56 protein-coding genes, 1 tRNA gene and 1 riboswitch (2 of these 58 only partly in view) are annotated in these 55,411 nt (G+C 68.7%); of the genes, 42 read left to right on the top strand and 15 right to left on the bottom strand.

Features of this window, described 5'->3' with window-relative positions; translation table 11 throughout:
- The 21 genes from plsX to rpoN all read left to right on the top strand — a co-directional run.
- Window positions 1-191 carry the end of a phosphate acyltransferase PlsX gene (plsX, locus tag BYZ73_RS10020; protein ID WP_112315838.1) on the top strand. 913 nt of this gene lie to the left of the window's left edge, so the window shows 191 of its 1,104 coding nt (coding positions 914-1,104); its start codon lies off the left edge, out of view; the stop codon is at window positions 189-191.
- A 2-nt stretch (window positions 192-193) separates the two neighbouring features.
- Entirely contained in the window at window positions 194-1,165 is a 972-nt protein-coding gene (locus BYZ73_RS10015) for a beta-ketoacyl-ACP synthase III (protein WP_112315837.1), read from the top strand.
- Between the two features lie 125 nt (window positions 1,166-1,290).
- Window positions 1,291-1,593 carry an integration host factor subunit alpha gene (ihfA, locus tag BYZ73_RS10010; RefSeq protein WP_075787578.1) on the top strand — a complete coding sequence of 101 codons (303 nt, stop codon included), beginning with the start codon at window positions 1,291-1,293 and terminating at the stop codon, window positions 1,591-1,593.
- Window positions 1,594-1,599: 6 nt separating this feature from the next.
- Window positions 1,600-2,607 carry a MerR family transcriptional regulator gene (locus BYZ73_RS23790; protein WP_245943111.1) on the top strand — a complete coding sequence of 336 codons (1,008 nt, stop codon included), beginning with the start codon at window positions 1,600-1,602 and terminating at the stop codon, window positions 2,605-2,607.
- Window positions 2,608-2,672: 65 nt separating this feature from the next.
- A tRNA-Pro gene (locus tag BYZ73_RS10000) sits at window positions 2,673-2,748 on the top strand.
- Window positions 2,749-2,828: 80 nt separating this feature from the next.
- Entirely contained in the window at window positions 2,829-3,911 is a 1,083-nt protein-coding gene (locus BYZ73_RS09995; RefSeq protein WP_108027680.1) for a 2'-deoxycytidine 5'-triphosphate deaminase, read from the top strand.
- 174 nt (window positions 3,912-4,085) lie between these two features.
- Window positions 4,086-5,561, top strand: coding sequence for a nitrogenase iron-molybdenum cofactor biosynthesis protein NifE (nifE, locus tag BYZ73_RS09990; protein ID WP_112315836.1), 1,476 nt, complete (start codon window positions 4,086-4,088; stop codon window positions 5,559-5,561).
- A gap of 1 nt (window position 5,562) precedes the next feature.
- Window positions 5,563-6,957, top strand: coding sequence for a nitrogenase iron-molybdenum cofactor biosynthesis protein NifN (gene nifN, locus BYZ73_RS09985; protein ID WP_112315835.1), 1,395 nt, complete (start codon window positions 5,563-5,565; stop codon window positions 6,955-6,957).
- A gap of 13 nt (window positions 6,958-6,970) precedes the next feature.
- Complete coding sequence (gene nifX / locus BYZ73_RS09980; RefSeq protein WP_181498016.1) at window positions 6,971-7,414, top strand: nitrogen fixation protein NifX; 444 nt, start codon at window positions 6,971-6,973, stop codon at window positions 7,412-7,414.
- Window positions 7,411-7,884 carry a NifX-associated nitrogen fixation protein gene (locus tag BYZ73_RS09975; RefSeq protein WP_108027684.1) on the top strand — a complete coding sequence of 158 codons (474 nt, stop codon included), beginning with the start codon at window positions 7,411-7,413 and terminating at the stop codon, window positions 7,882-7,884. The genes nifX and BYZ73_RS09975 overlap by 4 nt, the downstream gene beginning before the upstream one ends.
- A gap of 90 nt (window positions 7,885-7,974) precedes the next feature.
- Window positions 7,975-8,184, top strand: a complete 210-nt coding sequence (locus BYZ73_RS09970; RefSeq protein ID WP_108027685.1) for a CCE_0567 family metalloprotein — start codon at window positions 7,975-7,977, stop codon at window positions 8,182-8,184.
- Between the two features lie 3 nt (window positions 8,185-8,187).
- On the top strand, window positions 8,188-8,481 hold the full coding sequence (gene fdxB, locus BYZ73_RS09965; protein WP_108027686.1) for a ferredoxin III, nif-specific: 294 nt from the start codon (window positions 8,188-8,190) through the stop codon (window positions 8,479-8,481).
- A gap of 591 nt (window positions 8,482-9,072) precedes the next feature.
- Window positions 9,073-9,396, top strand: coding sequence for a HesB/IscA family protein (locus BYZ73_RS09960; protein ID WP_108027687.1), 324 nt, complete (start codon window positions 9,073-9,075; stop codon window positions 9,394-9,396).
- A complete protein-coding gene (locus BYZ73_RS09955) occupies window positions 9,396-10,115 on the top strand; it encodes a NifU family protein (RefSeq protein WP_245943110.1) in 720 nt (239 codons plus the stop codon). Before BYZ73_RS09960 ends, BYZ73_RS09955 begins: the two co-directional genes overlap by 1 nt.
- Window positions 10,116-10,126: 11 nt before the next feature.
- Entirely contained in the window at window positions 10,127-11,332 is a 1,206-nt protein-coding gene (gene nifV, locus BYZ73_RS09950; RefSeq protein ID WP_112315832.1) for a homocitrate synthase, read from the top strand.
- On the top strand, window positions 11,329-11,664 hold the full coding sequence (locus BYZ73_RS09945; RefSeq protein WP_108027690.1) for a nitrogenase-stabilizing/protective protein NifW: 336 nt from the start codon (window positions 11,329-11,331) through the stop codon (window positions 11,662-11,664). Before nifV ends, BYZ73_RS09945 begins: the two co-directional genes overlap by 4 nt.
- A complete protein-coding gene (locus BYZ73_RS09940) occupies window positions 11,661-12,593 on the top strand; it encodes an electron transfer flavoprotein subunit beta/FixA family protein (RefSeq protein WP_108027691.1) in 933 nt (310 codons plus the stop codon). The genes BYZ73_RS09945 and BYZ73_RS09940 overlap by 4 nt, the downstream gene beginning before the upstream one ends.
- Before the next feature lie 12 nt (window positions 12,594-12,605).
- Window positions 12,606-13,697 (top strand): electron transfer flavoprotein subunit alpha/FixB family protein, encoded by a 1,092-nt coding sequence (locus tag BYZ73_RS09935; protein WP_112315831.1) that lies wholly within the window; start codon window positions 12,606-12,608, stop codon window positions 13,695-13,697.
- A 12-nt stretch (window positions 13,698-13,709) separates the two neighbouring features.
- Window positions 13,710-15,020 (top strand): FAD-dependent oxidoreductase, encoded by a 1,311-nt coding sequence (locus BYZ73_RS09930; RefSeq protein WP_112315830.1) that lies wholly within the window; start codon window positions 13,710-13,712, stop codon window positions 15,018-15,020.
- Window positions 15,017-15,328, top strand: coding sequence for a ferredoxin family protein (locus BYZ73_RS09925; protein ID WP_108027693.1), 312 nt, complete (start codon window positions 15,017-15,019; stop codon window positions 15,326-15,328). The genes BYZ73_RS09930 and BYZ73_RS09925 overlap by 4 nt, the downstream gene beginning before the upstream one ends.
- Before the next feature lie 126 nt (window positions 15,329-15,454).
- A complete protein-coding gene (gene rpoN, locus BYZ73_RS09920) occupies window positions 15,455-16,762 on the top strand; it encodes an RNA polymerase factor sigma-54 (protein WP_112315829.1) in 1,308 nt (435 codons plus the stop codon).
- Window positions 16,763-16,765: 3 nt separating this feature from the next.
- Here rpoN and BYZ73_RS09915 read toward each other — a convergent pair whose 3' ends face one another.
- The 3 genes from BYZ73_RS09915 to BYZ73_RS09905 form a co-directional block, all read right to left on the bottom strand.
- Complete coding sequence (locus tag BYZ73_RS09915; protein WP_112315828.1) at window positions 16,766-17,536, bottom strand: HpcH/HpaI aldolase family protein; 771 nt, start codon at window positions 17,534-17,536, stop codon at window positions 16,766-16,768.
- An 89-nt stretch (window positions 17,537-17,625) separates the two neighbouring features.
- Entirely contained in the window at window positions 17,626-18,927 is a 1,302-nt protein-coding gene (locus BYZ73_RS09910; protein WP_108027696.1) for an HlyD family type I secretion periplasmic adaptor subunit, read from the bottom strand.
- Entirely contained in the window at window positions 18,924-20,681 is a 1,758-nt protein-coding gene (locus BYZ73_RS09905; RefSeq protein ID WP_112315827.1) for a type I secretion system permease/ATPase, read from the bottom strand. The genes BYZ73_RS09910 and BYZ73_RS09905 overlap by 4 nt, the downstream gene beginning before the upstream one ends.
- Before the next feature lie 302 nt (window positions 20,682-20,983).
- Here BYZ73_RS09905 and BYZ73_RS09900 point away from each other — a divergent pair, with 302 nt between their 5' ends.
- From BYZ73_RS09900 to BYZ73_RS09875, 6 genes are all read left to right on the top strand, one after another.
- A complete protein-coding gene (locus BYZ73_RS09900) occupies window positions 20,984-21,865 on the top strand; it encodes a LysR family transcriptional regulator (protein ID WP_112315826.1) in 882 nt (293 codons plus the stop codon).
- A gap of 87 nt (window positions 21,866-21,952) precedes the next feature.
- Window positions 21,953-22,417 (top strand): formate dehydrogenase subunit gamma, encoded by a 465-nt coding sequence (locus tag BYZ73_RS09895; protein ID WP_075786442.1) that lies wholly within the window; start codon window positions 21,953-21,955, stop codon window positions 22,415-22,417.
- Window positions 22,414-23,928 carry an NADH-ubiquinone oxidoreductase-F iron-sulfur binding region domain-containing protein gene (locus BYZ73_RS09890; RefSeq protein ID WP_112315825.1) on the top strand — a complete coding sequence of 505 codons (1,515 nt, stop codon included), beginning with the start codon at window positions 22,414-22,416 and terminating at the stop codon, window positions 23,926-23,928. The genes BYZ73_RS09895 and BYZ73_RS09890 overlap by 4 nt, the downstream gene beginning before the upstream one ends.
- Before the next feature lie 259 nt (window positions 23,929-24,187).
- Window positions 24,188-27,058 carry a formate dehydrogenase subunit alpha gene (gene fdhF / locus BYZ73_RS09885; protein ID WP_112315824.1) on the top strand — a complete coding sequence of 957 codons (2,871 nt, stop codon included), beginning with the start codon at window positions 24,188-24,190 and terminating at the stop codon, window positions 27,056-27,058.
- Window positions 27,059-27,064: 6 nt separating this feature from the next.
- Complete coding sequence (fdhD, locus tag BYZ73_RS09880) at window positions 27,065-27,883, top strand: formate dehydrogenase accessory sulfurtransferase FdhD (RefSeq protein ID WP_112315823.1); 819 nt, start codon at window positions 27,065-27,067, stop codon at window positions 27,881-27,883.
- On the top strand, window positions 27,873-28,094 hold the full coding sequence (locus BYZ73_RS09875; protein ID WP_108027703.1) for a formate dehydrogenase subunit delta: 222 nt from the start codon (window positions 27,873-27,875) through the stop codon (window positions 28,092-28,094). Before fdhD ends, BYZ73_RS09875 begins: the two co-directional genes overlap by 11 nt.
- Before the next feature lie 25 nt (window positions 28,095-28,119).
- Here BYZ73_RS09875 and BYZ73_RS09870 read toward each other — a convergent pair whose 3' ends face one another.
- The 9 genes from BYZ73_RS09870 to BYZ73_RS09830 form a co-directional block, all read right to left on the bottom strand.
- A complete protein-coding gene (locus BYZ73_RS09870) occupies window positions 28,120-28,944 on the bottom strand; it encodes an energy transducer TonB family protein (protein ID WP_112315822.1) in 825 nt (274 codons plus the stop codon).
- Window positions 28,941-29,327: an ExbD/TolR family protein gene (locus BYZ73_RS09865; RefSeq protein ID WP_112315821.1), complete on the bottom strand. Its 387-nt coding sequence runs from the start codon at window positions 29,325-29,327 to the stop codon at window positions 28,941-28,943. The genes BYZ73_RS09870 and BYZ73_RS09865 overlap by 4 nt, the downstream gene beginning before the upstream one ends.
- Before the next feature lie 4 nt (window positions 29,328-29,331).
- Complete coding sequence (locus tag BYZ73_RS09860; protein ID WP_112315820.1) at window positions 29,332-29,715, bottom strand: ExbD/TolR family protein; 384 nt, start codon at window positions 29,713-29,715, stop codon at window positions 29,332-29,334.
- Window positions 29,715-30,338 (bottom strand): MotA/TolQ/ExbB proton channel family protein, encoded by a 624-nt coding sequence (locus BYZ73_RS09855; protein WP_108027707.1) that lies wholly within the window; start codon window positions 30,336-30,338, stop codon window positions 29,715-29,717. Before BYZ73_RS09855 ends, BYZ73_RS09860 begins: the two co-directional genes overlap by 1 nt.
- 34 nt (window positions 30,339-30,372) lie before the next feature.
- Window positions 30,373-31,131 carry an ABC transporter ATP-binding protein gene (locus BYZ73_RS09850; RefSeq protein ID WP_112315819.1) on the bottom strand — a complete coding sequence of 253 codons (759 nt, stop codon included), beginning with the start codon at window positions 31,129-31,131 and terminating at the stop codon, window positions 30,373-30,375.
- Window positions 31,128-32,120, bottom strand: a complete 993-nt coding sequence (locus BYZ73_RS09845) for a FecCD family ABC transporter permease (RefSeq protein ID WP_112315818.1) — start codon at window positions 32,118-32,120, stop codon at window positions 31,128-31,130. The genes BYZ73_RS09850 and BYZ73_RS09845 overlap by 4 nt, the downstream gene beginning before the upstream one ends.
- A gap of 169 nt (window positions 32,121-32,289) precedes the next feature.
- Window positions 32,290-32,489: riboswitch (cobalamin riboswitch) on the bottom strand.
- Window positions 32,490-32,528: 39 nt separating this feature from the next.
- On the bottom strand, window positions 32,529-32,918 hold the full coding sequence (cueR, locus tag BYZ73_RS09840; RefSeq protein WP_112315817.1) for a Cu(I)-responsive transcriptional regulator: 390 nt from the start codon (window positions 32,916-32,918) through the stop codon (window positions 32,529-32,531).
- Window positions 32,915-35,356 (bottom strand): heavy metal translocating P-type ATPase, encoded by a 2,442-nt coding sequence (locus BYZ73_RS09835; RefSeq protein ID WP_112315816.1) that lies wholly within the window; start codon window positions 35,354-35,356, stop codon window positions 32,915-32,917. The genes cueR and BYZ73_RS09835 overlap by 4 nt, the downstream gene beginning before the upstream one ends.
- Window positions 35,357-35,511: 155 nt before the next feature.
- Window positions 35,512-36,438: a LysR family transcriptional regulator gene (locus BYZ73_RS09830; protein ID WP_112315815.1), complete on the bottom strand. Its 927-nt coding sequence runs from the start codon at window positions 36,436-36,438 to the stop codon at window positions 35,512-35,514.
- 110 nt (window positions 36,439-36,548) lie between these two features.
- Between BYZ73_RS09830 and BYZ73_RS09825 the strand changes: the two genes are divergently transcribed.
- The 11 genes from BYZ73_RS09825 to BYZ73_RS09775 all read left to right on the top strand — a co-directional run bounded on the left by BYZ73_RS09825 (window position 36,549) and on the right by BYZ73_RS09775 (window position 48,103).
- The gene (locus tag BYZ73_RS09825; RefSeq protein WP_108027713.1) at window positions 36,549-37,556 is read left to right on the top strand and encodes a class 1 fructose-bisphosphatase; all 1,008 of its coding nucleotides are present in this window, start codon (window positions 36,549-36,551) and stop codon (window positions 37,554-37,556) included.
- A 17-nt stretch (window positions 37,557-37,573) separates the two neighbouring features.
- Window positions 37,574-38,446 carry a phosphoribulokinase gene (locus tag BYZ73_RS09820; RefSeq protein WP_108027714.1) on the top strand — a complete coding sequence of 291 codons (873 nt, stop codon included), beginning with the start codon at window positions 37,574-37,576 and terminating at the stop codon, window positions 38,444-38,446.
- 12 nt (window positions 38,447-38,458) lie between these two features.
- Window positions 38,459-40,450, top strand: a complete 1,992-nt coding sequence (gene tkt / locus BYZ73_RS09815; protein WP_112315814.1) for a transketolase — start codon at window positions 38,459-38,461, stop codon at window positions 40,448-40,450.
- Window positions 40,451-40,467: 17 nt separating this feature from the next.
- Window positions 40,468-41,469, top strand: a complete 1,002-nt coding sequence (gap, locus tag BYZ73_RS09810) for a type I glyceraldehyde-3-phosphate dehydrogenase (RefSeq protein WP_075786459.1) — start codon at window positions 40,468-40,470, stop codon at window positions 41,467-41,469.
- Window positions 41,469-42,677, top strand: coding sequence for a phosphoglycerate kinase (locus tag BYZ73_RS09805; RefSeq protein ID WP_112315813.1), 1,209 nt, complete (start codon window positions 41,469-41,471; stop codon window positions 42,675-42,677). Before gap ends, BYZ73_RS09805 begins: the two co-directional genes overlap by 1 nt.
- Window positions 42,678-42,689: 12 nt before the next feature.
- Window positions 42,690-43,754, top strand: coding sequence for a class II fructose-bisphosphate aldolase (fba, locus tag BYZ73_RS09800; protein WP_108027717.1), 1,065 nt, complete (start codon window positions 42,690-42,692; stop codon window positions 43,752-43,754).
- A gap of 110 nt (window positions 43,755-43,864) precedes the next feature.
- The gene (locus BYZ73_RS09795) at window positions 43,865-45,250 is read left to right on the top strand and encodes a ribulose-bisphosphate carboxylase (RefSeq protein WP_112315812.1); all 1,386 of its coding nucleotides are present in this window, start codon (window positions 43,865-43,867) and stop codon (window positions 45,248-45,250) included.
- A gap of 73 nt (window positions 45,251-45,323) precedes the next feature.
- The gene (gene rpe, locus BYZ73_RS09790; RefSeq protein ID WP_112315811.1) at window positions 45,324-46,019 is read left to right on the top strand and encodes a ribulose-phosphate 3-epimerase; all 696 of its coding nucleotides are present in this window, start codon (window positions 45,324-45,326) and stop codon (window positions 46,017-46,019) included.
- 169 nt (window positions 46,020-46,188) lie between these two features.
- Window positions 46,189-46,746: a thioredoxin family protein gene (locus tag BYZ73_RS09785; protein ID WP_108027720.1), complete on the top strand. Its 558-nt coding sequence runs from the start codon at window positions 46,189-46,191 to the stop codon at window positions 46,744-46,746.
- Complete coding sequence (gph, locus tag BYZ73_RS09780) at window positions 46,743-47,405, top strand: phosphoglycolate phosphatase (protein ID WP_108027721.1); 663 nt, start codon at window positions 46,743-46,745, stop codon at window positions 47,403-47,405. Before BYZ73_RS09785 ends, gph begins: the two co-directional genes overlap by 4 nt.
- Complete coding sequence (locus BYZ73_RS09775; protein WP_112315810.1) at window positions 47,402-48,103, top strand: HAD-IA family hydrolase; 702 nt, start codon at window positions 47,402-47,404, stop codon at window positions 48,101-48,103. Before gph ends, BYZ73_RS09775 begins: the two co-directional genes overlap by 4 nt.
- On the opposite strand, the gene BYZ73_RS09770 is transcribed toward BYZ73_RS09775, so the two are convergent.
- The 3 genes from BYZ73_RS09770 to argE all read right to left on the bottom strand — a co-directional run bounded on the left by BYZ73_RS09770 (window position 48,100) and on the right by argE (window position 50,863).
- Entirely contained in the window at window positions 48,100-48,369 is a 270-nt protein-coding gene (locus tag BYZ73_RS09770; protein ID WP_112315809.1) for a hypothetical protein, read from the bottom strand. The genes BYZ73_RS09775 and BYZ73_RS09770 overlap by 4 nt on opposite strands.
- Before the next feature lie 154 nt (window positions 48,370-48,523).
- Window positions 48,524-49,690 (bottom strand): M20 aminoacylase family protein, encoded by a 1,167-nt coding sequence (locus tag BYZ73_RS09765; protein WP_112315808.1) that lies wholly within the window; start codon window positions 49,688-49,690, stop codon window positions 48,524-48,526.
- A gap of 6 nt (window positions 49,691-49,696) precedes the next feature.
- The gene (gene argE / locus BYZ73_RS09760) at window positions 49,697-50,863 is read right to left on the bottom strand and encodes an acetylornithine deacetylase (RefSeq protein WP_112315807.1); all 1,167 of its coding nucleotides are present in this window, start codon (window positions 50,861-50,863) and stop codon (window positions 49,697-49,699) included.
- 232 nt (window positions 50,864-51,095) lie between these two features.
- Between argE and BYZ73_RS09755 the strand changes: the two genes are divergently transcribed.
- From BYZ73_RS09755 to BYZ73_RS09740, 4 genes are all read left to right on the top strand, one after another.
- Window positions 51,096-52,100, top strand: coding sequence for an ABC transporter ATP-binding protein (locus tag BYZ73_RS09755; RefSeq protein ID WP_112315806.1), 1,005 nt, complete (start codon window positions 51,096-51,098; stop codon window positions 52,098-52,100).
- Between the two features lie 22 nt (window positions 52,101-52,122).
- Window positions 52,123-53,169 (top strand): ABC transporter ATP-binding protein, encoded by a 1,047-nt coding sequence (locus tag BYZ73_RS09750; RefSeq protein ID WP_112315805.1) that lies wholly within the window; start codon window positions 52,123-52,125, stop codon window positions 53,167-53,169.
- A 1-nt stretch (window position 53,170) separates the two neighbouring features.
- On the top strand, window positions 53,171-54,868 hold the full coding sequence (locus tag BYZ73_RS09745; RefSeq protein ID WP_112315804.1) for a peptide ABC transporter substrate-binding protein: 1,698 nt from the start codon (window positions 53,171-53,173) through the stop codon (window positions 54,866-54,868).
- A gap of 67 nt (window positions 54,869-54,935) precedes the next feature.
- Window positions 54,936-55,411, top strand: the start of a protein-coding gene (locus BYZ73_RS09740) for an ABC transporter permease (RefSeq protein WP_112315803.1). Its footprint extends 535 nt past the window's final position; only the first 476 of its 1,011 coding nucleotides appear in the window; it begins with the start codon at window positions 54,936-54,938; the stop codon falls past the right edge of the window.

The raw sequence follows: 55,411 nt of genomic DNA, 5'->3' as shown, positions 1-55,411 counted from the left end.
TCCTCGGGCTGAACGGAACGGTGGTGAAATCGCACGGCTCGTCGGATGCGACGGGCGTGTCGGCTGCGGTCAAGCTCGCCTTCGAGCTGGCGCAGTCGGGCTTCACCGAACGTCTGGCCGCGCGGGTTGCGGCCAGCAATGCGACAGGACCGGACGCGCTCCGGGAACTTGCCGGCGGGCGTAAGGGGTAGGAATGGGTACGAGGGCGATCGTCCGGGGTGTCGGGCATTATCTTCCGGCGCGCGTTGTGGAAAACGCCGAATTCGAGGCGACGCTCGACACATCGGACGAATGGATCCGCTCGCGCTCGGGGATCGAACGGCGGCATTTCGCGGCCGAGGGCGAGACCACCTCGCAGATGGCCATCGCCGCCGCCCGCGCCGCGCTGGACGATGCCGGGCTCGGGCCCGACGACATCGACGCCATCGTGCTGGCGACCTCGACCGCCGATCTGACCTTCCCGTCCGCCGCGACCATGGTGCAGGCCGGGCTGGGCATGAGCCGGGGCTTTGCCTATGACGTGCAGGCGGTCTGCGCGGGCTTTGTCTTTGCCATGGCCAATGCCAATGCGATGATTTCTTCGGGCCTGGCCCGCCGCGTGATGGTGATCGGCGCCGAGACCTTCAGCCGGATCATGGACTGGACCGACCGCGGCACCTGCGTTCTGTTCGGCGACGGCGCGGGCGCGCTGATCCTCGAGGCGGCCGCGGGCACCGGTGCGGCCGCCGATCGCGGCATTCTCGCGGTCGATCTGAATTCCGACGGGCGCCACCGCGAGATCCTCTATGTCGATGGCGGGGTCTCGACCGGCACCACCGGGCATCTGGTGATGCATGGCAAGGAAGTCTTCCGCCATGCCGTCGAGAAACTGGCCGATACCGCCCATTCCGCGCTGGACAAGGCCGGGCTGGCCGGGACCGATGTCGACTGGCTGGTGCCGCATCAGGCCAATCTGCGGATCATCAAGGCCACCGCTCAGCGGCTGCACCTGCCGATGGAGAAGGTGATCGTCACCGTCCAGGACCACGGCAACACCTCGGCCGCGTCGATTCCGCTGGCGCTGTCGGTCGGGCGGCACGAAGGCCGGATCAAGGATGGCGATCTGGTCGTGACCGAGGCAATCGGCGGCGGCCTTGCCTGGGGATCGGTCGTCCTGCGCTGGTAGGCGCGCTTCGCGTGCCACCTTCGCCCGTCCCGTCAAGTTCCCCGTATTGACACGGAAAATCAAATCTACCTAAGGTTTTGGCAACCAAGGGTTTCAATATTTGCTGTCAGAGAATGGGGGAGATCATGGCAGGCAACACGCTGACGCGCATGGACCTGACCGAGGCGGTATTCCGCGAGGTCGGTCTGTCGCGCAACGAATCCGCATCCCTGGTCGAAAGTGTGCTGCAGCACATGTCCGACGCGCTGGTCCGGGGCGAGACGGTCAAGATCTCGTCCTTCGGGACCTTCTCGATCCGCTCGAAGGCGGCGCGGGTCGGGCGCAATCCCAAGACCGGGGAAGAGGTGCCGATCCATCCGCGGCGGGTGCTGACCTTCCGGCCCTCGCATCTGATGAAAGACCGCGTGGCGGCCGGCAACAAGGGCTGACCGGCATTGGCCACGGACAAGTCTCCCGAGGCCTTCCGGACCATCAGCGAGGTATCGACCTGGCTGGATACCCCGGCCCATGTCCTGCGGTTCTGGGAAAGCCGGTTCACGCAGGTCAAGCCGGTCAAGCGGGCGGGCGGGCGACGCTATTACCGGCCCGCCGACATGCTGCTGCTGGGCGGCATCAAGAAGCTCCTGCATGAAGACGGGATGACGATCCGCGGCGTGCAGAAGATCCTGCGCGAAGACGGGGTCAAGCATGTCGCGGCGCTGTCGCAGCCGCTCGACGACGAGGAAACCGTCGATATCGCAGGCGCCTTCTCGGACACCGACGAGCCGGACACCGAAGCGCCGATGGCGCTCGATGCCCAGGCCGAGGTGGCCGAAGTGCTGCCAATGCGGCGGCGTCCGCCGCCCGAACCCGACGAGGCGATCCTGCCCGGGCTCGAACTGCGGCGCCCTGCGCCAACACCAGCCCCAGCACCGGCTCCAGCCCCTGCACCGGCCGCCGCCCCGGCAGGGCGCCCTGCCCCTCCGCCCGACATCGCCGATGCCCCCTGGCCCCGGCAGGACCCGGACAGCGCCGCGGAGGACCTGGCCGAATCGGACGCCTGGGCCTCTCCGCCGCCGATGGCGGAGCCTCTGCCGCAGCCGACCCGGGACCCCGAGCCCGCGGTCGAACCGGACCACGCCCCCGAGCCGGAGGCCCCGATCGACCTCGCGCCTGCCGAGTCTGACTGGCCCGCCGACGCCGCCGACACGCCGGAACCGGCGCCCGAACCGGAACCGGAACCGGAACCGGACCCCGAACCGCAACCGCTTGGGACCGATCTGCCCGTCGCGGACCCCGAAGACGACGATCCCGCCTATGCGGCGTCAGGCCTGCCTGCCCGCAGCCAGCTGCTGCAACCGGGGCTGCGGCGCCATCTTGCCGCCGATCCCGAGGCCGCTCGCGGTGCCGTTGACCGGCTGAACGACGTCGCCCGGAGGATCGAGGCCGTCTCGCAGGACTGACGGCGCTTTCGGGCGGGATTTCTGTCTTGCCCCCGCCGTCAGACATGCTAAGAAGCGCCCCACGTCGGGCTATAGCGCAGGTGGTAGCGCGTCCGTCTGGGGGGCGGAAGGTCGCAGGTTCAAGTCCTGCTAGCCCGACCAATTCCCCCATCCGCCCGCGCCCTTCGGGGTCGCGGGCGGTTGTGTTTTCGGGGCCCCGCGCCGGGCCGAGGGAGGGACCCATGACCGCACCCGGCGTGCTGCCCGCACAGGAAATCCGCCATCTGATCGAGACCGGCGCCATCGGCCTTTCGGCCCCGCCCGATGCGGGCCAGGTCCAGCCCGCCTCGCTCGATCTGCGGCTCGGCGACCGTGCCTACCGGGTGCGCGCCTCGTTTCTGGCGGGCGAAGGCCGCAAGGTGGCCGACCGGATCGCCGATTTCGGGATGCATGAAATCGACCTCAGCCAGGGCGCGGTCCTCGAAAAGGGCTGCGTCTATGTCGTGCCGCTGATGGAGCGCCTCGCCCTGCCCCCGGGTATCCAGGCGGTCGCCAATGCCAAAAGCTCAACCGGGCGGCTCGATCTGCTGACGCGCACGATCACCGATGGCGGGGTCGAGTTCGACCGGATTCGCGCAGGCTATCGCGGCCCGCTTTACGCCGAGATCTGCCCGCGTTCTTTCTCGGTGCTGGTCCGGCCCGGCCAGCGCCTGAACCAGATCCGCTTTCGCGCCGGGCAGGCCGTGCTGTCCGACGACGAACTGCGTGCGCTTGATGCCGAGGCGCGTCTGGTGACCGGCGGCCCCGCCGTGATCGACGAGGGCCTTGGCTTTTCGGTCGATCTGCGGCCCGCCGGGGACGGCCTTGTCGGCTATCGCGCCAAGCCCCATTCCGGCGTCGTCGATCTCGACGGCATCGGCGCCCATGATCCCGCCGAGTTCTGGGAGGAGATCCGTTCGACCTCGGGCCGGATCATCCTCGATCCGGGCGCCTTCTATATCCTCGTCAGCCGCGAGGCGGTGCATATCCCGCCCGACTACGCCGCCGAGATGGCGCCCTATCTGGCCATGGTGGGTGAATTCCGGGTGCATTACGCGGGTTTCTTCGATCCGGGCTTCGGCCATGACGCGGCGGGCGGCGCGGGCTCGCGCGGCGTCCTCGAAGTGCGCTGCCACGAAGCGCCCTTCGTGCTGGAACATGGCCAGATCGTCGGCCGCCTCGTCTATGAACGGATGTCGGCCCGGCCAGACGCGCTGTACGGCCAGGGCATCGCGTCGAACTATCAGGGCCAGGGGCTGAAGCTGTCCAAGCATTTCCGGATGTAGGGGTCGTGTCGGAGACCCGACAAAACCCGACGCTTCCCCTCCGACACGCCTCTTCTTCTTGGCCCAAATACCCGATGCGCGCCCTCGGGCGCCCTTGAAACGCTGGTCTTTCGCGCCCCCGGTCCAATCCTGGCACGCTTCCTGCTTCATCCCCCATGAAGCAGGGAGACCCGGATGTCCGACGCGCTCAAGCAAACCGTGCAGGAAGCCTTCAACGAGCCCGGCTGCGCCACCAACCGCGCCAAGTCGGCCGAGGCCCGCAAGAAGGGCTGCGCCAAGCCGCTGACCCCGGGGGCCGCGGCGGGCGGCTGCGCCTTCGACGGCGCCATGATCACCCTGCAACCCATCGTCGATGTCGCCCATCTGGTTCATGCGCCGCTGGCCTGCGGCGGCAATTCCTGGGACAATCGCGGCTCGGCCTCGTCGGGCTCGATGCTGTACAAGACCGGCTTCACCACCGATCTCAGCGAACTCGACATCGTCATGGGCAAGGGCGAGAAGAAGCTCTATGCCGCGATCCGCGAGATCGTCGAAAAGCACGCCCCGCCCGCCGTCTTCGTCTATGCGACCTGCGTGACCTCGATGATCGGCGACGATATCGCGGCGGTCTGCAAGGCCGCGACCGAGGCCTTCGGCACCCCCGCGATCCCGGTCGACGTGCCGGGCTATGCCGGGTCCAAGAACCTCGGCTGCAAGCTCGCGGGCGAGATGATGTTTCGCCATGTGATCGGCACCATCGAGCCCGAACACACCACCGAGTGCGACATCAACATTATCGGTGATTACAACCTCAACGGCGAGCTCTGGCAGATCAAGCCGCTGCTCGACCGGCTTGGCATCCGCATCCTCGGGTCTCTGGCGGCCGATGCGCGTTACCGGCAGGTCGCGGTGATGCACCGGGCGCGCGTGACGATGCTGGTCTGTTCGCATGCGCTGATCGGGCTCGCGCGCAAGATGGAGGAAACCTGGGGCATCCCGTTCTTCGAGGGGTCCTTCTACGGAATCTCGGACACGTCCGAAGCTCTGCGCACGATGTGCCGGATGCTGGTCGAACGCGGCGCACCTGCCGATCTGATCGACCGCTGCGAGGCGCTGATCGCCGAGGAAGAGGCCAAGGCCCGGGCCGCTCTGGCACCGTACCGGCCGCGCGTCGAAGGCCGGCGGGTGCTGCTTTACACCGGCGGGCATAAAAGCTGGTCGGTGGTCTCGGCGCTGCAGGAACTGGGGATCGAGGTCGTCGGCACCTCGGTGCGCAAGGCCACCGAGGCCGACAAGGCCCGCGTCGTCCAGATCATGGGCGACGAAGCCCACATGTACGAGAACATGGCGCCGAAAGAGATGTACGCGACGCTCAAGGCCGCCAAGGCCGACATCCTGATGTCGGGCGCGCGCAGCCAGTTCGTGGCGCTGAAGGCGCGCACGCCCTGGATCGACGTGAACCAGGAAAAGCACGAACCCTATGCCGGCTACATGGGCATGGTGGATCTGGTCCGCGCCATCGACCGGTCGGTCAACAATCCCGTCTGGGAAGATGTCCGCCGCCCCGCCCCCTGGGACGACCCGCGGCCCGCGACCGGGCTTCGCCTCGCCGCCCAAGCCGACCCGGCCCCGGGTCCCGTCAATGACCCAAAAGAGTTCGAGGACTGCTGAGATGGCCCGCCTCACCCGCCCCCGCCGCGCCTTGTCGACCAACCCGCTGAAATCGAGCGCACCGCTGGGCGCCGCGATGGCCTATCTGGGCATCGAGGGCGCGGTGCCGCTGTTTCATGGCGCGCAGGGCTGCACCGCCTTTGCCATGGTCCATATGGTGCGCCACTTCAAGGAAGCGATTCCGCTGCAGACCACGGCGATGAACGAGGTCTCGACCATCCTCGGCGGCCCCGACCAGATCGAGGAGGCCATCGCCAATATCCGCAAGCGTGCCCATCCCCGCTTTATCGGCATCGCCTCGACCGCGCTGACCGAAACCCGCGGCGAGGACGTGCCGGGCGAGCTGCGCGAGATCCTGGCCCGGCGCAAGGATTTCGGCGATCTGAAGGTCGTCTATGCCTCGACCCCCGATTTCGAGGGCGCGATCGAGGATGGCTGGGCCGCCGCCGTCACCGCCATCGTCGAGGCGCTGGTGCCGGAACGCGACCCCGCGCGCTCCGAGACGGTCGCGCGTCAGGTCAACGTGTTGCCCTCGGCCAACGTCACCCCGGCCGAAATCGAGGAAATCGACCGCCTAATCCGCGCCTTCGACCTGACCCCGATCTTCCTGCCCGATCTCTCGACCGCGCTTGACGGCCATCTGGCCGAGGACTGGTCGGGGCGCTCGCTGGGCGGGACCCGGCTTGACGCGATCCCGGCCATGGCGAAATCGGTCGCGACCTTCGCCATCGGCGAAAGCATGCAAGGCGCGGCGCGGCTTCTGGGCCAGCGCGGCCATATGGAGGTGCAGGTCTTCCCGTCGCTGACGGGGCTGCGCGCCGTCGACAGCTTCGTCCATGCGCTGATGGCGCTGGCGGGGACCGCCGATGCGCCAGACGCGATCAAGCGCGACCGCGCCCGGCTGCAGGATGCGATGCTGGATGCGCATTTCCAGACCGGGGGCCTGCGCTATGCCATCGCCGCCGATCCCGACCTTGCCTATGCGCTGAGCTCGGCGCTGGCGGGCATGGGCGCCGAGGCGGTGGCCGTCGTCACCACCTCGGGCGCCAATCCCATCGTCGAGCTGATCCCGGCCGAAGAGGCCGTTCTGGGCGATCTCGGCGATCTCGAGGCCGGGGCGCGCAAGGGCGAGGCGAGCCTTCTGATCAGTCACGCCCATGGCCGCCACGCGGCCCAGGCGCTGGGCCTGCCGCTGGTGCGCGCGGGCTTTCCCATCAACGACCGGCTCGGCGCGCAGGATGTCTGCCGGGTCGGCTATCGCGGCACCCGCGCCTTCCTCTTCGAGGTGGCCAATGCGGTGCTGGCCCATCCGCATGCTGCGCGCCCCGAGGATTTCGGCGCCGCCCCCATCGACCCGGAGTTCGACCATGACCGCCCGCAGACTGCGCCTCATTGAGCCGGAGACAGACATGACCGACAGCGAAATCCCGCTGAAAATCGCCATTGCGACCAACGACATGGAGCGTCTCGACGCGCATTTCGGATCGGCCGCGAAATTCGCCGTCTACGAGGTGACGACCACGTCGTCGCGCCTGGTCGAGGTGCTGGAATTCGACACCGTGACCGACCAGAAGGGCGGCCATGACAATCTTGACGACCGGATCACCCCCAAGGTCGAGGCCCTGACCGGCTGCGCGCTGCTGTTCGTGCTGGCGATCGGCGGGCCTTCGGCCGCCAAGGTGGTGCGCGCGGGCATCCACCCGATCAAGCGCAAGGACCCCGAACCCATCGCCGAGGTCATCGCCCAGACCCAGACCATGCTGAAAGGCTCGCCCCCGCCCTTCCTGCGCAAGGTGCTGGGCCGGCCGCAGACCGATTTCGCTTCCGATTATGCCGAGGATTACAGCGAATGAGCAGCGAGGCCGACACCCTGCCCCGCGGCGGCGCGCTGCCGACCAGCGAATACCTGACCCAGCTGATCGCGGTGATCCGCGCCGAGGACACCCATGGCAGCTGGGACGGCAAGCCCGATGCCGAGATCCTGGCCGATTTCATCGTGACCAAGGAAGAACGCCGCGAGATCCCGATCATCTGCGACCCCGATCCCGACGTGCTCTGGCGGGTCGAGCGGTTCTACGACGCGGTCGCCCTTCTTCTGGAACGCCGGACCGGCGCCCAGGCCGCGCAGATGTCGCGGATCACCCATGAGGGCTTCGGGCGGATCGTGCTGATCTCGGGGCGGCTCGTCGTGCTGTCGAAACATGTGCGCGACATCCACCGCTTCGGCTTCGAGACCTTCGCCAGGCTGGCCGAAACCGGCGAGCAGCTGACGGCGGACGCGGCCGACATGGTGGCGCGCTTCCCCGAGGCCGCCCGGGCCTGAAGGCCGCGGCCGCAGGGTCCAGCCCACCGTGGTGCCCGGCCCCGGCCGGGCCCGTGTTCCGTTTTCGTCCCATCATCCCGAGGACAGCCGATGAGCCTTGAAGAGCTTGAAGCGAAAGTCAGGAAACTGTCGATGCGCGCCACCAACGCCAAGATGAACCTGCACGATCTGGCCGAGGAGCTTCCCGTCGACTGGCAGCGCATCCCCGAGGTCGCCGCCGAAACCCATCAGGTCTTCAAGGACCTGGAAGATGCACGCAACGCATTGAAAGCGGCCCGGAACGCCGCAGAGGAGGCCTGAGCCATGCCGATCACAGCCACGACCCGCGGCGGCACCGAATACATCCCCGAATTCCTGATGGCGATCGATCAGGGCAAATGCATCGGCTGCGGCCGCTGCTTCAAGGTCTGCGCCCGCAGCGTGCTGACCCTGAAGGGCGTCACCGACGAGGACGAGATCGTCGATCTCGACGACGAGGAATACGAAGACGAGATCGAGCGCAAGATCATGGTCATCGCCGATGGCGACGATTGCATCGGCTGCGGCGCCTGCGCCCGCGTCTGCCCCTCGGGCTGTCAGACCCACGCCCCGGCCTGAGCGGCCCGACCCCACATCGCCGACCGGCCCGATGAGCCGGCTCCCGCACCGGAGCCGGCTCGCCTCGTGTCGGGGGCCGGTGTGACCGGTCAGCCGGTCCGGTATCGATGGTTCGCACGGGACGATCCCGCAAGAGCCCGGCAGTCCCCATCGGCCTCAAACCTCGTGAACCAGCCCCCTCACGGCCGCCCGAAAAGGCAGGCCACGTCTTGCGCTCGGTATCAAACCATCTGGACCGCGCCGGGGGCGCTGCCCCCGGACCCCCGGGGTATTTCGGCCAAGAAGAAGACGCAAAATGTTCCTTTCTTCTTGGCGCAAATACCCTCCGCGCAGCGGCCGCGGCCCGCAGGGGCGCGGCCCGGCCCAAGGCCGGACAAGCGGGGCGAAAGCCCCGCGCAGGCCGGGCGCGGGAGAGTTCCCGGTTCTGACAATCTGCCGCAGTCCTCGTGTCGCATATCCGCCAAAGACCCCACCGACAAAGCCGACACTGTAAAGAACGGGGCAGGAAATCTCCTTGAAAGCAACGCTCTGAATTCTTGGCACGCTCATTGCTTAATTCCTGTCAGGGACCGAGACCGACAGGAGACAGCCATGATCCAGATCACCGAAGCCGCCAGAGACGCCATGGCCAGCGCGATCGAGGGCGCGGGCCAGCCCATCGCGGGGCTGCGCCTGATGGTGCAGTCGGGCGGCTGCGCAGGGCTGCAATATGCCATGGCGCTCGAGCTGACCCGCGAAGAGACCGATGCCGTGGTCGAGGCCGAAGGCGGGGTCACCGTTCTGATCGATCCCGACAGCCAGGGCTACCTGCTCGGCACCACCATCGACTTCGTCTCGGGGCTCGAGGGCTCGGGCTTCGTCTTCGACAATCCCAATGCCAAAAGCGGCTGCGGCTGCGGCAAATCCTTCTGCTGATGGACCCGGAGAGAGAGATGCTGGACTATTCCGAAATCCTCACCGACCATTTCCTGAACCCGCGCAACCGCGGCACGCTTGAGGGCGCCAATGCACTGGGCGAAGCCGGGGCGGTGCGCAGCGGCAATGCCTTCCGCCTGACCGTGAAAATCGAGGCCGGCCGGATCGCTGCCGCGATGTTCCAGTCGACCGGCGGCGGGCCCGAAGTCGCCGCGGGCTCGGCGCTGACCGAGCTGGTGATCGGCAAGGCGCTTGCCGAGGCCCGCAAGATCGATGCCGATGCCATCGAGGCCGCGCTGGGCGGGCTGCCCGCCGAGGACCGCTCGGCCGCCGAGGTCGCGGCCGAGGGCCTTGTCGCCGCGCTGAAGGATTACGCCCAGCCCCCGGCCTTCCGCGCCGCCCAGGGCATCCGCGTCGCCCAGCCGCTGGGCGTTGCCCCGATCAAGCCCGCCCTGCCCTCGAAGACCGGCGCCCCCAGGCTTTCGGCCGAGGAGGAACGCGCCCGGGTCGAGGCGGTGCTGGACGAGATGCGGCCCCGGTTTCGCGCCGATGGCGGCGATGTCGCCTTCCACGACATTCTGGGCCCCCGCGTCCGGGTGCATCTGAAGGGCAGCTGTTCGGGCTGCCAGCTGGCCGGGCTGACCCTCGGCGGCCTGCAGAAACGACTTGCCGAGGAACTCGGCCGGCCGGTCTTCGTCGTTCCCGCCCCCAGCCGCTAAGGACTGCCCCCATGACTGCCCCCTATGTCCCCGACCAGTTCACCCCCGCCCTGCCCCCGGCGCAGATCTGCGACACCACGCTGCGGGACGGCGAACAGGCGGCGGGCGTTGCCTTCTCGGCCGCCGAAAAAGTCGAGATCGCGGTGGCGCTCGACCGGGCGGGCGTGGCCGAGATCGAGCTGGGCGTGCCCGCCATGGGCATGGCCGAGGTCGCGGCGATCCGCGAGGCGGGCGCGCGTCTGACCCGCGCCCGGGGCGTCGCCTGGTGCCGGTTGCGCGACAGCGACCTGGAACTGGCGGCAATGACCGCGCTGTCGCGCATCCACCTGACGGTGCCCGCCTCGGACCGCCAGCTGGCGGGCAAGCTGGGGCGCGACCGCGACTGGGCGCTGAAAGAGGTCTCGCGGCTGGTCCGGCTGGCCGCGCGGGCGGGTTTTGCGGTCTCGGTCGGCGCCGAGGATGCCTCGCGCGCCGATATCGGCTTTCTCGCCCAGCTCGCGCAGGTCGCGGCCGAGGCGGGCGCGATCCGGATGCGGCTGGCCGACACGCTGGGGCTGATGGACCCGTTCGCGGCCCATACGCTGGTCTCGATCCTGGCGCCGGGGCCGTTGCCGCTGGAATTCCACGCCCATGACGATCTGGGGCTTGCCACGGCCAACACGCTGGCGGCGCATCGCGGCGGCGCGGCCTATCTGTCGGTGACCGTCAACGGTCTGGGCGAACGCGCGGGCAATGCCGCGCTGGAACAGGTCGTGGCAGCCCTTGCCGTTCAGGGCCGGCCGACCGGGGTCGCGCTCGATAGGCTCTGCGGGCTGTCGCAGATCGTCGCCCGGGCCTCGAACCGGCCGCTGTCGCCGACCCGGCCCATCGTCGGCGCTAATGTCTTCAGCCATGAAAGCGGCATCCATGTCGACGGGCTTCTGAAGGACCCCGGCACCTACGAGGCCCAGGCGCTGAGCCCGGCCCGCTTCGGCCGCGCCCGCGAAATCGTGCTGGGCAAGCATTCGGGGCTCGCTGCGCTGATCCAGGCGCTGGAGGCCGCCGGGCTGCCCTCGGACGAGACCACCGCGCGCGCCGTGCTGCCGCTTCTGCGCGACTGGGCCGACCGCGAAAAGCGCGCGGCCACCCCGGCCGATCTCATTCTTCTCACCGCCCGGGCCGAGGCGCTTGCCCGCCATCCCGGACCGACCGAAACCCAAGAACGGAGCCTGACATGACACGCCCCGCGTCCCGGCCGAGCATGCTCGACCAGCTCTACGCCCTGTCCTCGGCCGAAGACCTCTTCGCCTTTCTCGACCTGCCTTTCGATCAGGCGGTGCTCAACCGGGCGCGTCTGCATGTGATGAAACGGATGGGCCAGTATCTGGCCGAATCCGATCTCGGCCAGCTTGACGACGACGCCGTGCGCGCCGCCGCCCGCGCGGCCCTGCAAAAGGCCCATGCCGATTTCGAGAATTCCACCCCGCGCGCCCAGAAGGCGCTGAAGATCTACACGCAACCGCGCGGCAATGTCGTGCCGATGGAGGGGCTTCGGCTGTCTGTCCAATGAGCGAGAAACTCAACGAACCCGACTTCCCCGCCGCCGAGGCCATCGACGCGCCCGAAGAGCCCGTCGAGACCCGCAAGGGGCTCAACATCGTCGTCTGCATCAAGCAGGTGCCGGACTCGGCCCAGATCCGGGTTCACCCGGTCACCAACACGATCATGCGTCAGGGCGTGCCGACGATCATCAACCCCTATGATCTTTTCGCGCTCGAAGAGGCGATGCGGCTTCGGGACGATTACGGCGGGACGGTCACCGTCCTGACCATGGGTCCGCCCATGGCCGAGGACGCGCTGCGCCGCGCGCTGGGTCTTGGCGCCGACAAGGCGGTGCTGATCACCGACCGCCGCTTTGCCGGGTCGGACACGCTGGCGACCTCGTTCGCGCTGACCTCGGCGCTGACCAAACTGGCCGAAGAGGCGCCCATCGACATCGTCTTCACCGGCAAGCAGACCATCGACGGCGACACCGCGCAGGTCGGCCCCGGCATCGCCCGGCGGATGGGGCTGAACCAGCTGACCTATGTCTCGGCCATCGACTCGCTGGAAACCGAGGCCGCCACCATCACCGTGCGCCGCCGGTCCGAGGGCGGGGTTCAGGTGCTGCAATCGAAGCTGCCCTGCCTCATCACCATGCTCGAGGACACCAACCACCTGCGCCGCGGCACCCTGCAGGACATGCTGCGCGCCGCCCGCGCGCCGCTGACGGTCTGGTCGGCCGACGATGCCGGCATCGAGGACCCGATGAAATGCGGACTGCGCGGCTCGCCCACGGTCGTCAAGCGCGTCTTCGCGCCCCAGCCCCGCGCCGAGAAGGCCGAGATGGTCGCCGTCGAGGGCAAGACGCCCGCCCAGATCGGCGACGCGATCCTCGACGTCCTCTTCGCGAAGAGCCCGAAACTCGAGGCGGACGTGTCCGCCAAGATCACTGCGTAAGGAGATCGCGTGATGGCACAAGCTCCGCAAAACCCCGCCAGCAGCCGCGCTGCGATGCAGATGCAGCTGGCCGAGAAATTCAAGAGCTACAAGCATGTCTGGGTCTTCGTCGAGATCGAGCGCGGCAAGGTCCACCCGGTGTCGTGGGAGTTGATGGGCGAAGGCCGCAAGCTGGCCGATGACCTGGGCGTCGATCTGTGCGGCGTCGTTCTGGGGCCGCGCGACGAGGGCACCAAGCAGGCGATCAAGGAGGCCTATCACTACGGCGCCGATGTCTGCTACATCTGCGAGGACCCGCTGCTCGCCGATTACCGCAACGAGCCCTATACCCGGGCGATGACCGATCTGGTCAACAAGTACCAGCCCGAGATCCTGCTCTTGGGCGCGACGCCTCTGGGTCGCGATCTGGCGGGGTCGGTCGCGACCACGCTGCAAACCGGTCTGACGGCCGACTCGACCGAACTGAGGATCGCCGACGACAAGTCGCTGGCCGCGACCCGGCCGACCTTCGGCGGCACGCTTCTGTGCACCATCCATACGCTGAACCACCGCCCGCAGATGGCGACGGTGCGGCCCCGCGTGATGGCGATGCCCGAACCCGACACCTCGCGCTCGGGCCGGATGGTCTGGCATTCGCTGCGGATGAAGGAAGACGACATCGTCACCAAGGTGCTGGAATTCGTCTCGGACGCGCAGGTCGAGAAGGCCAACCTTGCCTATGCCGATATCGTGGTCGCGGGCGGCATGGGGCTGCAACAGCCGCAGAACCTCGCACTGGTGCAGCGGCTGGCCGCGGTGCTGGGCGCCGAATGGGGCGTGTCGCGTCCGCTGGTGCAGAAGGGCTGGGCGCCGGCCGAACGCCAGATCGGCCAGACTGGCAACACGATCCGGCCGAAGCTTTACATCGCCGCCGGGATCTCGGGCGCGATCCAGCACCGGGTGGGTGTCGAGGGGGCGGACCTGATCATCGCGATCAATACCGACCCCGAGGCCAAGATCTTCGAATTCGCCCATCTGGGCGTGGTGGCCGACGCGCTGACCGTGTTGCCGGCCCTGACCGACGCCTTCGCCCGCCGCCTTTCGGCGCGTGCGATGGCCAGCTGAGAGGACTGACCGATGCCTGCTGAACATTTCGATGCCATCGTCGTCGGGGCCGGTCCGTCCGGCAACGCGGCGGCCTACACGATGGGCAAGGCGGGACTGAACGTGCTGCAGATCGACCGGGGCGAATATCCCGGCTCGAAGAACGTGCAGGGCGCGATCCTCTATGCCGATGCCCTGGAACGCATCATCCCCGATTTCCGCGAGACCGCGCCGCTGGAACGCCATGTGGTGGAACAGCGGTTCTGGATGCTGTCGGAGAAATCCCACACCGGCACCCATCACCGGTCGGACACCTTCAACGAGGAAAAACCCAACCGCTACACGATCCTGCGCGCGCAGTTCGACAAGTGGTTTTCCAAGCAGGTGCGCGAGGCCGGGGTCACGCTGATCACCGAGACCACGGTGACCGAGCTGGTCAAGAACGAGGCCGGCAAGGTCATCGGCGTGCTGACCGACCGCGAGGGCGGCCCGGTCTATGCCGATGTGGTGGTGCTGGCCGAGGGCGTGAACGGGCTCGTGGGCCAGCGGTCCGGCCTGCGGAGCGAGATCAAGCCGCAGCATGTGGCGCTTGCGGTCAAGGAAACCCATTTCCTGCCCGAGGAAACCGTGCGCGAGCGCTTCAACCTCGCCGACGAGGACGAGGGCGTGGTGATCGAGGTGCTGGGGTCGGTGTCTTCCGGCATGGTCGGGACCGGGTTCCTTTACACCAACAAGGAATCGATCTCGATCGGCGTCGGCTGTCTGGTCGCCGACTTCGCCCGCGAGAAGATCCCGCCCTACGAGCTGCTCGACCGGTTCAAGAACCACCCCTCGGTCAAGCCGCTGCTGAAGGGCGCCGAGATGAAGGAATATGTCGCCCACCTGATCCCCGAGGGCGGCTATGACGCGATCCCGCAGCTCACGGGCGACGGCTGGCTGATCGTGGGCGATGCCGGGCAGTTCGTGAACGCGGTCCACCGCGAGGGCTCGAACCTGGCGATGACCTCGGGGCGGCTGGCGGGCGAAAGCCTGATCGCGCTGAAGGCGCAGGGGCTGCCCGCAACGAACGAGAACCTCAAGCTGTATCGCGACGCGCTGGAAGACAGCGTCGTGATCAAGGACCTCAAGAAATACCGCAAGATACCGGGGCTGCTCGAGAAGAACCGGCAGCTCTTCACCACCTATCCCGCCTTGCTCAACCGCTCGATGAACGCTTTCCTGCGGGTCGACGGTCGCGACAAGCGGTCCAAGGAGACCGAGATCCTGAAGGGTCTCAAGAAAGCCCGTGGCAACTGGCTCAATGTTGCCTTTGATATGCTTAAAGTGGCGAGGGCCTGGCGATGACGGACAAGACCAACGGCAGCAAATCCCCCCGCATGGAAGAGCGGCTTTATCAGAACCGCTACCAGGTGGACGAGGGCCGGCCGCATGTGAAGATCAACCATCAGGCGGGCGGCGACAGCGAAGAGCTGAAGGCGTTGACCAAGATCTGCCCGGCGGGCTGCTACTCGATCAACGAGGACGGCCAGGTCGAGGTGGCGGCGGATGGCTGCATGGAATGCGGCACCTGCCGGATCGTGTGCCAGGCCACGGGCGAACTGGAATGGTCCTATCCGCGCGGCGGCTACGGGATCCTCTTCAAGTTCGGCTGAGTGCCGCGAGATGAGGCAGCCCGGCCGTTCCTCTGCGGCCGGGCGCCCGCGTGCAGGGCCTTCGGTCCCGGGCCGGGGCGATGCCATCATTGCCCGCCGCGCCCGTTTCCGTGCTAGGATGCTGCCATGGAGATGACAGTTTCCCAGCGCCAGACCCAGGGTCTGGCCATGACCGCGAAGATGCAGGCGGCGCTCAAGATCCTGCAGATGACCGCGGTCGACCTGTCGGCCTATCTGGCCGAGGAGGCGCTGGAAAATCCCTGCCTCGAGGTGTCGGTGCCGCAGGCCTTGCGCGCGGTGCCGACGGGCGTCGCGGGCCGCGGCGCGGGGTCCGATTTCGATGCCATCGCGGCGCTCGCCTCGGACAAGCCCAGCCTCTACGACCACGTCTTCCGCCAGATCGCGCTGGCCTTTCCCAATCCGCGCCTCGCCCGCGTGGCCGAGGCCTTCGCCGAGGCGCTGGAGCCCACCGGCTGGCTGGGCGCCGCCCCCGAGACCGTGGCCGCCGCGACCCGGGTGCCGCTGAGCGTGGCCGAGGCGGTGCTGGCGCGGCTGCAGCAATTCGAACCGGCGGGGCTTTTCGCCCGGGGACTGGCCGAATGCCTCAGGCTGCAGGCCGAGGATCGGGGCATGCTGACCTGGGAACTGTCGGTGATCCTCGACAATCTCGACATGGTCGCCGAGGGCCGGATCGACGCGCTGGCCGACCTGTGCGACGGCACCCCCCAGGACGTGCGCAACGCGCTGCGGTCCATTCGCGGGCTCGACCCCAAGCCGGGGCTGGCCTTCGCCGCGGCCGAACCGCCGATCCTGCCGCCCGATCTTCGGGTGATCCGCAAGGACGGCACCTGGGCGGTCGAGCTGAACCGCTCGAGCCTGCCCGCAATCAAGATCACCGAGCCTCCGGACACCGGGCGCGATGCCGCCGCCCGGACCTTCATGGCCCGCGCCCGGTCGCGCGCGCAGTGGCTGGCCCGGGCGGTCGAGCGGCGGCATTCGACGCTGCTGGCGGCGGCGGTCTGTCTGGTGCGGCGGCAGACCGACTATCTGGACAGCGGGCCGCGCCATCTGCGCCCGCTCAGCACCGAGGACGTCGCCGAGGAACTGGGGTTGCATGCCTCGACCATCAGCCGCGCGGTCCAGCACCGGATGATCGAGACGCCCCGGGGCACGGTGCCGCTGCGGGCCTTCTTCAGCCGCGCCTTCACGCCCGGATCGGGCGAGGACGGGCCGTCGCAGGACGCGCTGATCGCGCTGGTGGGCGACATCGTGGCGAAGGAAAACCCCGCCCGGCCGTTGTCCGACGCCGCCATCGTGGCCCAGGCCAAGGCGGCGGGCTTTACGCTGGCCCGCCGCACCGTCGCGAAATACCGCGACGTGCTGGGCATTCCATCCTCCTACGACCGGCGGCACACGGCGCGGCTGTCGGCCTGAGCGTCACGCGCTGCCGAAGGCCTCGACCAGCCCCCTCGCCCCGTTTCGCAGCGACAGCATGTCGACGCCGACCGCAGTGAACCCGGTGCCAAGCGCGATGCACCGCCGGGCGAAATCGGGATCGAGCGTCAGGATGCCCGAGGGCACGCCCACGGCCTTCAGCCGGGCGATGGCGCCTTCGATGGCCGCAACCACGGCGGGATGTTCGGGCTGGCCCGGATAGCCCATGCTGGCCGAAAGATCCGCCGGGCCGATGAAGATGCCGTCGACGCCCTCGACGGTCGCGATCTCTTCCAGCCGGTCAAGCGCCGCGGCGGTCTCGACCTGCAGGATCAGGCACAGCTCGTCCTCGGCGCGGCGGCTGTAGTCCTCGACCAGCCCGTAGCGGCTGGCCCGCGTCATGCCCGCGACACCCCGCAGCCCGCGCGGCGGATAGCGCATCGCGCGGACCGCCGCCTCGGCCTCGTCGCGCGACTGCACATAAGGCAGCATCAGCGTCTGCGCGCCCTGATCGAGATGGCGCTTGATCAGCACCCAGTCGTTGATCGCCGGTCGGACCACGGCCGAAGCCGCCGGATAGCCCGCCACCGCCTGCAGCGCGGGCAGCGCGTCCGTCACCTCCATAGCGCCGTGTTCGGTGTCGATCACGATCCAGTCGAAGCCGCAGGCGGCAAGACATTCGGTGACCGTCGGATGCGGGATCGCGTTCCACACCCCAAGCTGATGGCGCCCCTCCCTCAGCCCCGCCTTGAACCTGTTGACCGGATTTTCCATGCGTCTCCTCCCGCTTGCCCGTGACCGGGCGCAGGCTGCGACGCGGCCGGGCCGGGGTCAAGCCCGGACCGGCGGCCGGTCCCGGCGGATCAGGTCTCGCGGAAGGCGCGCTCGAAATAGACCGCGAGCGGGTGCAGCAGATAGGACAGAGGCGAGCGGTCGCGGGTGCGGATGAAGGATTCGACCGGCATGCCGGGCACCAGCTCGACATTCGGAAGCGCCGCCATCTCGTCGATATCGGGCTGGATCACCACCTCGTAATAGGTGGCGCGCGTCGCCTCGTCGGTCAGCGCATCGGCCGAGACCCGCAGCACGGTGCCCGAGACATTGGGAGTCGTGCGACTGTCGAAGGTGGTGAATTTCAGCGAGACCGGCTGGCCCGGGAACACCTCGTCGATATCGGTGGTCTCGACCTTGGCCGAGACCAGCAGCGCCTGACCGCCCGGCACGACATACATCATCGGTTCGGCCGCCTGCACCACCGAGCCCAGGGCAAACACCTTCGACCCGAAGACGACCCCGTCGACCGGGCTGCGCACATCGAGCCGCGACAGCCGTTCGGTCAGGCTCAGCCGCCGTTCCTGCAGCTCGATTTCCGAGTATTGCAGGTCGCGGAGCGTGGTGATCGCGTCCTCGCGGCGGCTTTCCTGAAGCCGAAGCCCCTGCACCGCCAGTTCGGAGATCTTGGCGCGCAGCTCGGCCTCCTGCGAGGTCAGCCGGCCGATATCGCCCTCAAGCCCGGCCTCTTCGCGCTGCAGGGCCAGAACCTGGCTCGCGGGCACGAGGTTCTGCTTGTAAAGCGTCATCTTGTCGGCCAGTTCCTTCTCGATCAGGGCAAGCTGCTTGACCAGCGCCCCCTGCTGAGACCCGGTGCCGTCGATCTGGTTCTCGATCTGCACGGTCTGTTCGTGCAGCTGGTCCAGTTCCTGCGCCTGCGCGGCCTTGCGCGCGGCGAACAGCCGGGTCTGGCCGTCGATATGTTCGGCCACCCAGACCGGCTCGATGTTGCTGAAACTGTCGAGCCCGCTGAAATCGGGGCTGTCGACGCCGTCGCGTTCGGCCACCAGACGGGCCTTGCGGGCCTGAATTTCAAGAAGCTGGCGTTCGACGATCATCAGTTCGGACCGCAGGAAGGTGCCGTCGAGCCGCACGAGAACCTGACCCGCCGCGACCGTGTCGCCATCCTTGGCCAGGATCTCGCCCACCACGCCGCCATCGGCATGCTGCACGACCTGGCGTTCGGATTCGACCTTGACCGTGCCCGGCGCCACCACCGCGCCCGCGATGTTGGTGGCCACGCTCCAGACGCCGATGCCGCCGACCAGGCAGACCACGGCGATCATGCCCACCACCAGCGGCAGCCGGGCGCTGATCTGCGATTTCGCACTCATCCCTGCGCCTCCTTCTGCGGCACCACGTTCACGCGCGCCGCGCCCATGGCGCGCTGCACCTCGGGCGCGTTGCGGATCACGCTTTTCAACACCTCGTCGCGCGGACCCAGCGCCTTTTGCTGGCCCGCATCGATCACCATCAGCCGGTCGCAGACCGCGATGGCGGTCGGCCGGTGGGTCATGATCAGGACCGACTTGCCGGCCCGCTTCATGTCGACAACGACCGCGTTCAGCGCCTCGGACCCGTCGGCATCGAGCGCCGAGTTGGGCTCGTCCAGCACCAGCAGCACCGGGTCGTGATACAGCGCCCGCGCCAGCGCCAGCCGCTGGCGCTGACCGCCCGACAGAAGCCCGCTGCCCTCGATCAGCATGGTGTCGTAGCCCTGCGGCAGCTTGAGGATGATGTCATGCACCCGCGCCAGCGTGGCCGCCTGCACGACCCGCGCCGGATCGGGGTTCAGTTCCATATGGGCGATGTTCTCGGCCACCGTGCCGTCGAAGAAGCGCACCTCCTGCGGCAGGCAGCCCATCACCCGGCCCAGCCGTTCGTGTCCGTACTGATCAAGCGTCGCGCCCGCCAGCCGGACCTCGCCGGTGGTGGGCGGCAACAGGCCCTGGATGATCCGCGCCAGCGTGGTCTTGCCGACGCCGCTTTTGCCGATCACGCCCAGCGCCTCGCCGGGATTGAGCTCGAAGCTGATGCCCTGCAGCACCGGCGGCGCGCCGGGCGCCGAGGCGCGCAGGCCGATATTCGTCACCGTCAGCTGCGCGACCGGATCGGGCAACTGGGTCGGCTGGATCCGCTCGGGCACCGATTGCAGGAACTCGCCCAGCGTCTTCCAGCCGCTGCGGGCGCGCTGGATCAGCGCCCACTGGCCAAGCACCTGCTCGATGGGCGCGAGGGCCCGGCCCATCAGGATCGACGAGGCGATCATCGCGCCCGGCGTCACCGCGTGCTGCAGCACCAGATAGGCGCCCAGCGCCAGAAGCCCCGATTGCAGGAAGAACCGGAAGGCGCGCGAGAAACTGGCAAGCGTGCCGCTGCGGTCATTGGCATCCATGCCCTCGGCGCTGGCATCCTCCTGCATCCGCGCCCAGCGGTCGGCCATGACCGAGGCCATGCCCTGCGACCAGATCAGCCCGCCACCCTCTTCGGCCTGCCGTGCCAGCCGCGCCGCGCGCGAGGATTTGGCCTGCGACCGTTCCAGCGCCCCATTCGTGACCCAGCGGTTGACCAGCGTGGCGAGGATCAGCACCGCGCCGCCGCCGATGGCCGCCAGCCCCAGCAAGGGGTGGAACAGGAAGATCGCGGCCAGGAAGAATGGCGTCCAGGGCATGTCGAACAGCGCCAGAAGCACCGGCGCCGCAAACAGGTTCCGGATCGCGTCGAGATCGCCGATGGCGGTCGCGCCCGGCCCCTGCCCGCCGCGCAGCGCCGCGCGTTCTACCATGGCCGAGAACACCCGCCGCGCCAGCGCCGCCTGCAGCCGCGCGCCGATCCGGGCCATCACCCGGCCGCGGGCATAGTCGAGCAGCCAGTAGAAGAGATAAAGCGCCCCCACCAGGATGAAGAGCGCGACCAGCGTCTCTTCGGAGCGCGAGCCCAGCACCCGGTCGTAGACCTGCAGCATGAACAGCGGCCCGGTCAGCATCAGCAGGTTGGTGAAGACGCTGAAGACCAGCACCGCGAAAAGAAGCCCGCGGCTTTGCGCCCGGCCCAGTGTCAGTTCCTTCTGCGGGGTCCTGAGGCTCATCGCGCGGCCCCCGCATCGCGGCCCGCTGCGGGCACAGGATCGGGTCCCCGACCCGGCGCAGTGAAGAACTGGCGGAACAGGCAGGCGGCAGGCTGGCGGGGCCTCATCTGGCGTCCTTTCGGTTCGGCCCCGTTGGCGCGCGGGGCCACGTGCCGCAGTCAAAACGGCTTCTTCGTCACTTTTCAAGCGCACGCATCAACGGCGACGCACGACGCCCGCATAGATCGTATTCATGTTACAGCTTGGTTAAGGCCCTTTGCCGCGCGCGCCGCACGGTGCAGTCTGGCGCCGGGAGGGGACCGATGATCGACAAGCTCGAGATGTTCATTGCGCTCGCGCGCGAGCGTCATTTCGGCCGTGCGGCCGAGGCCTGCGGGGTGACCCAGCCCACGCTTTCGGCCGCAATCAAGCAGTTGGAGGAACAGCTTGGGGTTCTTCTGGTCTGGCGCGGCTCGCGCTTCGGGGGGCTGACACCCGAGGGCGCACGGGTGCTGGAACGCGCCCGGGTGATCGTCGCCGACACGCGCGCCTTGCGCGAAGAGATGCGCACCGCCAAGCGCGGGCTCTCGGGCGATCTGCGGCTGGCGGCGGTACCGACCGCGCTGGCCGCGATCACCGCGCTGACCGGGCCTTTGACGTTGCGTCACCCGAATTTGCGAATCACCGTCTTCTCGCGAAACTCGGCGGCCATCGTCCAGATGCTGGACGATCTGCAGGTCGATGCGGGAATCACCTATCTCGAAAACGAGCCGCTCGGCCGGGTCGCCACCGTCCCGCTTTATGCCGAGCATTACAATCTGGTGATGCGCGCCGACCATCCGCTGGCCGGGCGCGAGGCAGTGCCCTGGGCCGAGGCCGCGTCCGAGCCTTTGTGCCTGCTAACCCCCGACATGCAGAACCGCCGGATCGTCGACCGCCACATGGCCGAAGCCGGCGCCGTGGCCCGGGCGCGGCTTGAATCGAATTCCCTGCTGGCGCTCATCGCCCATGTGCAGGCCTCGGGCTGGGTCACGATCCTGCCCTTACGCAGCGCCCAGCCGTTTCTGGGCACCGGATCGCTGGTCGCGGTGCCGCTGACCGAGCCCGTGGCCGAGCATGTCGTCGGGCTGATCGCGCCCCATCGCGAACCGATGACGCCGGTGCTCGATGCCCTGATGGAGGCCGCGCGCAAGGCGGCTTTTTAATAGAATATCTCTATCGCCCGACGAATCGCGGGCATTGATCCCCTTGGGGCCGAGTCGGCACACTATGGCATGCAAAGGGAGGACTGCATGACCACCGACATCATCGCGCGATGCCGCGGCATCGCCGCGGCCCACGCGCATCTGGACGGCCCGCTGCTGCCCGTGCTGCATGCCGTGCAGGAAAGCTTCGGCCATGTGCCCGTCGCGGCCTATCCGGCGCTGGCCGAGGAACTGGGCCTGAGTGCGGCCGAGATCCATGGCGTGGTCAGCTTCTACCCCGATTTCCGAACCGAGCCCGGCGGCCGCCGGGTGCTGCGCGTCTGCCGGGCCGAGGCCTGTCAGGCGATGGGCGCGGCCGCGCTGGGCGAGGATCTGAAGGCGCGGCTTGGGGTCGAGTGGCACGGCACGACCGAAGATGGCGCGGTGACGCTGGAACCGGCCTATTGCCTGGGCCTCTGCGCCTGCGCGCCCGCGGCGCTGGTCGATGACCGTCCGCTGGGCCGGGTCACCGCCGACCGGCTGGAACGCCTCGCGCGGGAGGGATCGGCATGAGCCTCACGCTGTATCTGCCGCTCGATGCGGCCGCGCTGGCGCTGGGCGCCGACGAGGTCGCCGCTGCCCTGCAGGCCGAGGCCCGGGCGCGCGGGCTCGATCTGGTGCTGAGGCGCACCGGCACGCGCGGCATGGTCTGGCTGGAGCCGCTGCTGGAAATCGAGGAAGACGGCGTGCGCATGGGCTTCGGCCCGCTCGAGCCCGCCGATGTGCCGGCCCTGTTCGACAGCGCCTTCGAGGATCACCCCAAATCCGTCGGCCCGGTCGAACAGATCCCCTTCTTCGCCCGCCAGACGCGCCTCGCCTTCGCCCGCTGCGGCATTGTCGAACCTCTGGATCTTGACGCCTATCGCGCCCAAGGCGGGATGAAGGGGCTGGAACGGGCGATGACTATGACGCCCGAAGAGATCGTGGCCGAGATCACCGCCTCGGGCCTGCGCGGCCGAGGCGGCGCGGGCTTTCCGACCGGCATCAAGTGGAAGACGGTGCTGGAGGCCGAGGGCGCGCGCAAGGCCGTGGTCTGCAATGCCGACGAGGGCGACAGCGGCACCTTTGCCGACCGGATGCTGATCGAGGGCGATCCGTTCTGCCTGATCGAGGGCATGGCGATCTGCGCCCGCGCGGTCGGTGCCGACCGGGGCTATGTCTACATGCGCTCGGAATATCCGCAGGCCATCGCGATGCTCGATGCCTCGCTGCGCGTCGCGCGCGAGGTGGGCATTCTGGGCGATCACTTCGACATCGAGGACCGGGTCGGCGCCGGGTCCTATGTCTGCGGCGAGGAAACCGCGCTTCTGAACTCGATGGAAGGCAAGCGCGGCATCGTGCGCCCCAAGCCGCCCCTGCCCGCCCATAAGGGCTTCATGGGGCGGCCGACCGTCGTCAACAACCTGATCACGCTGGCCTCTGTCCCGGCGATCCTGTCGGAAGGGGCGGATCACTACCGCTCCTTCGGGCTGGGCCGGTCTCTTGGCACCGTACCGCTGCAGATCGCGGGCAATGTCAGATATGGCGGGCTTTTCGAGGCGGCCTTCGGCATGACCATCGGCGAACTCGTCGAGGGTGTGTGCGGCGGCACCGCTTCGGGCCGTCCGGTGAAGGCGGTGCAGATCGGCGGGCCGCTCGGCGCCTATTTCCCCCGGTCGCTTTTCGACACGCCGCTGGGCTATGAGGAATGCGACGCGGCGGGCGGGCTGATCGGTCATGCCGGGCTCGTGGTCTTCGACGATACGGTCGAGATGGGCGCGATGGCCCGCTTTGCCATGGAATTCTGCGCGGTCGAGAGCTGCGGCACCTGTACCCCCTGCCGGATCGGCGCGGTCCGGGGCATGGAGACCATCGACCGCATCCTCGCGGGCGATCCGGCCGCGCCTGCGATCCTGGCCGATCTGTGCGAAACCATGCGCTCGGGCTCGCTTTGTGCGCTGGGGGGCTTCACCCCCTATCCGGTCGAAAGCGCGCTGCGCCACTTCCCCGAGGATTTCGGCGGGGCGCGGGAGGCGGCGGAATGACCCGGCTTTTTGCATCGCAAGGGGCGCAACGCTCCGCCGCCCTGTCCCGAAGCGCCCAACCCTCTGGCCCGGGCGGCAAGCCCGGGCCGCGCCCGACCCTCCCCAAGGGAGGGCGCATTGCCACCTTTCAAGACGCGGAAGGCTTGGCAGCGGATTGCACCATGAATCGCGCCGCTCTTCTCTCAGGCGACGCCCTCCCAGGATCGGGCGCGTCCCTTTTCGCATCGCATGACCAATCCGCCAGCCCGGAGGCCAGCAGATGAAAGACTTCATCCTTCCCGATGCCGATTTCGGCACCCCCGCCCGCCGGTCCGACAAGACCGTCACCCTCACCATCGACGGCATGGACGTGACCGTGCCCGAGGGCACCTCGGTCATGCGCGCCGCCGCCATGGCCGGGATCGAGATCCCCAAGCTTTGCGCCACCGACAGCCTGGAACCCATCGGGTCCTGCCGGCTTTGCATGGTCGAGATCGAGGGTCGCCGCGGCACGCCTGCCTCCTGCACCACGCCCGCCGCGGACGGCATGGAGGTCCATACCCAGACGCCCAAGCTTGCGAAACTCCGGCGCGGGGTGATGGAGCTTTACATCTCGGACCACCCGCTTGACTGCCTGACCTGTGCGGCCAATGGCGATTGCCAGTTGCAGGACATGGCGGGTGCCGTGGGGCTGCGCGAGGTGCGCTATACCTCCGGCGCCAACCATTTCCAGACCCGGCAGAATGGCGAGGCGAACCCGCGCTTCGAGGCCAAGGATACCTCGAACCCCTATTTCACCTATGATCCGTCGAAATGCATCGCCTGCTTCCGCTGCGTGCGGGCCTGCGAAGAGGTGCAGGGCACCTTCGCGCTGACCGTCGAGGGGCGCGGCTTCGAGGCGCGGATCGCCTCGGGCACCAGTGATTTCCTGAATTCCGACTGCGTCAGCTGCGGCGCCTGCGTGCAGGCCTGCCCGACCGCGACGCTGCAGGAAAACGCGGTGATCGAGCACGGCACGCCCGACCGCGCCATCGTCACCACCTGCGCCTATTGCGGGGTCGGCTGTTCCTTCCGGGCCGAAATGAAGGGCGACCAGCTTGTCCGCATGGTGCCCTGGAAGGACGGCAAGGCCAATCGCGGCCACAGCTGCGTCAAGGGCCGCTTTGCCTTCGGCTATGCTGCCCATCCCGATCGCATCCGGAACCCGATGATCCGCGAGACCATCGACCAGCCCTGGCGCGAGGTCTCGTGGGACGAGGCGCTGGCCTTCACCGCGCAAAGGCTGCGCGCGATCCAGGCCGAAAGCGGCCCCGGCGCCATCGGCGGCATCACCTCGTCGCGCTGCACCAACGAGGAGACCTTCCTCGTGCAGAAGCTGATCCGGCAGGTCTTCGGCAACAACAATGTCGATACCTGCGCGCGGGTCTGCCATTCGCCCACGGGCTATGGGCTGAAGACCACCTTCGGCACCTCGGCGGGCACGCAGGATTTCGACAGCGTCGAGGCGGCCGATGTGGTGCTGGTGATCGGCGCCAACCCGACCGACGGGCATCCGGTCTTTGCCTCGCGGCTGAAGAAGCGGCTGCGGCAGGGTGCGAAGCTGATCGTCGCCGACCCGCGCCGGATCGACCTGGTCAAGGGCCCCCATGTGCAGGCCGCGCACCATCTGGCGCTGAGGCCGGGCACAAACGTGGCGCTGCTGACCGCCATGGCCCATGTCATCGTGACCGAGGGGCTGACCGACAGCGCCTTCGTCACTGAGCGTTGCGATGCCGAGGCCTTCGCCGACTGGGCCGCCTTCGTCTCGGAAGAGCATCTGAGCCCCGAAGCGACCGAGGCGCTGACGGGCGTCCCGGCCACCGAGGTCCGACAGGCGGCGAGGCTTTATGCCACGGGCGGCAATGCCGCGATCTATTACGGGCTGGGGGTGACCGAACACAGCCAGGGCTCGACCACCGTCATGGCGATCGCGAATCTTGCCATGGCGACGGGCAATATCGGGCGGCCGGGTGTCGGCGTGAACCCGCTGCGCGGCCAGAACAACGTGCAGGGGTCCTGCGACATGGGCAGCTTCCCGCACGAGCTGCCGGGTTATCGCCATGTCCATGACGCCGAGGCGCGCGGGGTGTTCGAGCGGCTCTGGAACGTGACGATCTCGGACGAGCCGGGTCTGCGCATCCCCAACATGCTGGACGCGGCCGTCGATGGCAGCTTCCGCGGGCTGTACGTGCAAGGCGAGGACATCCTGCAATCGGACCCCGACACCAAGCATGTGGCCGCCGGGCTCGCGGCGATGGATTGCGTGATCGTCCACGATCTCTTCCTGAACGAGACCGCGAATTACGCCCATGTCTTCCTGCCGGGATCGAGCTTTCTGGAAAAGGACGGCACCTTCACCAATGCCGAACGGCGGCTGAACCGGGTCCGCCGGGTGATGGCCCCGAAAACGGGGCTGGCCGACTGGGAGGTCACCATGGCGCTGGCCAATGCCATGGGCGCGGGCTGGGACTATGCCCACCCCTCCGAGATCATGGACGAGATCGCCGCCACCACCCCCAGCTTCGCGGGCGTGAGCTACGATCTGCTCGACCGCGAAGGCTCGGTGCAATGGCCCTGCAACGCGGCCGCCCCAACGGGCACGCCGGTCATGCACGAGGCGGGCTTCGTGCGCGGCAAGGGGCTGTTCGTCATTACCGATTATGTGCCGACCGACGAGCGCACCGGCCCGCGCTTCCCGCTTCTGCTGACGACGGGGCGCATTCTCAGCCAGTACAATGTGGGCGCCCAGACCCGGCGCACCGCCAATACCGCCTGGCATGGCGAGGACCGGCTGGAGATCCACCCCCATGACGCCGAGACCCGGGGCATCGCCGAGGGCGACTGGGTGCGGCTGGCCTCGCGCTCGGGCGAGACCTCGCTGAGGGCGACCCTGACCGACCGCGTCAGCCCGGGCGTCGTCTACACCACCTTCCACCACCCCGAGACACAGGCCAATGTGGTGACCTCGGACTATTCCGACTGGGCCACCAACTGCCCCGAATACAAGGTGACGGCGGTGCAGGTGGCGCTGTCGAACGGGCCCTCGGACTGGCAGGAGGATTACGCCGCCCATGCCCGAGCCGCCCGCCGCATCCTGCCCGCGGCGGAATAGGCCCCGATGCGGCCCTGGACAACATCGCAGGTGCAGAGCCTCGGCCCCGACGGGGCCGCGCCCGACATCCGGCGGCTGGCAGAGGAGGTGCCGGTCGCGCTGTGCTATGACGGCACCACCCATGCGGTGATGCTGGCCAGCCCCGCCGATCTTGACGATTTCGCGCTGGGCTTTTCGCTGACCGAAGGCATCGTCGCGCGCCCCGACCAAATCGCGCGGATCGAGCGCGCCGACCATGACGATGGGATCGAGCTGCGGATCTGGCTGGCGCCCGGGCTGGGCGCGCGGCTGGCCGGGCGGCGCCGCCGCATGGCGGGGCCGGTCGGTTGCGGGCTTTGCGGTGTCGAAAGCCTTGCCGAAGCGAGCCGTCCGCTGCCGGTGCTGCCGCCGGACGGGCTGTGCCTGACGCCGCCCGAGATCGACGGGGCGATGACCGCGCTGAGCCTCGGTCAGGAGTTGCACGGCGCGACGCGGGCGGCCCATGCGGCGGGGTTCTGGACCCGCGCCGAGGGGCTGGTCGCGCTGTGCGAGGATGTCGGGCGGCACAATGCGCTCGACAAGCTGGTGGGACGGCTGGCGCGGATGGGGCGCGACGCCTCGGGCGGCGCGATCCTGCTGACCTCGCGGGTCTCGATCGAGCTGGTGCAGAAGGCGGTTCTTGCCCGCGCACCGGCGCTGATCGCCGTCTCGGCGCCGACCGCCCGCGCCGTCGCCGCGGCAGACGCCGCGGGGCTGACGCTCATCGCCCGGGCGCGCGGTCCGAGTTTCGACATTCACACCCATGCCCGGCGGATCGCTGCGGAGGAGATGCCCCATGACCCCTGACAAGCTGGCCTATATGGCCAATCAGATCGCGACCGCCTTTGCCCGCCTGCCCGATGACGAGGCCGAGGCCGCCATCGCCGCCCATATCGACCAGTTCTGGGACCCGCGCATGCGGGCGCGGCTGCTGAGCCTGGCCGAAAGCCCGAATACCGGGCTTTCCGACCGGGCGCGTGGCGCGGCGGCGCTGATCCGGCGGCCCGAGACCGCCTGAGGGCTCCGTCCGGATCGGGCGGGCGCTAGCCCTGCCACTCGAACCTCAGCGGCAGGGTGAAGCTGTAGCGCGCGGCCGCGAGCCCCCGGGGCGCGGGCGGGAACCGGCCGGCGCGGCGCACCGCCGCCAGCGCGGCCTCGTCGAGGCGCGGGTCGCCCGCGCTTTGGACCAGGCGGGCCGAGACCAGCTGCCCGTCGCGCGCCAGCACCAGCTCGATCAGCGCCCGGCCGCTGGCCCGCGTGCCGCGCGGATAGCGGTGGCTGCGATCGACCCGCGCCAGAATCCGCGCGCCCCATTCGGCCTGCAGCGACGAGGCCCGGGCGGGCGTCAGCGTCGGCGCGCCGCCGGTCGCCCCCGCCCCGGCCTCGGCAGCCTCCGCCCGGCCCCGCGCCACCTGCGCCGCGCGCGCCTCCGAGGGCGGCGCGGGCCGGGCGGCCCTCGCCGGACGGGCTTCGGGCCTAAGCGTCGGCGCCGGGTCCGGCGCGCGCTGGGCCTCGGGTTTCGCAGAGGGCGCGGGCAGATCGGCCTCGGGGCGCGGCTCGGCAAGCTTCGGCAGGGCCACGCGCGGCGTCGCAGCGCCGAGCAGCTCGGCGCGCGGCACGCTTTCGGGCTCTGGCTCTGGCGCAGGCAGGCCGGCAAGGTCGGCTTCGGGCGCCGGGGCCTCGGTCCAGTCCTCGGCAAGCCTGGCATAGGACGCAGGCGCCGCCGCCAGCGTCACCAGCGCGTCGCCCCCCGGGCCACCTGCGGCCCCGGCAACGCCCCCCTGCGGCGGCCGCGCCAGCGCGAAGGCCCCGACATGAAGCGCCAGCGCCAGCGGCACGAAGGCCAGAAGCTCGCCCGCCCGTGTCATCGCGGCACCGTCACCAGCCGCAGCGGGCCGCGCCCCTCGGCCGTCAGCCGCGCGGCAATACGTGCCAGCGCCACCGCCTCGACCCCGGCATCGGCCCGGATCACCAGCGGCGCGGCACCCTCGGGACGGGCGGCGAGCGCCGCGAAGACCGCCTCGCCCCGCAGATCGCCGAAGGCCAGATCGCCCGCGGCCGACAGGTGCAACATGTCGCCCGTGGCGGGCTCGGCCGCGTCCGCCTGCGGCGGCGCGGTCTCGAAGGGCGCGGGCGGCACCAGCCGCGCGCTCATCAGAAAGAAGATCAGCAAAAGGAAGACGACATTGATCATCGGCACGATGCTTTCGCCCTGCCTGCGCTGCCGGTCGTCCGCGCCGAAGTCGAACATCGCCCTACTCCACCAGCATGAGCCCCGCGACCCCGGCCCGGCCGAGCGCGTCCATCGCATCGACCAGCGCCTGCAGATCGGCCCCATCCCGGGCGCGCAGCAGGACCGGATCGCCGGGCGCGGGCGTGATCCGCGCCAGTTCGGCCGCGATCGCGTCGGGCGCCATCGCCTGCCCGTTCAGCGAGAGCCCGTCGGGGCGCACCTCGATCAGCCTTGGCGGCCCCTGCCAGTCGCCCGCCCCCCCGCCTTGTGCCGCGACGATCCCGATCCCCGCCTCGGGGCCGAAGCGGGCGGAGATCATGAAGAAGACAAGCAGCAGGAAGACCAAGTCGATCATCGGCGTGAGGCTCGGGCGGCGTGGCGGCCGGGGCGTGTCGAAGCTGAACATCAGCCCGCCTCCGCCGCAAGGAACAGCCGGGTCGCGAGGTCTTCCATGTCGGCGCGGGCGCTGTCGGCCACGGATTCGAACCAGCTGAGCGAGACCGCCGCCGGGATTGCCACCGCCATGCCGGCGGCCGTGGTCAGAAGCGCCTCCCAGATGCCGCCCGCCAGATCGGCCGGGTCGGCCGCCGAGCCCGCCGCTTGCAGCGCCTGGAACGCATCGATCATGCCCAGAACCGTGCCGAGAAGACCCAGAAGCGGCGCGATCACCGCGATCAGTTCCAGTGCCCGAAGCCCCGCGCGCGCCTCGACCAGCAGGCGCCGGGCGACGCGGGTGGTTTCCTCGCGCGCCTTCGCCTCGGGCAGGCCCAGCGCCAGCGCCCCAATGGCCGCGCGGACCAGCCGGGCGCGCAGTCCGACCCGGCCCGCAACCGCCTCGGCCGCCGCCTCGCGCGCGCCCTCCTGCCAGAGCCGCACCGCGCGTTCGGCCCGGGCGCCCGCAAAGGCGCCCATCCGCGCGAGGCCCCAGAGCTTCCAGAGGATCAGGCTGAGCGTGGCGACCGACAGGCCCGCGATGGCCCACATCGCCGCGCCGCCGGTGTGAAGGAAGGACAGGATCGGGTCGATCATGCGGCAGGCTCCTCGGCCGGGCGTGAATTGGGGGTCATCGCACCACCTCGAGCGGCTGGAAGACCGGGCCGTCGGGGGTCTCGGCCAGATAGGCGCGCAGCCCGAAGACCTCGGCCAGATTGGCCTCGCTCAGCACCGCGCGGGGCGGGCCGTCGGCCACCAGACGGCCGCGATGCATCAGCAGAAGCCGGGTGCAGAACCGGACCGCCAGCCCCAGATCGTGGAGCGAGACCATCACCAGGCGGCCTTCGGCGGCGAGGCGCGCGAACAGCGCCATGGTTGTGAACTGATGCGCCGGGTCGAGCCCGGCAATGGGTTCGTCGGCCATCAGCACGGGCGCCTCCTGCGCCAGCGCCCGGGCGATCAGCACCCGCGCCTGTTCGCCGCCTGACAGCTCGGTCGCGCGGCGCGTAGCGAACCCGGCCAGCTCGAGCCGCGCCATCGCGGCATCGACGGCTGCGCGGTCGGCGGGTCCGGGACGCTGGCCCGGCCCCAGATGCGGCGTGCGGCCAAGCCCGACCAGGGTCTCGACGCTGACCGGCCAGGCGATTTCGCGCGTTTGCGGCAGCCAGGCGGCGGCGCGGGCACGCTCGGGCGCGGGCAGGCGCGCGAGGCTCGATGTGCCCTTGTGCGGCAGAAGGCCGAGGGCTGCGCGCATCAAGGTGGTCTTGCCCGCGCCATTGGGACCGACAAGGCCCACGCAGTCGCCCGGCGACAGCCGTGCGGTGACATCATCGACCACAGGGCAGGCGCCGCGCCGGACGGTCAGATGCGAAAGCTCAAGCCCGGTCATGCGCCCGCCTCCGCCCGGGTGCGGTAGATCAGCCGGATGAACAGCGGCGCGCCGATCAGTGCTGTGACGACGCCCAGCTTGAGGTCGCGGTCGGGCAGCACCAGACGCACGCCGATATCGGCGGCCAGCAGAAGGGCCGCGCCACCCAGCGCCGAGGCCGCCAGCAGCCGCCCGGGCCGGGCGCCCACCAGCGGGCGCAGCAGATGCGGCACGATCAGACCGACAAAGCCGATGGCGCCCGCGACCGCCACCCCCGCGCCCACCGAGGCCGCGACACCCAGGACCAGCGCGAGGCGCAGCCGCCCGAGCCGGATGCCCAGCGCCGCCGCCGCATCCTCGCCCAGCGTCAGGGCATCGAGCCCGCGGCCGAGACCGGCCAGCATCAACCAGCCCAGAAGAGTCAGCGGCAGCGCCAGCCAGACATGGGTGAAGGAGCGATCAGCGAGCGAGCCCATCAGCCAGAACACGATATCGGCCGTGGCGTAAGGATTGGGCGAGAGGTTCAGCACCAGTTGCGTCAGCGCGCCCGCCAGCGCCGAAAGGGCGATGCCCGCGAGGATCAGCGTGAAGGCCCCGCCGCGGGGTCCGGCCAGCAGCAGCAGCAGCGAGACGGCGATCAGCGCGCCGGTCAGCGCCGAAGCGGGCAGCGCCAGCACATGCGCCGAGGCAAGCCCCGTTTGCAGTGCCAGCACCGCACCCAGCGCGGCGCTCGACGAGACGCCGATCAGGCCGGGCTCGGCCAGCGGGTTGCGCATGTAGCCCTGCAGCGCCGCGCCCGAGAGCCCGAGGCTCGCGCCCACCAGCACGGCCAGGATCGCGCGGGGCAGGCGGATCTCGCGCATGACCAGCACCGCCGCCTCGCCGCGCCCGGCCAGAAGCGCCGAGAGGCTGTCGCCGACCGACAGTCCCGCCGGGCCGATCAGCAGCGACAGCCCGAAAAGCGCCGCCACCAGCAGCGCAAGCGCCCAGAAGAGCCCCTGCCCCCTCATGCGCGCGCTCCGTCTCGGTCGGCCGGTCTTGTCTCCGGATCGTTCATCGCCCTGCCTTCCCTGCCCTTGCGGGCGGTCCGGGGCGCGGCGGGATCGGGCCAGCCCCCCGGACGGTGATCTGTCTCACCGCTGCGGGCTGGCCGCTCCGGGGCGCGCCCCGCGCCCGGAAAGGGTGATCGTCGCTTCGGCAGGTCTCCTGGCTTGCGGGTCGTCGCTTGGCTGGCCTTCCCGGGACAGGCCCAGTGGCGTCTGTCAGCCGCGCTCTCCGCCTACAGTTGCGGGGGCAGCCGCGGAGTTGCCCTTGCGGGGGCGCACCGCGTTCCCTTTTCTCCGGCCTTGCGGGCCGGAACCGAAGTCGCTCCTGCCTAGCCCATCGGCGCGCATTGTCAAAGCCCAATTGCGGGCGGCTCAGGGCTCTCCGGCCAGACCCTTGAGGATCGGGCAGTCGGGACGATGATCGCCCGCGCAGGCGGCCATCAGATCGGCAAGCGTCGCCCGCATCGCCTGCAGCTCCAGGATCTTGGCATCGATCTGCGCCAGATGGGTGCGGGCAATCTCTTTCACATCGGCGCTGGCCCGGGCCTTGTCGGTATAAAGCGCCAGAAGCGCCCGGCATTCCTCGATCGAGAAGCCGAGCGACCGCGCCCGGCCCAGAAAGGTCAGGTTGTGCAGGTCGGTTTCCGAGAAATGCCGGTAGCCATTGGCGCCCCGGGCAGGCCGGATCAGGCCGATCTCCTCGTAATAGCGGATGGTCTTGGCGGGCAGGCCCGTCGCCTTCGAGATGTCGCCGATATTCATGACCGGGCCTCCAGCGGCCCGAGCCCGCGCAGCCGAAGGGCGTTCGACAGCACGAAGAGGCTCGAACAGGCCATCGCGCCCGCCGCCAGCATCGGCGACAGCATGAGCCCGTTCAGCGGATAAAGCACCCCCGCCGCGACCGGGATCAGTGCGACGTTATAGGCGAAGGCCCAGAACAGGTTCTGGCGGATATTGGCCAGCGTCCGGCGGCTGACATGGAGCGCGTTGACGACGCCCTGCGGATCGCCCGACATCAGCACCACGTCGCCCGCCTCGATGGCGACATCGGTGCCGGTGCCGATGGCAAGCCCCACATCGGCCGCCGCCAGCGCGGGCGCGTCGTTGAGCCCGTCGCCGACGAAGGCAACCGGGCCCTCGGCGCGCAGCCCCTCCAGCGCCTCGACCTTGCCGCCGGGCAGAACGCCTGCCACCACATGGCCGATGCCAAGCTCGGCCGCGACGGCGCGCGCGGTCGGCTCGGTATCGCCGGTGATCAGCGCGGTCGCGACGCCCATCCGGTGGAGCCCGGCAATGGCCGCGCGCGCCGAGGGCTTGATCGGGTCGGCCAGCGCCAGCACCCCCGCCGCGCGCCCGTCGAGGGCCACAAAGACCGGGGTTGCGCCGTTTGCGGCCAGCGTCGCCGCCTCGGCCGCGAGGGGGCCAAGCGCGATGCCCTCGCGCGCCATCAGCCGTTCGGCGCCCACCAGGACATCACGGCCGCCGACCCGGCCCCTGACGCCGAAACCGGGCAACGCCTCGACCCCTTCGGCCTCGGGATGATCGGGGGCGGCGGCCAGGATGGCGCGGGCCAGCGGATGCTCCGAGCGGGCCTCGAGCGCGGCGGCAGCGGCCAGGACCTCGCCGCGATCGAAGCCCTCGGCCAGCCGCGCTTCGGTCAGTTCGGGGCGGCCCTCGGTCAGGGTGCCGGTCTTGTCGAAGGCGACCGTCGCGACGCCCGACAGGCTTTGCAACGCATCGCCCTTGCGGAAGAGAACCCCCATTTCGGCGGCGCGGCCCGTGCCCACCATCACCGAGGTCGGCGTGGCCAGCCCCATGGCGCAGGGACAGGCGACGATCAGCACCGAGACGCCCGCGACCAGTGCGAGGCCCAGCGCCGGGTCGGGCCCGACGATCAGCCAGACAGCCACGGTCAGCGCGGCGGCGGCCAGGACGGCGGGCACGAAGATGCCGGTGATCCGGTCGGCCAGCGCCTGCACCGGCAGCTTGGCGCCCTGCGCCGTCTCGACCATCGCCACGATCTGGGCCAGCGCGGTCTCGCGGCCGACCCGGGTGGCGCGGAACCTCAGCGCGGCGGCGCCATTTACGGTGCCGCCGGTGACCGCATCGCCGGGCGCCTTGTCGGCGGGCATCGGCTCGCCGGTCAGCATCGATTCGTCGACCGGCCCCTGCCCCTCGACGATCTCGCCATCGGTGGGGATGCGCTCGCCGGGGCGGACCTCGATCAGATCGCCGGGAGCAAGCAGCTCGACGGGCCGGTCCTCGAGACCCGTTTCAGTGACGACCCGGGCGCTGCGCGGTTGCAGCCCCATCAGATGCCGGATCGCCTCGCCGGTGCGGCCCCGGGCGCGGGCCTCGAGGGTGCGGCCGATCAGGATCAGGGTGACGATGACCGCCGCGGCCTCGAAATAGACATGGGCCGTTCCGGCGGGCAGCAGGCTGGGCGCGAAGGTCGCGAGCGTGGAATAGCCCCAGGCCGCGCCGGTGCCGAGCGCGACCAGCGCGTTCATGTCGGGCGCGCCCTTCAGCAGGAGCGGCACGCCCTTCAGGAAGAAGGACCGGCCCGGACCGGCGAGGATCGCGGTGGTCAGCAGGAACGAAACGACGCGCAGCCCGGTTTCCGAGACGATCCCGGCCAGCGCCTCGCGGGCGCCGGGGATCACGTGACCGCCCATTTCCAGAAGCACCACGGGCAGCGCCAGCAGACCCGCGATCCAGGCCCTGCGAGCGAGCTTGCGGGCCTCGGCGGCCTGGGCCGCACCGGGTTCGGGCCGCGCCTCGGCGGTCAGCGGGGTCGCCGGATAGCCTGCCTCGGTCACCGCGCGGGACAGCGCACGGGCATCGGCCAGGCCCTCGGCCGCAGTCACGCGGGCCTGACCGGTCGCGAGGTTCATCGCCGCCGACAGAACCCCGGGCTGGGCCAGCAGCGTGCGCTCGATCCGGCCGGTGCAGGAGGCACAGGTCGCGCCCTCGACGTTGAGCGAGATGTCGGTCCGGGCGACGCCGAAGCCCGCCCCCTCGACCGCCCCGATCAGCGGCGCGGGCGGACCGGAATGCTCGACCTCGGCGGTGCCGGTCGCGAGGTTGACCCGGGCGGCCTCGACCTCGGGCAGCTCGGTCAGGGCGCGCTCGACCCGGCGCACGCAGCCCGCGCAATGCAGCCCTTCGAGCTTCAGCCTGGTGGTGGTGATCGCGGTCATGACAGCCTCCGTGCAGCGTCCGTCGGACGGGATGCCCCCTCAGATAGGGCCTCCAGTCGCTGGAAGGTCAAGGGCCCTGCCGCGCTTTGTCAGGGAAACCGACCGCCTGGGGGCTCGCGCGAATTTTCTGCGAAAATTCGGGGCCGGAGACCGGCCTATCGTGGCAGGAACGCGCCCTGGCGGCCCACGATATAGCCGTGGATGCGCCGGCCGGCCGCGCTGAGCGCGGTATCGCTGCGATGGACCAGGAACCACTGCCGCACCAGCGGCAGCGCGGGGGCATCCAGCTCGACCAGCCGCCCGGCGGCCAGTTCCTCGACCACCGTGTGACGCGAGATCAGCGCGATCCCGAGCCCCGCCATCACCGCCTGCTTGATGGTCTCGTTGCTTTCCAGCTCGATCACCCGTTGCGGACGCCCCTTGCCCAGCCGCTCGATGAACCGATCCATCAGGACGCGGGTTCCGGACTCCACCTCGCGCGCGAGGAAGGTTTCGGCCAGCACCCGTTCGGCCGCGATCCGCTCCTGCCCGGCCAGCGGGTGATCGGGCGGCGCGATCAGCACATGGGGATGCGGTCCCAGCACCGTCGCATGCACTTCGGGCACCCGGGGCGGCCGCCCCATGATCGCGATATCGACGCTTGCCGCCTGCAGCGCCGTCACCACCATTTCGCGCGAGCCCACCCGCAGGATCACGTCGATCTCGGCAAAGGCGCGGTGCAGCTCGGCCACCAGGCGCGGCGCGAAATACTTGGCGGTGGCGACGACGCCCAGCGTCACCATCCCCTCCATCCCGTCGTTAAGCGCGCGCACATGATCGACGCAGGCCTCGAGCGCGGTCTCGATCGCGCGCGCGCCCACCAGAACCGCCTCGCCCTGGCGCGTGAGTCGCGCCACGCCCTGGGGGCCGCGATCGACCAGGCGGGCGCCGAAATTCTCTTCGAGCTGGCGCAGCTGGGTATGGACGGCCGGCGTCGTCAGGTGGATCGACTCGGCCGCCGCCGTCAGGGTCCCGTGCTCGGCCACGGCGCGCAACGCCCTGAGTTGCTTGAAGGTTACCGCTTCGGGTCGGAGTGTCGACATGAGGTTTTCAAAAAAATCTAACACAGGTTCCGCGTTTTTAAATTCTCCACCATGCCGTCATCCTTTAGCAACCGGTATCGACAACGCGTCGCCAGATTCGGGAGAAATTTATGCAACGAGAGAATCCGATCCGGGATTTGCAGCATATCCCCGCCGCACTTCAGCCCATCCTGAACGCGCTCTGCGAGGTCGGCATCGACCTGTCGCGGGTGATCCAGCGCGGGCCGCTGGGCGGCGCGCTGGGGGCCGCGGTCGGCGAAAACCTGGGCGGCGACACCCAGAAGGCGCTGGACCTAATGGCCGACGACGCCTTCTGCGAGCGGCTGAAGACCGCCAATGTCCGCTTCTATGCCTCGGAAGAGCAGGACGTCGTGGCCGAGCTTGACCCCGCGGGCGCCTATGCCGTCGCCATCGACCCGCTCGACGGGTCCTCGAACATCGACGTCAACGTCTCGATCGGCACGATCTTCTCGATCTTCGAGGCGGCCGCGACCGGCGATGCCAGCGTGCTGCGCCCGGCCAGCGAACAGATCGGCGCGGGCTACATCATCTACGGGCCGCAGACGATGCTGGTCTGCACCTTCGGCAAGGGCACCCAGGAATACCTTCTGGACCCCGACAGCAAGCAGTTCGTGCTGGTGGCCGAGGCCGTGAAGGTGCCCGACACCTCGCGCGAATTCGCCATCAACGCCTCGAACTACCGCCACTGGTCGCGGCCGATCCGGGCCTATATCGACGATTGCCTCGCCGGCGAGGAAGGCCCGCGGGCCTCGAACTTCAACATGCGCTGGGTCGCCTCGCTGGTGGCCGAAACCCACCGGATCCTGACCCGGGGCGGCGTCTTCCTGTACCCCGGCGATGCCCGCAAGGGCTACGAGCGCGGCCGTCTGCGGATGGTCTATGAATGCGCGCCCATCGCCTTCGTGATCCAGCAGGCCGGCGGGCTCGCGACCGACGCGCAGGACCCGATCCTGGGCAAGACCGCCGAAAGCCTGCATGCCCGCACGCCGTTCGTCTTCGGCTCGACCGACAAGGTCAGCCGCATCGCCGCCTATCACGACCTGCCGGACGAAGAGGTCAATGCCCTGTTCGGCAATCGCGGCCTGTTCCGCGTCTGAGTTCCTGGAGGACAGTCATGAGCAAGAAGCATCCGATCATCTCCGTTACCGGCTCCTCCGGGGCAGGCACCTCGACGGTCAAGCACACCTTCGACCAGATCTTCCGCCGCGAGGGCGTGAACGCGGTCTCGATCGAGGGCGACGCCTTCCACCGCTTCAACCGCAAGGACATGAAGTCCGAGCTCGACCGCCAATACGCGGGCGGCAATGTCGGCTTCAGCCATTTCAGCTATGAGGCGAACGAGCTGAAGGAGCTGGAAAAGGTCTTCAGCCAGTATGCCGAGACCGGCACCGGCCGCACCCGCCACTATGTGCACGATGCCGACGAGGCCGAGAAATACGGCGTGCCTCCGGGCGAGTTCACCGACTGGGCGCCGTTCGAGGACGGGTCGGACCTGCTGTTCTACGAGGGCCTGCACGGCTCGGTCGTCAATGACGAGGTCAACATCGCCCAGCACGCCGATCTCAAGATCGGGGTGGTGCCGGTGATCAACCTCGAATGGATCCAGAAGATCCACCGCGACAAGGAAAAGCGCGGCTACACCACCGAGGCCATTACCGACGTGATCCTGCGCCGGATGTATGCCTATGTGCATTGCATCTGCCCGCAATTCACCCAGACCGACATCAACTTCCAGCGCGTGCCCGTGGTCGACACCTCGAACCCCTTCGTCGCCCGCTGGATCCCGACCCCCGACGAAAGCCTCGTCGTGATCCGGTTCCGCAACCCGCGCGGCATCGACTTTTCCTACCTGGTCTCGATGATCCACGGGTCCTGGATGAGCCGCGCCAACTCGATCGTGATCCCGGGCGGCAAGCTCGACCTCGCGATGCAGCTTATCCTGACGCCGATGATCAATCGCCTCGTCTCCGAATCGAAACGCGCCTGAGGAGGGTTCCGAATGAACGCGCCCACCAAGATCGACACCAGCGCCGAAGCGCTGATGGCCACCGCCATCCGGGTCCTGACCATGGATGCGGTGCAAGCCGCCAATTCGGGCCATCCGGGCATGCCGATGGGCATGGCCGATGTGGCCGCGGTGCTCTTCAACCGGTTCATGCAGATCGACCCGTCCTGTCCGAAATGGCCCGACCGCGACCGCTTTGTGCTGTCGGCGGGGCACGGGTCCATGCTGGTCTATTCGATCAACCACATGCTGGGCTATGCCGACATGGACATGGACCAGATCCGCAGCTTCCGGCAATGGGGCGCCCGCACGGCGGGCCATCCGGAATACGGCCATGCCGACGGGATCGAGACCACGACCGGCCCGCTGGGTCAGGGCATCACCACCGCGGTCGGCATGGCGCTGGCCGAACGGATGCATAATGCCCGCTTCGGCGACGATCTGGTCGATCACTACACCTATGTGATCGCGGGCGACGGCTGCCTGATGGAAGGCATCAGCCACGAGGCCATCGACATGGCCGGGCACTGGCAGCTGGGCCGGATGATCGTGCTGTGGGACGACAACAAGATCACCATCGACGGCTCGACCGAGCTGTCGACCTCGGTCGACCAGAAGGCGCGGTTCGCCGCCGCCGGCTGGCATGTGCAGGAGGTCGACGGCCATGACCGCGAGGCCATCGCCGCCGCCATCGAGGCCGCGCGCAAGGACCCGCGCCCGTCGCTGATCGACTGCAAGACGGTGATCGGTCAGGGCGCGCCCAACAAGGCGGGCAGCCACAAGGTTCATGGCGCGCCGCTGGGGGCCGAGGAAATCGCCGCGACCCGCACCGCGCTGGGCTGGGCCCACGAGGCTTTCACCCTGCCGAAGGACGTCTATGCCGCCTGGCAGGCGGTTGCCGCGCGCGGCCGTCAGGCTCGCGAGGGCTGGGAGGCGCGTCTGCTGTGCAACGAGCATGGCGGCGCCTTCGAGAAATCGCTGGCCAAGCCCGACAAGGCGGCCATGGCCGAGGCCATCGCGGCCTACAAGCAGAAGCTTTCGGCCGATGCGCCCAAGGTCGCGACCCGGAAAGCGTCGGAAATGGCGCTGGAGGTCGTGAACGCCACCCTGCCCAATTCCATCGGCGGCTCGGCCGACCTGACGGGCTCGAACCTGACGCTGACCAAGGGCATGGCGCCGGTCAGCAAGGACAATTACGGCGGCACCTACATCCATTACGGCATCCGCGAATTCGGCATGTCGGCGGCGATGAACGGGATCGCGCTGCACGGGGGCTTCTTCCCCTATGGCGGCACCTTCCTCGTCTTTGCCGACTATGCGCGGCCCGCGATCCGGCTGTCGGCGCTGATGGGGCTGCCGGTCGCCTATGTCATGACCCATGACTCGATCGGTCTGGGCGAGGATGGCCCGACCCACCAGCCGGTGGAACATCTGGCGAGCCTGCGCGCCATGCCCAACCTCAACGTCTTCCGGCCCGCCGATGTGGTCGAGACCGCCGAGGCCTGGGAAATCGCCGCGACCTCGGACAAGACCCCGAGCCTGCTGGCGCTGTCGCGCCAGAACCTGCCCTGCCTGCGGACCGAGCACCGGACCGAGAACCTGACCGCCAAGGGCGCCTATGTGCTGCGCGAGCCCGAGGGCGGACGCGACGTGACGCTGATCGCCACCGGCTCGGAAGTCGAGATCGCGATGAATGCGGCCGACGAGCTGGCGCGTCAGGACGTCAAGGCGGCCGTTGTCTCTGCCCCCTGTTTCGAGCTATTCGCAGCGCAGGACGAGGCCTACCGGGCTTCCGTCCTCGGCGACGCGCCCCGGGTCGGGGTCGAGGCCGCCGTGGAACAGGGCTGGGCGCCGCTTCTGGGCGCCAGATCCGCCTTCGTGGGCATGACCGGCTTCGGCGCCTCGGCGCCGGCAGACGACCTTTACAAACACTTCGGCATCACCGCCGAAGCCGTGGCCGCCGCCGCGAAGAAACTGATCAGATAAGACAAGAAGGGTGGAAGATGACAGTTAAGGTAGCAATCAACGGCTTCGGCCGGATCGGGCGCAACGTGCTGCGGGCGATCGTTGAATCGGGACGCACCGATATCGAGGTCGTCGCGATCAACGATCTGGGTCCGGTCGAGACCAACGCCCACCTGATGCGCTACGACAGCGTTCACGGCCGCTTCCCCGGCACCGTGACCGTGAGCGGCGACACCATCGACGTGGGCCGCGGCCCGATCAAGGTGACCGCGATCCGCGACCCCAAGGAGCTGCCCTGGGGCGATGTCGATGTGGCGCTGGAATGCACGGGCATCTTCACCGCCCGCGACAAGGCCGCGATCCATCTGGAAAACGGCTCGAAACGGGTGCTGATCTCGGCGCCGGGCGCCGGGGCCGACAAGACCATCGTCTATGGCGTCAACCATGACGTGCTGACCAAGGACGATCTGGTCGTCTCGAACGCCTCCTGCACGACGAACTGCCTGTCGCCGGTCGCCAAGGCCCTGAACGATGCCATCGGCATCACCCGCGGCTTCATGACCACGATCCACAGCTACACCGGCGACCAGCCGACGCTGGACACGATGCACAAGGATCTCTACCGCGCCCGCGCCGCGGCGATGTCGATGATCCCGACCTCGACCGGGGCCGCCAAGGCCGTGGGCCTCGTGCTGCCGGAACTGAACGGCAAGCTCGACGGCGTCGCGATCCGGGTGCCGACCCCGAACGTCTCGGTCGTCGATCTGGTCTTCGAGGCCTCGAAGGCGACCACCGTCGACGAGGTCAACGCGGCCATCCGGGCGGCGGCCGACGGTCCGATGAAGGGCATTCTCGGCTATACCGACGAGAAACTGGTCTCGTCGGACTTCAACCACGACCCGCATTCCTCGGTCTTCCACATGGACCAGACCAAGGTGATGGACGGCACCATGGTCCGCATCCTGACCTGGTATGACAACGAATGGGGCTTCTCCAACCGCATGGCGGATACCGCCGTGGCCATGGGGGCCCTGATCTGATGGCGCCGACGCCCCTGACATCGCTGGATGTTTCGGGCAGACGCCTGGCGGTCCGGGCGGATCTGAACGTTCCGCTCGGCCCCGACGGGGTGGGCGATGCCACGCGCATCGCCCGGTTCGCCAGGGGCATGAAACCGCTTCTGGCACAAGGCGCACGGCTGGTGGTTCTCAGCCATCTCGGCCGTCCCGAGGGCGAGTTGACCCCGGCCCTGTCGCTGGAACGGGTCAAGGGCGCACTGGCCAATGCGCTGGAGGCGCCTGTGCGCTTCATCGACACCTGCGCGGGCCCCATGGCCGAGCGCACCAGCCTCGCGCTGGCCCCGGGCGAGGTTCTGCTGTGCGAGAACCTGCGCTTCGAGCGCGGCGAGGAAGTGAACGACCCGCGGCTCGGGGCGGATCTGGCCCGGCTGGGCGACATCTATGTCAACGATGCCTTTTCCTGCTGTCACCGGCTGCATGCCTCGACCACGGCGGCGGTCGACGCCGCCGAGACGGTCGCCGCCGGACCGCTGCTGCTGGAAGAGCTGGCCCAGCTCGACCGGGCGCTCGATACCCCGCTCTCGCCCTCGGTGGCGCTGGTCGGCGGGCGCTCGATGGCCGAACGGCTGGGGCTTCTGAAACGGCTGGTGGCCAAGATCGACACCGTCCTGCTGGGCGGCGGGCTGGCCAATACCTTCCTGTTCGCGCGCGGCTACAGCATCGGCAAGTCGTTCTGCGAACCCGAACTGGCCGACGAGATCCTCGAGATCGCGGCGCTGGCCGAGGTCGCGGGCTGCAGGATCGTGATGCCCCGGGACTTCGTCGTCGACGGGCTGCAACATGCGGGCCAGCATGCCTATCCGGTGCCGCTGGGCGGCATCCGCCCGAACCGACGGGTCTACGATCTGGGCCCGAACACGGTCGAGCTGTATCGCGGCCTCCTTCGCACGGCCCGCACCATCGTCTGGAACGGGCCGATGGGCACCTACGAAACCCCGCCCTTCGACGGCGCGACCCGGGCACTGGCCGAAACCGTGGCCGAACAGACCCGGGCCGGGCTGTGCGTGTCGGTCGCGGGCGGCGGGGACACGCTGGTCGCGCTGAACCGCTCGGGCCTCGCCCATGATTTCACCTATGTCTCCACCGCCGGTGGAGCATTCCTCGAATGGCTGGAGGGGCGGCCGCTCCCCGGTCTCGAAGCCCTCGAACGCGCCGAGCGCGCAGACTGACGGAGATTAACGATGGCTCTTATCACCCTTCGCCAACTCCTGGACCACGCGGCCGAACACGGCTACGGCGTCCCGGCGTTCAACATCAACAACATGGAACAGGGCCTGTCGATCATGGAGGCCGCCAAGGCCTGCGACGCGCCGGTCATCATCCAGGCGAGCCGCGGCGCCCGCCAATATGCCAATGACATCATGCTGGCGAAGATGATCGAGGCGCTGTCGATGATCTATCCCGACATCCCGCTTTGCATGCATCAGGACCACGGCAACAACGAGGCGACCTGCCTGTCGGCCATCAAGCACGGCTTTACCTCGGTGATGATGGACGGCTCGCTGGAAGGCGACGGCAAGACGCCCGCGTCCTACGAGTATAACGTCGACATCACCAAGCGCGTGGCCGACATGGCGCATTGGGTCGGTGCCTCGGTCGAGGGCGAGCTGGGCGTTCTGGGCAGCCTGGAAACCGGCATGGGCGAGGCCGAGGACGGCCATGGCGCCGAAGGCGAACTGAGCCACGACCAGCTGCTGACCGACCCCGATCAAGCCGCCGATTTCGTCGCCAAGACCCGGGTCGATGCGCTGGCCATCGCCTGCGGCACCAGCCACGGCGCCTACAAGTTCACCCAGAAGCCCACCGGCGAGACCCTGGCGATGAGCGTGATCGAGAAGATCCACGCCAAGCTGCCCGACACGCACCTGGTGATGCACGGCTCGTCCTCGGTGCCGCAATACCTGCAGGACCTGATCAACGAGAATGGCGGCGCGATGCCCCAGACCTATGGCGTGCCGGTCGAAGAGATCGAGCGCGGCATCAAGATGGGCGTGCGCAAGGTCAATATCGACACCGACAACCGGATGGCGATGACCGGCACCTTCCGCCGCATCGCGCAGGAAAACCCGGCCGAATTCGACCCGCGGAAATTCCTCAAGCCCGCGATGGCCGAGATGACCAAGCTGTGCAAGGACCGCTTCGAGCGCTTCGGCACCGCCGGCAATGCCTCGCGGATCAAGCCGATCCCGATGGAGGACATGGCCAAGCGCTATGCCGATGGCAGCCTCGATCCGAAAACGAAGTAAATCTCTGGCGCCCGGCCCTCGCGGGGGCCGGGCCCGCTCCGGAAACGCGCGCAACGTAGAACGAAGACCACCGGAACCCGGGGACAAGACGAACCGAAAGGCCATAGGAAATGGATCAGTCGAACCGATATGCCCGCCTCGACCTCGATGAGAAAGCGCTCATCGCCGGCGGCCGTCACGTGCTTTGCGCCTACACGATGAAGCCGAAGGGGGACGGGGACTACCTGGCCACCGCTGCGCATTTCGCCGCCGAAAGCTCGACCGGCACCAATGTCGAGGTGCACACCACCGACGATTTCACCAAGGGCGTCGATGCGCTCGTCTACGAGATCGACCCCGAAAACGAGGTGATGAAGATCGCCTATCCGGTCGAGCTGTTCGACCGCAACATCATCGACGGCCGCGCCATGCTGGCCTCGTTCCTGACGCTGACGATCGGCAACAACCAGGGCATGGGCGACGTGGCGCATGCCAAGATGCGCGACTTCTACGTGCCGCCGGCCTATCTGCGGCTCTTCGACGGGCCCACGATGAACATCGCCGACATGTGGCGCGTTCTGGGCCGCAGCGTCACCGATGGCGGCATGGTGGTGGGCACCATCATCAAGCCGAAACTCGGCCTGCGCCCGCAGCCCTTCGCCGATGCCTGCCATGAATTCTGGCTGGGCGGCGATTTCATCAAGAACGATGAGCCGCAAGGCAATCAGGTCTTCGCGCCGCTGAAGGAAACCATCCGCCTTGTCTCGGACGCGATGAAGCGCGCCCAGGACGAAACCGGCGAGGCCAAGCTGTTCTCGGCCAACATCACTGCCGACGACCACTATGAAATGCTGGCCCGGGGCGAATACATCCTCGAGACCTTCGGCGAGAATGCCGATCACGTGGCCTTCCTGGTCGACGGCTATGTGGCCGGTCCGGCGGCGATCACCACCGCCCGCCGCGCCTTCCCGCACCAGTTCCTGCACTATCACCGCGCGGGCCACGGCGCCGTGACCTCGCCGGAATCCCAACGCGGCTACACCGCCTTCGTGCTGTCCAAGATGGCGCGTCTGCAGGGCGCCTCGGGGATCCACACCGGCACCATGGGCTTTGGCAAGATGGAGGGCGATCCGTCCGACAAGATCATGGCCTTCATGCTGACCGACGACGTGGCCGAGGGCCCCTTCTACCGGCAGGACTGGCTGGGGATGAAACCCACCACCCCGATCATCTCGGGCGGCATGAACGCGCTGCGGCTGCCGGGCTTCTTCGACAATCTGGGCCATTCCAACGTGATCCAGACCTCGGGCGGCGGCGCCTTCGGCCATGTCGATGGCGGCACCGCGGGGGCGATCTCGCTGCGCCAGGCCCATGACGCCTGGAAGTCGGGCGTCGGCCTTGTCGACTACGCCAAGGAGCACAAGGAACTGGCCCGCGCCTTCGAAAGCTTCCCGCAGGATGCCGACAAGCTTTACCCGGGCTGGCGCGAAGCGCTGGGCGCTGTCGCCGCCGAATGACGCTCCGGCGCGGCCCTGCCCCGGGGCCGCGCCAACCTTGCAAAAAACCGGCCCTATCGGGAGGAACCCCAAGATGTTCGACCGTTCGATCAAGATCGCGCCCTCGATCCTGTCCGCCGATTTCGCGAATTTCGGCGCCGAGATCCGGGCCATTGAAACGCAGGGCGCCGACTGGGTGCATGTCGACGTGATGGACGGGCATTTCGTCCCGAACCTGACCTTCGGCCCGCCCGCGGTGAAGGCCTTCCGCCCGCATGTGAAGACCTTCATGGACGTGCATCTGATGATCTCGCCGGTCGATCCCTATATCGAGGCCTATGCCGAGGCGGGCGCCGACATGATCACCGCCCATATCGAGGCGGGGCCGCATATCCACCGCACGCTGCAGGCGATCAAGGCGCAGGGCGTCAAGGCGGGCGTGGTGCTGAACCCCGCGACCCCGGCTGAAAGCGTCGAGCATATCCTCGATCTGTGCGACATGGTCCTGATCATGACCGTGAACCCGGGCTTCGGCGGACAGAAATTCATCCATTCCGGCATCGAGAAGACCCGCAAGGTCCGCGCCATGATCGGCGACCGCCCGATCCATATCCAGATCGACGGCGGCATCACCCCCGAGACCGCGCCGCTGGTGGTCGAGGCGGGCGCCGATGTGCTGGTCGCGGGCTCGGCCGTCTTCAAGGGCGGCTCGGTCGACACGCCCGAGGTCTATGGCGCCAATATCCGCGCGATCCGCGAGGCCGCCGAAGGCGCGCGCAAGGCGGCCTGAAGCCCGACCACAGGTCCGGGAGGGCGCGGGCCGCGCGCCCTTCCGCGCCCCGTTGCCCCCGGGGCGGCTCTGTCACACTGAGGGACCGCCACCAAAGGACCGGCTGGCCCGCCCGCCGCCCCGCGTTACCTTCTTTCCGGCACCCGTGTCCCATTCGAAGGAGGTTTCCATGGCCGTCTCTCCCCCCGTCTGCGATTTCGGCTGGACCGCCCCGGACTTCGCCCTGCCCGGCACCGACGGAAAGACCCACAGGCTTTCGGACATCCGCGGCCCCAGGGGCACGCTGGTCATGTTCATCTGCAACCACTGCCCCTATGTGCTGGCGGTCCGCGACAGGCTGATCCGCGACGCGCGCGACCTGCAAGGCCTTGGGATCGGCGTCGCCGCGATCTGTTCGAACGACGCCTCGGCCTATCCCGAGGACGGGATCGAGGGCATGCGCCGCGTCGCCGAGGAACTTGACCTTCCCTTCCCCTATCTCCATGACGAGGACCAGTCGGTCGCGCGGGCCTATGGCGCTGTCTGCACCCCGGATTTCTTCGGCTTCGATGCCGGGATGGGGCTGCAATATCGCGGACGGCTGGATGCCTCGCGCAAGCAGGCGGGCCCGCCCGACCTGCGCCGCGACCTTTACGAGGCGATGAAACAGGTGGCCGAGACCGGCCACGGACCCGCCGAGCAGATTCCGTCGATGGGATGCTCGATCAAATGGAAGGATGCCGCGTGAAGGCCATCATCTTCGATCTCGACGGGACGCTGATCGACAGCGCCCCCGATATCCATGCCGCCGTGAACCGGACGCTTGCCGGGATGGGCCGGGAGGCGCTTGACCTCGACACCATCCGCGCCTTCATCGGCGACGGAGTGCAGGTCTTGATGGAGCGCGTGATCGAAGCCCGCGGGCTTGACGCCGGTCAGCGCGACGCCATGGTCGAGACCTTCCTTGGCCATTACGAAGCCGACCCGGCGACGCTGACGACGCTTTATCCCGGCGTCGAGGACGCGCTGGAACAGTTCCGCGACGAGGGCTGGGCGATGGGCGTCTGCACCAACAAGCCCGAGGCGCCCTCGCGCGCGATCCTCAAGACCTTCGGCATCGACGGCTTCTTCGGCGCGGTGGTCGGCGGCGACACGCTCGAGGTCAAGAAGCCCGACCCGAAACCGCTTCTGGCGGTGCGCGACCAGCTTCAGGCCAAGCAGGCGGTCTTTGTCGGCGACAGCGAGATCGACGCGGCGACGGCACTGGCCACCGGCATGCGCTTTGCGCTGTTCACCGAGGGCTATCACCGGTCCGAGGATGTCGACGACATCCCGCAGGATGCGCGGTTTTCCGATTACGACGTGCTGGTCGCCATCGTGGCGCGGCTCGCCGACGAGCTGAGATGACCATCAAGGCCCTGATCTTCGATCTCGACGGCACGCTGGCCGAGACCGAGGAAACCCACCGGGCGGCGTTCAACGCGACTTTCGCCGCCCATGGGCTCGACTGGCACTGGTCGCGCGAGGACTATGCCGTTCTGCTGAAGACCGGCGGCGGCAAGGAGCGGCTGCGCGCGTTTCAGGCGGGGCTGCCCGAGGCGGCGCGGTTGCCCGAGGCCGATCTGGTCCGGCTTCATGCCGAAAAGACCGAGACCTTCGGCCGGATGATCGCCGAGGGCGCGGTCGGGCTGCGTCCCGGGGTCGAGGACCTGATCCTGCATGCCCGCGAGGCCGAGATGGCCATCGCCATGGCCACCACCACCTCGCGGCCCAATGTCGAGGTGCTGGCGCGGACCTGCTGGGGCAGGCCCGCCGACCGGGTCTTCGACGTGATCGCCTCGGGCGACGAGGTCGAGCGCAAGAAGCCCGACCCCGCGATCTACCGGCTGGCGCTCGACCGGCTGGGGATGCCGCCGCGTGAGTGCCTTGCCTTCGAGGACAGCCATATCGGCCTGCAATCGGCGCGGGCGGCGGGGCTTGGGGTCGTCATCACCCCCAGCACCTATACCGAGGGCGAGGATTTCACCGGCGCCGCGCATTGCGCGCCGACGCTGGAACAGCGCAACTGGCCGCTGATCCTGAAGGCGATGCTGCTGAGCTACTAGCGCCAGGACAGCAGCCGGCCGCCGGTCCAGAGCCGCGTCTTCGACCGGCGGCGGAAGATCATCGGCAGGTGCAGCGCGCCCGAAAAGGGCGTGGGCCGCCGCGTCGTCAGCGCCGCCGTGACCGCGCCCTTCGACAGCATCGCCACGCCGAAGAAATCGGAAAACGGGGTCGAGCCGTTCTCGGCCATGTTCCATTTGGTATCGGTCACGATCCGGTCGGCCTGGATCAGGCTTTTCGGAAACCGCTCGTCATTCTTTCCGGTCATGGGGGTCCCTCGCATGCGCCTCTTTTTCAGCAGGTTACCCCCGGACCGAAGATCGCACCATAGGCCCAGAGAGCGCAGGGGCGGCCCCGTGTCCACAGGGCCGCAACCGACGCCGTCCGGCGCCGGGGCCAGATGACCAGATCAGGCGACCGGGTCAGGCGGCGGGCAGGCGGTTCTCGACCAGTTCGACATACCAGGAGGACCCGAAGGGGATCGCCTCGTCGTCGAAATTATAGGCCGGGTGGTGCACCGAGGCGGTGTCGCCATTGCCGAGGAAGATATAGGCGCCGGGCCGTTCCAGCAGCATGTAGCTGAAATCCTCGCCCCCCATCAGCGGCGCGGTGGCCGGATCGACCCGGCCCGAGACCTTCTCGGCCATCGCGACCGCGAAATCGGTCTGCTCGGGGGCGTTGGCGGTCACCGGGTAGTTGCGCTGATAGCGCACCTGGGCCGTCGCGCCATAGGCCGCCGCCGTCGCCTCGGCCACCGCGGCAACGCGCGCCTCGGCCAGATCGCGCATGCCCTCTTCCAGCGTCCGGACCGTGCCTTTCAGCAGGGCGGTCTGGGGGATCACGTTATAGGCCTCGGATTCGGTGCGGAAGGTGCAGACCGACACCACGATCTGTTTCAGCGGATCGGCATTCCGCGACGCGATGGATTGCAGCGCGACGACAATATGCGAGGCCACCAGCGTCGTGTCGATGCATTCATGGGGCTTGGCGGCATGCCCGCCCCTGCCGGTGACGGTGATGTCGAATTCGTCGGTCGCGGCCATGATCGGCCCGGGCCGGATCGCGAAGGCGCCGACCGGGATGCCGGGCATGTTGTGCATGCCATAGACTTCCTCGATGCCGAACCGCTCCATCAGCCCGTCCTCGCACATCGCCAGACCGCCCGCGCCGCCCTCTTCGGCGGGCTGGAAGATCACCACCGCGCGGCCGCCGAAATTGCGGGTCTCGGCCAGGTATCTGGCGGCCCCCAGCAGCATCGCGGTATGGCCGTCATGGCCGCAGGCATGCATCTTGCCGGGCGTCTTCGAGGCATAGGGCAGCCCCGTCGCCTCGTGGATCGGCAGCGCGTCCATGTCGGCCCGCAGCCCGATCGCCCGCCCCTGCCCGTCCGAGCGGCCCTTGATCACGCCGACCACGCCCGACCGCCCGATCCCTTCAACCACCTCGTCGCAGCCGAATTCCCTCAGCTTCGCCGCCACCAGCGCCGAGGTGCGCGGCAGGTCGTACATCAGTTCGGGATTCTCGTGGATGTCCCGGCGCCAGGCGGCAATCTCGGGCTGCATCTCGGCGAGGCGGTTCTTGACGGGCATGCGCGTTTACTCCTTAAGATGATCGAGCAGCCGGGCCATGAAGGCCTCGCCCTGCCGGAATTGGTCGAGGGTGATGTATTCGTCGGGCTGATGCGCCTGGGCGATGTCGCCGGGGCCGCAGACGACGGTGGAAAAGCCGCCCTCCTGGAACTGCCCGGCCTCGGTCGCGTAGCTGACCACATGGGTGGCGTTGTCGCCGGTCAGCCGGCGAGCCAGAGCCTCGGCCGCGCCGTCCGTCTCGGGGGCAAGCGCGGGCACCGAGAAGGTGTCCTCGACCGTGATCGCGGTCTCGGGACGGATCGCCTTCATGCCCGCCTCGACCCGCGCCACCTCGGCCATCAGCGCGTCGCGGCAGGCGGCGAGACTGTCCGAGGGCACGCAGCGGTAATCGAGCCCCATCCGGCAATCGGCCGCGGTGATGTTCTGCGCGGTGCCGCCCGCGATCTCGCCGACATGCACGGTGGTCCAGGGCGGATCGAAAAGCCCGTCATCGCCTTCGGGCGGGCGGGAGCGGTTCAGGTCATTCGCGTCATTCGCCCACTGGATCAGCCGCCCCGCCTCCATCACCGCCGAGACGCCCTTGTGCTGCATCGAGGAATGCACCTCATGGCCCTTCAGCCGGATCTCGAAGCCGATATTGCCCTTGTGGCCGGTCACCACCTGCAGCATCGAGGGCTCGCCCACGATCACCGCCGCGGCCCTTGGCAGGTCCGCGCGCGCCATTGCCGCGATCAGCGCCGGTGCGGCCAGGCAGCCCAGCTCTTCGTCATAGCTCAGCGCCAGTTGCAGCGGGCGCGCCACGTCGCGGGATTTGGCCTCGACCAGCGCCCAGATCGCCAGCGCGTCGAAGCCCTTCATGTCGCAGGCGCCGCGCCCGTAGAGCCGTCCGTTCCGTTCGGTCAGCTCCCAGGGGTCCGAGCTCCAGTCCTGGCCATCGACGGGCACCACATCGGTATGGCCCGACAGCATCACGCCGCCCGGGACCCAAGGTCCGGCATGGGCATAAAGGCTGGCCTTGGACCGGGCCGGGTTCCATACCCGGGCGCAATGGATGCCGAACCCGGTCAGATACTCTTCGACCCAGTCGATGAGATCGAGGTTGCCATCGCGGCTGACCGTGGGGAAAGATACAAATTTTTCAAACAGTTGACGCTGTGTCAGCGGGCTGGCCATGGGGGGCTCCGGGATGGGTCTTGCGCCGAGACTGCGGCCCGCGCCGGACAAGGTCAAGCGTCAACGCTGAAATATTGAACGCAAGGTCAAAATTTCCGCAAGGTCGGGCGGCCCTGAGGCAGATTGATATTGCGGAGCGCGGTTTCGCTGGTCACACTTTGGGCGAAATCACCGGCGCCACGTCCGGGAAACCAGAAAAGTACAATCATAGCAGCAACTTCAGGGAGTTTGCATGCCAGATGGGGCTTCGCCCATCCTCGAGGTGCAGGGTCTGCAGACCGTGTTTCGCACCCGGGGCGGCGATATTCACGCGGTCAATTCCGTCGATTTCCACCTGCAGCCGGGCGAGTTGCTGGGCGTGGTCGGCGAAAGCGGGTCGGGCAAATCGGTCACCATGATGTCGCTGATCGGGCTTCTGCCCTCGCCCCCGGCCGAGGTCCGGGCGGGCACGGTGCGGTTTGGTGGCGACGACCTGCTGCGGATGCCCGCCCGGCGGCTGCGCGACATTCGCGGCGCGCGCATCGGCTTTGTCTTCCAGGACCCGATGACCAGCCTCAACCCGGTCTTTCCGGTGGGCTTTCAGATCATGGAGCCGCTGCGCAAGCATATGGGGCTTGACCGCGGCGCCGCGCGGCGCCGCGCGCAAGAGCTGCTGGAGCTGGTCGGCATCCCCGATGCCGCGCGGCGGCTGGGCGATTTCCCGCACCAGTTCTCGGGCGGCATGCGCCAGCGGGTGATGATCGCCATGGCGCTGGCCTGCGATCCCGAGGTGCTGATCGCGGACGAGCCCACCACCGCGCTGGACGTCACGATCCAGGCCCAGATCCTCGTGCTGATGAAGGACCTGCGCGAACGGCTGGGCATGGCGGTGATCTGGATCACCCATGATCTGGGCGTGATCGCGGGCATCGCCGACCGGGTGATGGTGATGTATGGCGGCCAGGTGGTGGAACAGGCGCCGGTCAAGGCGCTGTTCGCGCGGCCCCAGCACCCCTATACCCGCGCGCTTCTGCAGACCGTGCCCCATGTCACCGGCGCCCGGGCCGACCGGCTGAAGGTGATCGAGGGCCAGCCTCCGGTGCTGTCGGGCCCGCCCCGCGCCTGCCCGTTCCGCGCCCGCTGTCCCCATGCCTTCGAGACCTGCGCCCGCGCCAACCCGGCGCGCGTCGCGGTCGGCCCGGACCATGACGCCGCCTGTTTCTGGGATGTCGACCGGGGAGCGCCCCGCCATGTCTGAAACCACAATGTCTGATCCTGCCATGCACGAAGCAAGCTCCCGGCCGCTGGTCGAGGTGCGCGATCTCAGGATGCATTTCCCGATCCATGCCGGGGTGCTGCGCCGCCGGGTCGGCGCGGTGCGCGCCGTCGACGGTGTCAGCTTCGACATCCACGAGGGCGAGACGCTGGGCCTTGTGGGCGAATCGGGCTGCGGGAAATCCACCTGCGGCCGCGCGATCCTGAGGCTTTACGACATCACCTCGGGCTCGATCCGGATCGAGGGCGACGAGATCGGCACGCTTGGTCAGGACGCGCTGCGCCCGCGCCGGCCGCGGATGCAGATGGTGTTTCAGGACCCGCAGGCCAGCCTCAACCCGCGCATGACGGTGGCCCGCATCATCGGCGAGCCGCTCGACGAACACACGACGCTGAGCCGCGCCGAAAAGCTGGACCGGATCTACGAGCTGATGGACGCGGTCGGGCTGAACCGGAATTTCGCGAACCGCTACCCGCACCAGTTCTCGGGCGGGCAGCGCCAGCGGATCGGGATCGCCCGGGCGCTGGCCTTGAACCCGAAATTCATCGTCTGCGACGAACCCATCGCAGCGCTCGACGTCTCGATCCAGGCGCAGGTGGTGAACCTGCTGGAAGACCTGCAGGACCGTTTCGGGCTGACCTATCTTTTCATCAGCCACGACCTGTCGATGGTGCGCCATATCGCCGACCGGGTGGCGGTGATGTATCTGGGCCGCGTGGTCGAGCTGGCGCCCCGCGACAGCCTGTATGGCGCGCCGCTGCACCCTTACACGCAGGCGCTTCTGTCGGCGGTGCCCGAACCCGATCCCGAGCTGGAATCCAGCCGCCGCCACATCATCCTGAAAGGCGACGTGCCCTCGCCCGCCAATCCGCCCGAGGGGTGCAACTTCTGCACCCGCTGCCCGCAGGCGATGCCCATCTGCCACCGGATCGACCCCGAGATGCGCGAGCTGAGGCCCGGGCATTTCGCGGCCTGCCACCTGCACGACCCGGATCATGCCCCGACCGCCGAACCTACGGCGGCGAACGACCAACCCCAACAAGGAGAGTGACATGACAGCGAAACACGCCCTTCTGGGCGCCGCCGCGGCCCTTGCCCTGGCGCCTGCCGCGTTCGCCGAACGCGGCAGCGACGGTCAGGTGAACATCATCTACTGGCAAGGCCCCTCGACGATGAACCCGTACCTGTCGGGCGGCATCAAGGAGCTGGAGGCGGCGAGCCTGTCGCTGGAACCGCTGGCGCGCTACGATCCCGATGGCAACATGGTGCCGTTCCTGGCCGAAAGCGTGCCGACGCTGGAAAACGGCGGCGTGTCCGAGGACCTGAAATCGGTCACCTGGAAGATCAAGCCGGGCCTGCTGTGGTCGGACGGCACCCCCGTCACCTCGGCCGATGTGCGGTTTACCTGGCAATACTGCACGGCCGAAGGCGGCGGCTGTTCGCAGTCGGAAAAATACAACGACGTGGCCGATGTCGAGACGCCCGACGAGCTGACCGCCATCGTCCGCTTCTCGGTGCCGAAGCCCTATCCCTACGGTCCCTTCGTCGGCAACCAGGCCCCGATCCTGCAAGCCGCGCAATTCGCCGACTGCCTCGGCGCCAAGGCCCCCGGTTGCACCGACGCCAATTTCATGCCGGTCGGCACCGGCCCCTTCATCGTCACCGATTTCCGGCCCAATGACGTGATCGCGCTGAAAGCCAACGAGCATTACCGCGACCCCGAGAAACCCGCCTTCGCCACGGTGAACTTCAAGGGCGGCGGCGATGCCATGGCCGCGGGCCGGTCGGTGCTGGAAACCGGCGAATACGATTTCGCCTGGAACCTGCAACTGGCGCCCGAGGTGCTGGACCAGATGGCCGCCGCCGGCAAGGGCGAGGTCGAGGTCGCCTTCGGCACGCTGGTCGAGCGGATCATGGTCAACTTCACCGATCCCGACCCGAAATGGGGCGAACGCCGCGCGACCGCCGACCATCCGCACCCGTTCCTGACCGACAAGGCGGTGCGCAAGGCACTGTCGATGGCCATCGACCGCGACCTCCTGACCGAGATCGGCTACGGGCAGGCCGGGCGGACCACCTGCAACGTGCTGGCCGCACCCGAGATCTATGCCTCGGAGGCCAACGAGGGCTGCCTCGTGCAGGATATCGAGGGCGCAAAGGCGCTGCTCGATCAGGCGGGCTGGGTCCCCGGCCCCGACGGCGTGCGCCAGAAGGACGGGATGCGGCTGAGCATGCTCTTCCAGTCCTCGACCAATGCGGTCCGGCAGGACTTTCAGGCGCTGATCAAGCAGTGGTGGTCGGAAATCGGCGTCGAGAGCGAGCTGCGCAATGTCGATTCGTCGGTCTTCTTCGGCGGCGATCCCGGCAGCCCCGACACGTTCCAGAAGTTCTATGCCGATGTCGAGATGTATGCCAACAGCTTCGACGGCACCGATCCCGAGGCCTACATGGCCAACTGGATCTGCGAAGAGGCGCCCCGCCCCGAAACCCAGTGGCAGGGCAACAACATGCCGCGCTACTGCAACGAGGCCTATGACGCACTGGTCGCCGAAATGGCCAAGACCGGCAAGATGGACGAACGGATCGCGCTGGCCAAGGAGATGAACGACATCCTGATGCAGGATTACGTGATGCTGCCTCTGGTCCATCGGGGCCGGGTCTCGGCCCGGGCCACGTCGCTGGGCGGCTTCGTCATGAATGCCTGGGACAGCGAGCTCTGGAACGCGGCCGACTGGTACCGCGTGAAATGAGCCCATGGGGGGCGCCCTGCCCGGGCGCCTCCTCCCTGCCCGCCCATCGAGCCCGAGGCCGTCCATAATGTTCACCTACACGATCCGCCGGCTGCTGATCGCGATCCCGACGCTGCTGGTCATCAGCCTCATCATCTTTCTTGTGGTGACGCTCGCCCCCAGCGACCCGACCGCGAACCTGCCGCTGTCGATCCCCTCCGAGGTCCGCGCCCAGATGCGCGAGGCGCTGGGGCTGAACGAACCGATCCTCGTGCGCTACCTGCTGTGGCTGAGGCAGTTCTTCCTCTACGAGCCCCTGCACATGATGGACCAGGCCTTCGGCCTCAGCCTCGCCGGCGAGGACATGCAGCGCATCCTCAGCTGGCAGACCCGCAGCCCGGTCGCCGACCTGATCGTCCAGCGCCTGCCGCAGACGCTCTGGGTCGTCGGCACCTCCTATGTGGTGGGAGTGCTGATCGCGCTGCCCATCGGCATCGTCTCGGCCTACCGGCAATACAGCTGGTTCGACCAGATCGGCACCTTCGTCTCGATGGTGGGCTTTTC

Source organism: Rhodovulum viride (assembly GCF_003265965.1).
Classification (GTDB): Bacteria; Pseudomonadota; Alphaproteobacteria; order Rhodobacterales; family Rhodobacteraceae; genus Rhodovulum; species Rhodovulum kholense.
This window is presented reverse-complemented; position numbering and strand designations above follow the sequence as displayed.

Bases quoted from the DNA above. Each gene is read 5' to 3' on its own strand.
- ihfA (WP_075787578.1), top strand. From the start codon at position 1,291: ATGGCAGGCAACACGCTGACGCGCATGGACCTGACCGAGGCGGTATTC.
- BYZ73_RS09890 (WP_112315825.1), top strand. From the start codon at position 22,414: ATGAGCCTCACGCTGTATCTGCCGCTCGATGCGGCCGCGCTGGCGCTG.
- BYZ73_RS09910 (WP_108027696.1), bottom strand. From the start codon at position 18,927: ATGAGTGCGAAATCGCAGATCAGCGCCCGGCTGCCGCTGGTGGTGGGC.
- nifE (WP_112315836.1), top strand. From the start codon at position 4,086: ATGTCCGACGCGCTCAAGCAAACCGTGCAGGAAGCCTTCAACGAGCCC.
- BYZ73_RS09850 (WP_112315819.1), bottom strand. From the start codon at position 31,131: ATGACCGGGCTTGAGCTTTCGCATCTGACCGTCCGGCGCGGCGCCTGC.
- BYZ73_RS09930 (WP_112315830.1), top strand. From the start codon at position 13,710: ATGCCTGCTGAACATTTCGATGCCATCGTCGTCGGGGCCGGTCCGTCC.
- BYZ73_RS09855 (WP_108027707.1), bottom strand. From the start codon at position 30,338: ATGATCGACCCGATCCTGTCCTTCCTTCACACCGGCGGCGCGGCGATG.
- fba (WP_108027717.1), top strand. From the start codon at position 42,690: ATGGCTCTTATCACCCTTCGCCAACTCCTGGACCACGCGGCCGAACAC.
- BYZ73_RS09835 (WP_112315816.1), bottom strand. From the start codon at position 35,356: ATGACCGCGATCACCACCACCAGGCTGAAGCTCGAAGGGCTGCATTGC.
- nifN (WP_112315835.1), top strand. From the start codon at position 5,563: ATGGCCCGCCTCACCCGCCCCCGCCGCGCCTTGTCGACCAACCCGCTG.
- BYZ73_RS09755 (WP_112315806.1), top strand. From the start codon at position 51,096: ATGCCAGATGGGGCTTCGCCCATCCTCGAGGTGCAGGGTCTGCAGACC.
- BYZ73_RS09960 (WP_108027687.1), top strand. From the start codon at position 9,073: ATGATCCAGATCACCGAAGCCGCCAGAGACGCCATGGCCAGCGCGATC.
- BYZ73_RS09745 (WP_112315804.1), top strand. From the start codon at position 53,171: ATGACAGCGAAACACGCCCTTCTGGGCGCCGCCGCGGCCCTTGCCCTG.
- BYZ73_RS09875 (WP_108027703.1), top strand. From the start codon at position 27,873: ATGACCCCTGACAAGCTGGCCTATATGGCCAATCAGATCGCGACCGCC.
- argE (WP_112315807.1), bottom strand. From the start codon at position 50,863: ATGGCCAGCCCGCTGACACAGCGTCAACTGTTTGAAAAATTTGTATCT.
- gap (WP_075786459.1), top strand. From the start codon at position 40,468: ATGACAGTTAAGGTAGCAATCAACGGCTTCGGCCGGATCGGGCGCAAC.
- BYZ73_RS09895 (WP_075786442.1), top strand. From the start codon at position 21,953: ATGACCACCGACATCATCGCGCGATGCCGCGGCATCGCCGCGGCCCAC.
- BYZ73_RS09860 (WP_112315820.1), bottom strand. From the start codon at position 29,715: ATGTTCAGCTTCGACACGCCCCGGCCGCCACGCCGCCCGAGCCTCACG.
- BYZ73_RS09830 (WP_112315815.1), bottom strand. From the start codon at position 36,438: ATGTCGACACTCCGACCCGAAGCGGTAACCTTCAAGCAACTCAGGGCG.
- cueR (WP_112315817.1), bottom strand. From the start codon at position 32,918: ATGAATATCGGCGACATCTCGAAGGCGACGGGCCTGCCCGCCAAGACC.
- BYZ73_RS09865 (WP_112315821.1), bottom strand. From the start codon at position 29,327: ATGTTCGACTTCGGCGCGGACGACCGGCAGCGCAGGCAGGGCGAAAGC.
- rpe (WP_112315811.1), top strand. From the start codon at position 45,324: ATGTTCGACCGTTCGATCAAGATCGCGCCCTCGATCCTGTCCGCCGAT.
- BYZ73_RS09940 (WP_108027691.1), top strand. From the start codon at position 11,661: ATGAGCGAGAAACTCAACGAACCCGACTTCCCCGCCGCCGAGGCCATC.
- BYZ73_RS09845 (WP_112315818.1), bottom strand. From the start codon at position 32,120: ATGAGGGGGCAGGGGCTCTTCTGGGCGCTTGCGCTGCTGGTGGCGGCG.
- nifV (WP_112315832.1), top strand. From the start codon at position 10,127: ATGACTGCCCCCTATGTCCCCGACCAGTTCACCCCCGCCCTGCCCCCG.
- BYZ73_RS09925 (WP_108027693.1), top strand. From the start codon at position 15,017: ATGACGGACAAGACCAACGGCAGCAAATCCCCCCGCATGGAAGAGCGG.
- BYZ73_RS09900 (WP_112315826.1), top strand. From the start codon at position 20,984: ATGATCGACAAGCTCGAGATGTTCATTGCGCTCGCGCGCGAGCGTCAT.
- BYZ73_RS09775 (WP_112315810.1), top strand. From the start codon at position 47,402: ATGACCATCAAGGCCCTGATCTTCGATCTCGACGGCACGCTGGCCGAG.
- BYZ73_RS09750 (WP_112315805.1), top strand. From the start codon at position 52,123: ATGCACGAAGCAAGCTCCCGGCCGCTGGTCGAGGTGCGCGATCTCAGG.
- tkt (WP_112315814.1), top strand. From the start codon at position 38,459: ATGAACGCGCCCACCAAGATCGACACCAGCGCCGAAGCGCTGATGGCC.
- BYZ73_RS09785 (WP_108027720.1), top strand. From the start codon at position 46,189: ATGGCCGTCTCTCCCCCCGTCTGCGATTTCGGCTGGACCGCCCCGGAC.
- BYZ73_RS10015 (WP_112315837.1), top strand. From the start codon at position 194: ATGGGTACGAGGGCGATCGTCCGGGGTGTCGGGCATTATCTTCCGGCG.
- BYZ73_RS09795 (WP_112315812.1), top strand. From the start codon at position 43,865: ATGGATCAGTCGAACCGATATGCCCGCCTCGACCTCGATGAGAAAGCG.
- BYZ73_RS09770 (WP_112315809.1), bottom strand. From the start codon at position 48,369: ATGACCGGAAAGAATGACGAGCGGTTTCCGAAAAGCCTGATCCAGGCC.
- nifX (WP_181498016.1), top strand. From the start codon at position 6,971: ATGACCGACAGCGAAATCCCGCTGAAAATCGCCATTGCGACCAACGAC.
- BYZ73_RS09970 (WP_108027685.1), top strand. From the start codon at position 7,975: ATGAGCCTTGAAGAGCTTGAAGCGAAAGTCAGGAAACTGTCGATGCGC.
- BYZ73_RS09825 (WP_108027713.1), top strand. From the start codon at position 36,549: ATGCAACGAGAGAATCCGATCCGGGATTTGCAGCATATCCCCGCCGCA.
- fdhD (WP_112315823.1), top strand. From the start codon at position 27,065: ATGCGGCCCTGGACAACATCGCAGGTGCAGAGCCTCGGCCCCGACGGG.
- BYZ73_RS09975 (WP_108027684.1), top strand. From the start codon at position 7,411: ATGAGCAGCGAGGCCGACACCCTGCCCCGCGGCGGCGCGCTGCCGACC.
- BYZ73_RS09905 (WP_112315827.1), bottom strand. From the start codon at position 20,681: ATGAGCCTCAGGACCCCGCAGAAGGAACTGACACTGGGCCGGGCGCAA.
- BYZ73_RS09945 (WP_108027690.1), top strand. From the start codon at position 11,329: ATGACACGCCCCGCGTCCCGGCCGAGCATGCTCGACCAGCTCTACGCC.
- BYZ73_RS09935 (WP_112315831.1), top strand. From the start codon at position 12,606: ATGGCACAAGCTCCGCAAAACCCCGCCAGCAGCCGCGCTGCGATGCAG.
- BYZ73_RS09995 (WP_108027680.1), top strand. From the start codon at position 2,829: ATGACCGCACCCGGCGTGCTGCCCGCACAGGAAATCCGCCATCTGATC.
- BYZ73_RS09870 (WP_112315822.1), bottom strand. From the start codon at position 28,944: ATGACACGGGCGGGCGAGCTTCTGGCCTTCGTGCCGCTGGCGCTGGCG.
- rpoN (WP_112315829.1), top strand. From the start codon at position 15,455: ATGGAGATGACAGTTTCCCAGCGCCAGACCCAGGGTCTGGCCATGACC.
- BYZ73_RS09915 (WP_112315828.1), bottom strand. From the start codon at position 17,536: ATGGAAAATCCGGTCAACAGGTTCAAGGCGGGGCTGAGGGAGGGGCGC.
- fdhF (WP_112315824.1), top strand. From the start codon at position 24,188: ATGAAAGACTTCATCCTTCCCGATGCCGATTTCGGCACCCCCGCCCGC.
- BYZ73_RS09820 (WP_108027714.1), top strand. From the start codon at position 37,574: ATGAGCAAGAAGCATCCGATCATCTCCGTTACCGGCTCCTCCGGGGCA.
- BYZ73_RS09955 (WP_245943110.1), top strand. From the start codon at position 9,396: ATGGACCCGGAGAGAGAGATGCTGGACTATTCCGAAATCCTCACCGAC.
- BYZ73_RS09765 (WP_112315808.1), bottom strand. From the start codon at position 49,690: ATGCCCGTCAAGAACCGCCTCGCCGAGATGCAGCCCGAGATTGCCGCC.
- BYZ73_RS09805 (WP_112315813.1), top strand. From the start codon at position 41,469: ATGGCGCCGACGCCCCTGACATCGCTGGATGTTTCGGGCAGACGCCTG.
- fdxB (WP_108027686.1), top strand. From the start codon at position 8,188: ATGCCGATCACAGCCACGACCCGCGGCGGCACCGAATACATCCCCGAA.